The sequence below is a fragment of the Bacillus smithii genome, from assembly GCF_001050115.1.
GTDB lineage: Bacteria > Bacillota > Bacilli > Bacillales > DSM-4216 > Bacillus_O > Bacillus_O smithii.
The window spans coordinates 1,536,961-1,594,631 of the sequence record NZ_CP012024.1 but is presented as its reverse complement, the minus strand read 5'-3'; the positions used below and the strand labels follow the sequence as shown (position 1 = coordinate 1,594,631).

The window sequence follows — 57,671 nt, the reverse complement described above, 5'->3', positions numbered from 1 at the left end:
CTCTGCGAAACCCTTCATTCTGGCTAACAAACAATGTCCAAGACAAATTCAAAGCAAGAGCAAATGCACCATGTTTATAAACCTGTCCGTTATAGCCATCCGAACCAATCATTGCCGGAACAATACATTTTAAATAAGGAGGCCTCTCAGCAGCTGTTAACAATTGCACTGCACCAGCATAAGAAAAACCGTACATCCCGACTTTAGGTTCTACATCAGGCAAATGCGCCGACCATACAACCGTATCATAGCCGTCCTGTCCTTCCGTCCGATAAGGATCAAATGTCCCTTCAGACTCCCACCTCCCACGAGTATCTTGAACAATAACTACATACCCATTTTGGGCATACCATATTGGATGAGCGTAATTCATTGTCTGGGCATCGCTCTTGTTGTAAGGGGTTCTTAATAGCAAAACCGGATATTTTTCTTGGTCATCTGGCCGGTATATATCTGCATACAAAATGGTCCCATCTCTCATAGGAACAGATACATCTCTTGTAATTTGAATATTCTCCGTTACTTTCTGCCTCTTCATTGCTAAGCATGTCCCTACCTTCCTTTTATGGGTGGCATCCACACCATCGCACTTCAGACCGTCCCTCTTTCCAAACGGCTATTGTAATTTTTTCGAGATCCCGGCAAGCGGATGATCTTAACAGACTGAATTTTCAATTAATTTTTTAAAAAAAGAAACCTTTCTTCAAAATATTGTCCGTCATTCACGGCGCTAAATTGCAACGCTTTTGTCGATAACGGCAGTCCGCCCGGAGCCTTCCCAATCCCAAGATCGACTCTTCCGGAAGCTAGAGTAGACAAAACATGAAAATTTTCCGCTACTTTAAAAGGACTATAATGCTGAAGCATGACGCCTCCTGATCCGATGCGGATCGACCTCGTTCGGGCAAGCAAATACGACATTAAAACTTCCGGAGACGACCCGGCCAACTGTTCCGTATGATGATGCTTCGACACCCAGAAGCGCGAGTAGCCCCCTGCTTTTTGAGCGAGGCGTCAACAGCTGAAGAGCCTTCAAGGATCGGACTTTGATCTAATCCAAACTGATCACTAATGTGCATCTCCCTCTTTTCTATTCTTAGTTTTTTGGTATGAATAATAGGTTTTATTTTTATGATTAATCTTATCACCGGAAATGACAAAAAAGCAATACTTCCGGTGATAGAAAGATTTTTATCATTCATCCAAAAAATCTATCAATTCTTTTATGATACGGATGCTATTAACGATTTTAAATTTTTCAACCAAATGGTAGTGAACTCAGCTCCATAATAAATGCTAGGAATATACGGTTTGAGCATCATCAAATGATCGACATGGACTTCCTTCCGGTTCATCTTTAATGCATTCATTAGGCAAAAATCCGATTTTCCATCCATATTGAATGGACATTTTGCCACTTCCAGATGATTTCCCTGAATTCAAATCGAGTCCCCCTTTCGCCCCATTAAAAGAAATTCCTAAAAGCCAGTATCGTAATCTGGTTTAAAAAATCATTTTAACAGCTTCATTCATTCCAACGATGGTGCTACTCTACTGTCTTCTCTTTGGTATCGTTAACGTTTTCCAATCTGTAGATTTTATTTGTTTTGCAATATAGACGATCTGTCCGATGTGATAAGAATAGTGGTACATTTGTCTTTCGATAGCTTGGATGACAGTATGAGGCTCATTCCGGATCGTGATGGTTTTTAAAAGATCTTTTTCGTCGATTTCGTATAAAGTTTTTAAAAAAATTTGCCATCCTTTTTCCCAGCGATCAAGTAGTTCTTCCCTGCTTTTTAGATCGTTGGTAAATTCATCATCGCGATTTCGATTTGGTTTTTCTCCGTCTGAAGCAAAAAAGTCGGTCCAGCGCGAAATCATGTTGCCGTTCATATGTTTAACAATCATGCCAATACTATTGGATTCTTCGTTAAAACAGTAAAAAAGTTCATCTTCGGACAATTGTTCCATCGCTCTCTCTGCTGTTTTCTTCATATCCAAAAAACGTTCACGCACAACCTTTAAATACTCTTGACCAATTGTCACTTCAGCACCTCCAAAAAAGATCGTTATATTTGTTTTATTTCGCAAAAAGGATCCTAATTCCTGTTCATAAAAATAAGGAGAAATCTCTTTATAGATTCTATTGAAAATAACGATCTCTTTTTATAGAAAACCGAAAATAAAAATCTAAATATTCTAAAAATAAATTGACGGCCACACAGCGATTGGATATAATCACAGTAAACAGATATGATTTATGTAATTTTGAAAGGAAGGGTGTTGGAAAATAAGTGACATTTTAAATGAAGTATTGGCCGCCAACGAAGAATACTCTGCTCATTTCGGCGATAAAGCCCATTTGCAGCTGCCGCCAAAGCGTCGTTTTGCCATTCTGACTTGCATGGACGCCCGTCTTGATCCGGCTAAGTTTGCAGGACTAGCAGAGGGTGATGCTCATGTGATCAGAAATGCCGGAGGTCGTGCAAGTGACGATGCCATTCGTTCCCTCATTATCTCATATAAACTGTTAGGAACAAGAGAATGGTTCGTGATTCATCATACCGATTGTGGGATGGAGACATTTACCAATGACGTGATCCGCCAATTGCTCTCCAACAGCCTGGAAACAGCTGAATTTGACGGACAAAATTGGAAAGATGTAGGAAGAGACTCCGGTTCGAAAGAAGGCGAGTACATAGAATTTTTGCCAATCCGCAATCTAAAACAAAGTGTCATCGACGATGTTGAACGCATTCGTTCTCACCCTCTCGTGCCAAATTACATTCCGATCTACGGATTTATTTATGACGTGAAAAGCGGTCGTCTCGTGGAAGTACATGAAGCGACTCGTATTGGACAAGCAGTCACCGTTTGATCATCATTGCTTTTTTCATATCACGAACCTACCGTTCTTTTATTTCAAAAAAATGAACATGTTTAAAGCATAAAAATAGCTGCTAAAAGTGCAGCTATTTTTATGGAATAACCGTTTCCTCTCGTTAACGGCCATTTTGTGCTGCTACTGTCATATTGGGTCACTCGCATTAAAATAATATAGTGTCCTTTGCGACATTTTCTTTATTTAAAAAACGTAATGAAGTATACTCCTTCTACATTTAGAAACCCAACTGTATCAATCATGAATTTGTTCCTCCCCGTACAGGTAATGATTCATGTGGAACTTTTGTTTTTGATGTTCCTTTCTTTTTAAACGGTATCCACCAATTTAATTCTCCAAATAATTTCATCAATATCGGAATTAGAATCGTTCTTACCAATAAAGCATCCACAAGTATTGCAAATGCTAATCCAAGTCCCATCTCTGCAACAACTCTTACATTTACTAATGAAAATGCGCCAAAAACAGCTATCATTATAATTGCTGCTCCATTCACTAATCCTGCTGTATCTGATAATCCTTTCACGATACTATTGTCATGGGATAGACCTTCTTCAAAAAATTCTTTCATTCGACTAATGATAATTACTTCATAATCCATACTTAGTCCAAAGAGAACCGTGAAAAGTACAACTGGCGTGATTGAATTTATGGTTTGATTCGGGTCAAAGTTTAATGAGAACTTGTTTTGAAAACCAAAAACCAATACTCCTATACTTGCTAAAGTGACAAGTGTATTTAGGACAATTGCTTTAATTGGAATAATAATGGATTTAAAGGTTATGACTAAAACAAAGAAACTGACTATAAACACGGTTAAAATCATGATCGGAATACTTTCGAAAACCTTATGGTCAAAATCCAATCCTGTTGCAGTTTCTCCCCCTACATAAGTAGTTAGATGATTCGTATTGTTTTTCTTAACGGTTTCCCTGATATCCTTTACAAGATTATGAGAGATTTTTGAATCTGCTGCTATATCAGATGCTACAAGGATAACTGTAGTATCTTTGCCATTGTCTGCATTTAACAAGTTCTCTAATTGTTCTTTTAGTGTGCCTGAAAACAAATTGAAATTTTTATAAGCTCCTTCATAATCTTCTAATTTCCATTCATTGTTCCAATTAGTGATACTCGTTACTTTATCAACGTAATCCAATTTGCTTACTTCATTTGTAATTCGATTAACTGTTTCTAAGTTTGATTTATCAATTATTTTTCCATGTTGCGATTTCAAAACAATCTCAATTGGAAATACATCACCTTGATCAAACTTATTGATCAACATCTCAAATCCTTCACGTTCCGGAGAATCGTTTGGAATAGAAGATGCACTAGCAACTGGTACTTGCATGTTTGTTTTTATGGCAGGAACAGCAATGATCAATAGAATGAAAAGCGATGGGATTAAAAAGACAACTGGATGTTTAATTAACTTATTCGCCAACCGTTCCCATATATTTGTTTTATTACGCCTATTAAATAAAGGTATTCTCCATTTGTTTACCCGGGTTCCCATCATTGTTAAAAGAGCGGGCAACAATGTTATGGAAACCAAGATAGAGAAGAAAACGACGATGACTCCTCCCAATGCGATGGAATTAAAAATCATTATATTGGGAATAAACAAAGCGGATAAACTAATTGCTACAGTTAAGCCCGAATAAAGAACAGATCTACCTGCCGTTTCCATCGTTTTTTTTACTGCCTCGATAACACTTGAATGCTCCAGCTCTTTTCTGTACCTACTTACGATAAACAGTGAATAGTCAACCGCAACTCCTAGCCCAACCATACTGATAATATTGGTAACTAAAATATTTAGAGAATAGTTCTGAGCTATAAAATATACTGTAGCCATCGTACCAGTTAGAGCAAACATTGCCATTGCTAAAGGCAATACTGCAGAAAATACAGTCCTAAATACGATGAGAAGAACTATAACCATTACCGGAAATGCAATCATTTCAGCTTTTGATACCGACTCTTTTGTAGCTTTATTTAAAGCGTAATTAAGAGCGGGTCCACCGGTTACTTTCACGTTAAAATTTTTATGACCAATACTGCCTAATTTAGATTCAATCTTAGGTACCAAGCTCGCTGCTTGATCTTCAGTTGCAGATAGTCCAACTGCTATATAAGTTGTTGATTTATCTTTAGAGACTAATTGTTTATTCTTGTGATCATAATAAGTCGTTACTTCTTTAATTTGGCTAAAACCATTGAGTTAGTTCTTAATTTCTCCAATAATCTTTTCATAATCTTTATCAGAAACTGTCTTTGATTTGTGTTGAACCACCACAATTAAGTTTTGAGGATATTTATTGGAAAATTCTTTTTGTATTATATTCTTTTCAGTCATCGATTCGCTTTTAGGGTCATTAAAACCACCAGAAGATAATTGATTAGGAAGATTAATGGCAAAGTATCCCCCTGCTAATAATATTAAAATCCAAAATAACAGGATTTTCTTTGGGTGACCAGTCACCCATTTTGCGAGTTTGGTAAACATTCATTCATCATCCTATTCTCTAGTTTGAATTTCAGATCTATTCACATAAAAGCTTCAAATTTTTTACGGGAATCGGCATTTGACTTAGTGTTAGAACATCTTCCACCAAAATTTATGGATTAAAGTGTAATGAATTCAGAATTTCCACTAGTTCTCCTTCGTTTTTCTCTACATTCGTCATCGGGAAACAGGGATCAATCCACCTTTTGATAACACTTCTGGTGCCGTCTTAACAGAATCAAATTTATTCAACATTCTTTCTTCCTTTCGGGTGAGTGACCAGTCACCCATTTATGTTGTTTAAAAAAAGGAAAACTTATTTCCCTAATTTTTATTACACCCTAATCCATTTAGTACGAAGTTGATTAAAAATTCAATTTTTTCATCTACAGGTAAATCTAATGGCAAATTCTTTGGCTGCAAATTAGGAATCAATGTATAAACCATTGAAAGTATTAAATAACCCGCTGCTTCAGGATAGGGAGTTTTAAAGATTCCCTGTTTCGTACCTTCCTTTAATATTTCACAGAACGGATGTCTGAGGTCTTTAAATATCTCAAACACTTCATCTTGAAAATCAGGGTGGTTTTGCAATTGGTACCTGGACCACAAAATTACAAATGGAATGTAGTTCTCACCAAATTTTAATAACTCAACTTTCGCACACAGTAATATTTAAGCATTGCTTGATATAATTAGGTATAGTGGCCAACCATTTATTCATTTGATTTTTAAAGATGTCCATGTTCAAAGAAACCTCGGCTTCCGCCAAAGTTTGGAAAAGGTCAATAAGTGATTGAAGGGCAGTAATAAAATCTATGTCTTTTACATCTTCGCAAAGGATGTAAAAAAGGTTGCCAATCGTCTTAGGATCCTCCTCTTTTCGCATTTGCCAAGCAATGAGAATATATCGTGTAAAAACAATGGTTGTATGGCTAATTAACATGTCGTAGGAACGTCCCTGGAATTCTTTCTCTAAATTTAAAAGGGATTTATTGCATTTGAAGAAGACTTCAATGTCCCAACGCATGCCGTAAATACGAATGATCTCTTCATTTTCTAATGTTGTATCTGTGCTGAGAATGGCAAGCCATTCGCTCCGTTTATTACGGTTTCGTACAAATAGAATTTTTACTGGAATTCCATTGTCTAAAGTAGCATAAACGGATCCGCGAATGTCTTTTTTACCCATGTGAGGTTTTGCCAATTTGTAAAGTTGATTCAGTGTGAAACGTTCACCATTGTAAACGTATCGCTGCTTTAATTGCTTCACCAAGCCAATGACAAATAACCCTTTGTTCGTAATCTTCTCAATTAAAGGCGCTTGTGTAAACCAGGAATCCATGAGAACATAGTCAGCTATAATCCCTTTTTCAAGCGCATGATCAAGTAAAGCTGAAGCCACGTCCGGTTTTGATTTCAGAGCTTCCTGGCGACGCTTATAGCCAGATGTTCGTTTATCAATATTGGTATTGATTTCTTGCAGGCGATTTTCCTTTTTCGGTGAACTTAGAAGAGCAAAATCAATGGGAATAAAAGTAAAACTATCGGTCCAGCCAAGGGTAAGCATTTGAAACCCTTTCAAGTACTGATGGGTAGAGTGATCAAAAACCTTAGCCAACAGTTCAACCGACTTACTACGGTTTCTTGAAAAGACAGAATCATCAATCACAAAAGCTGTGACACGATCTTTTGAAGTTAATGGTTGAAGCAGACGGATCATTTCACTGCTTAATGAAAGCAGAAACTTTCTCCAATGATAGGTTGGTGTATTTAAAAAGCGATAGACTGTATCCTTTCCGGGCAGATCCTGAGATCGTTTACTCATAAAAGCACGAAACCAGTTCTTATATTGGAAGACTAAAAGAAAAATCAGTTTGAAAACAGTAAGACAAGAATACCCGGAAAGTTTCGTAATATTCGCTTTTCTTAAATGATATCCAATATTTAATTCGGAAAATCCTTGTTTAATTTCTTTTGGTAATTGCGCAAAGTAGTCTTTATTCGTTATCATAGTGGTGACACCTTTCTTTTGGATTTGGTTTCGTCACCAATATTTTACCAAAAGAATAGGTGTCTTTCTTTATGTTTTAAAAAATGTCAAATGATAATTTTGTACTTCCCAAAACCATTTACATCAAGCATTTAAACAAGATTTTGGACTGCGAAAGTTGAGATAATTAGAAAATAATCCACAAAATAGTAATAATTGCAAAACGATTGTTCCCCAAGTAGGTATAATAATTAACCAACTTTCCGCAATTGGTTCAATAAGGGTCATAAGTTTTGGATTTACTCCAAACATTGGGTCATTGATATAGTAGTAAACAGCTGTTCCATTAACCCATTCTGCATTAAACAGTTTTGCAATACTAGAATGTAAATATAAAATAGCAATTTGAAGTTGGATAACGAAGATAGCTGCCCAAGCAATCGCATTAGCAACTTTTGATTCTTCTACTGAAGTTTTTCTTTCCCAATGCCATTTTCTTTTATCTCCTAAAGTAATAGGAAGTAATAAAAAGGTTAATACACTAATAACTTGATCTCCACCATCTAGTGTTGTCATTGAGTTTTGGATACTAAATGCAATCCACCAATGTATTATCCCTGTGATTCTTGGTCTCCACCCTGACGCTACCAGTAGTAATAAGAAAATCACAATAATTTTAACGGTTGGTAAGAACTCTACAGGTAAAATACAAAATGCACTTATACGACTAATGCCAGTGGAGCAAAATGGATATTCTTCAATCCCTGCCACGGGTTTGAATAGTGTACTCACTTCATTAAACATAAGAGTCATAATAGAGGAAAGTGCTAAAATGGTTCTTGCTAAACCATAAACATTGGTAAATGGAGATCCAAGGTTATTTAGTTGGTTTACAGTTGATTCCTTTATGTTTTGGAACATTTTAATTCTACCTTCACCATTTTCATAGTTTTATAATTTCTTTCTATACTAGAACTCCAAGACCATGGCATTGGTTCCTTGATTGTAATAATATGTACTCCGCAAAGGGTTGGTTCAGGTGTTTTGTTTATAATTTCAATTGGCTTAACATCCTCTATCTCTTTAATACAATATTTTATATCATATTTTGAACATTCTTTAAATTCAGACCCTTGTATTTCTTGTAGAAACATCCCAATTTCTGTTCCTTGTGCTCTACCTTCTCTACTAATCCCAAATAGGTTTGAAACTCTCATATTTGGCCATTTTACTGACTTTTCTCCATCTAAAGAATAGACATCCAAGTATTCATCTCTAGGACTTTTGCTGAAGAACCCCCATCCTTGTGGCATTATTTGCGAAATCACAAGTTTATAATCACTTTTTATATTAATAGGATTTGGTGGTAAGGCAGCAATAATAGAAAGTACAAAAATCGATAACAAGATAAACAGAGTAATATAGAAAGACATTACAGTATTATTCTTAATTTCCTGATTCATGACCTTATTAAAATTCCCCCTATCTTTCTTTATATTTGTTACTTAAATGTTTTTAATATCACAAGTTTCTTCTGAGCAATTGCCTATTGGTACAATTTTTCTTGTGCTTGCTATATAATTATAAACATAATGACCGAATCCGAAATAACTTGATAATTTAATTGGAATGTAAAAGATGGTCAGCAAGGGAATTCTAGCGATGATTGAAGCAATTGCATCAATTCCAGTTGCAATCTTTCCATTATTAATATTTATACAATGCATTTCTTTTTCTAATTTCTGTATGGGAATGTTTATTATTCTTGAATCATCACGTATGGTTTGGAATTCAATAAGACGTAACCAATTAAGACGTTGTATATTTTCTTTCATACTCACACAGAGAGGACACCAACTATCATAAAGGACAATAATTTTAGACATAATTAATTCACCTTATTTCATATTTTGTATTCATTTAAAAATAGACTCTAATTAAAGTGAAAAACGTTAAAAGCACAATGATTCCAATTAATATCCATGAAGACCAGTCACCCAGATATTCCATTAGAAAAGGGAAAATTATTATAATAATCCCAAGAGTAATCGAATATATTCCCATCACTCTTGCTAATTTATTCTTATCTCCTTTATATTGTTTTTCATCATACCCGGCAATTAATTTCAATTTCTTTTTTCTCCAAATAAGCCAACCAACAAGAATGAATAATAAACCAGTAATAATACAAATAACAATAGCAGTAGAGAAATCTGTATTTAAGGACATATTTCACCTCCGTAATAAATGGACATTTTTGGAATGATTTTTCCGAATGTTTAATTATAAACTCAACTTTCGCACACAGAAATATGGAGACAGTCCTTGATATAACGAGGTAAAGAAGTAATCCAATTGGACAGTTGACACTGAAAAATGTCCATACTCAAATAAACCTTAGCTTCAGCCAAAGTTTGGAAAAGAGAAATCAATTGTAGTAAAGCCGTTTTAAAGTCCATCTCCTTTACTTCGTCACATAGAAACAAGAATAAGTTGCCCATGGTCTTCGGATCCTCTTCTTTCCGAAGTTGCCAAGCAATCAAGATATACCGAGTGAAGACAATGGTAGTATGGCTAATCATCATGTCATAGGAACGACCTTGAAACTCTTTGGCTAAATGTAAAAACGATTTACTGAATTTAAAAAAGGTTTCAATGTCCCAACGCATCCCATAGATTCGAACGATTTCTTCATTAGACAGCGTGGTATCTGTACTCAAAATGGCTAGCCATTCACTTTGGTTGTTTCGATTCCGCACAAACACGATTTTCACTGGTAAACCCGTATGAAGGGTTGCGTGAATCGAGCCGAGTGTTTCTTTTTTGCCAATGTCTCGTTTCGCTTTTCGATACAGTTGTTCCAAGGTTAAACGTTCTCCGTTGAAAAGATACCGTTGTTTCAGCTGTTTGACCATACCAATGACAAAAAGGCCTTTGGAGTGAATCTTCTCCACCAACGGGGCATGAGTAAACCATGTATCCATGAGCACATAATCAGCGAAAATTCCTTTATCCAATGCATGTTCTACTAATTTCAACACCATGTTTGGTTTTGCTTCCAATGCCTCGAGCCGTCGTTTGTAGCCTGTGGTTCGTTTATCAATGGACGAATGGATTTCGTTCAAGCGATTCTTTTGGTTCGCTGAACTCAAAAGAGCGAAATCGATAGGTACAAATGTAAAGCCATCGGACCATCCGAGCGTTAATAGTTGAAAACCATTGACAAACTGACGAGTGGAATGATCGAATACTTTAGCTAGAAGCTCAACCGATTTACTACGGTTACGAGAATAAATCGAATCGTCTACAATAAACACGGTAACACGGCGCTTCGAAATCGTTTGTTTCACACGACGAATCACTTCGGAGCTCAGAGATAGTAAAAAGGTTCTCCAGTTATACGTAGACGAGTTCAAAAAACGATAAATGGTATCTTTTCCTGGTAAATCGGCAGCCTTTTTGCTTTGTAAGGCGTGGTACCAGTTTCTGTATTGAAAAACAAGAAGAAATAATAGTTGAAAAATCGATAAACAAGAATAACCACAAGCCTTGATAATTCCTGCTTTTCTTAAATGATTACCAATTTGTAATTCAGAAAATCCGTCTTTTATTTCTTTTGGTAATTGCGCAAAATACTCTTTTTTCGTTATCATAATGGTGACACCTTTCTTTCTTTGGTTTTTGGTTTGGTCACCAATAGTTTACCAAAAGAAAGAGGTGTCTTTTTGTTTTTTAGACGAATTTTTTCAGTGTCAAGTGAATATGAGATACCCAAAGAAACCTATCAAATCAAGGATTATTCATAAATTTTTCACTGCGAAAGTTGAGTTAATAAATATTCTAAACATAGTTTTAATTTGTCCATTAAGGAACAATCAAGATCCATTACAGCATCTGATATTTCATTGAATTTTTCCACGACGGTTTCCATTGTGGCTAAAAATAACTCTTTTTTTGTTTTAAAGTAAAGGTAAATAGATCCCTTGCCAATTCCAGAAAGTGCTGCTATTTCATTTATATTTGCAGCATCATAGCCCTTTTCAGCAAATTCTTTGGCTGCAATCTCAATAATCTTCTGTCGCTTTAGTTTCTTTGGATCATCCAATTTAATTTCCCTTTCTTAGAGGTGACCGGTCACCCATATTTAATATAAACAAAAAAAATACAAAAGTCAAAGAATTATCAAAATATTTTATCATTGTATTCTTCTTCCCGCTGTTATTTCAGCACCTGTAAATTATTTTGATTTACATCATCTTGGAGATGAACGTATTTATTTCCAAAAAACAAACATGTTGAAAATAGCTGCTAGAGTGCAGCTATTTTTATGGAATAACCGTTTCCTTTAATTAATACGGTCATTTTGTGTTGCTATGATTTTCATTAAAGGCTATGCTGACCTTTATTCTCTTCCTAGCAGCTCACATAGACATCACAGATCTTTTGATAAACGTATCATATCTTTGCATTGTATACCGTTTTCAAATATTTCCTCAGAATAATGTCGAATGAAGAAATCCCTATCTATTCCCGTTATTCTAAAGCCACATTTTTGATAAAGGATAAGTGGTGCTATACTTGAATTTCCGGTACCTATTTCCATAGTTTTGTACCCTTGATTTTTCGCATTTTGTTCAGCGTGCTGGACTAACTGTTTTCCAGTCCCATTCCCTTGGTTCTCTTTTTTAACGGCAATATTGACTAACTCAACTGTTCCTGGTCTTGTAGGCAATAATATATAGACTCCGATGATTTGTCCATTATCTTCTGCTACAAAGCATTGACCTCTTGTTGCATATTCTTTAACCAAATCTTTAGCGGGATCTGCTAACAATAGTAAATCCATTGGAGGGGATTCGTTTGAATTCAATTTTCTAATCTTCACGACAATCTACCTTTCTTAAGAAGCGAAACCAAATTTTTAAGCAAGGTTACTGTGGATTCACAGTAAGAAAATTCTCATCCTTTAGATTATCAATATCGATCCCATCACAATTGATAGTTTCGGGAAAGTTTAGACTTTTCAAGAGTTAGATAATCGACTGTTTAAACGGATCTTTCTCTTGCGTTTTCCATTCTCTAGCTAATAGGCTATAAACGATGTGGTCTACAAAATGGTCATAAAGCCATTCAGCCTCCCTGAACGTCCCTTCCTTAGAAAAACCTAATCTTTCTGGGATGGCTCGACTTTTGGAATTCAAAACTGCACATCTTATTTCTACTCTGTTTAATTGTAAGTCGTTGAAAATATGATGGATCATGGCTATACATGCTTTGGTCATCAAACCACGTCCTTGAAATGGTTCTCCTAACCAATATCCTATGCTTGTTTTCTTGTTGGTCCAATCAATAAAATGTAATCCGATTATCCCCGCCAACTGACCGTTGTACCAAATACCTGCATCCATTCCATTTTTTGAAGCAAATTTTTTCTTTGACGACTCAATGAAAGAAATCGTATCTTCTACCGCTTTGGTCGAGTCAACCCAAGGAAGCCATTCTCTAAGGTATGTTCTGCAAGAATCCGTGAGGTTAAATAATGGTTCGGCATCCTGTTCTTCGAGTAATTTGAGATAAGTTTGATCGTCAATTGGAAGTCTAAGCATGATCGTCCCCCGCTATTTATCTGCTAATCATCTATTAAAATGAAATTTTCTAACATTTTAACATAAAAATAGAAATGATAATGTGAAAATTCGTATTTTTTGTTGCAAGTATAATTCATGATCACGTCATGAATTCTCTGCCTGTCCCCCCATTTCAGCATCTCTCTTCACGATTCTTCTCGGCTCTCAAAAATGCACCGCAGTAAAAAGGGAGGCCTATTCGCAGTTTAAAAACTCTTAAATATCCGCCCTTTAGTATGTTTAATACGGAGAAAATACAACTTCTCCTTTTACCACTTCCTGCCCGTTTTGATTTATAGCTTGAACATGAAAACGCAGTTGATTCTCATTTTTTTCTTTTAGAGTAGCTTTTAAAGTAATAATATCGTTAAGAAAGACCATTCTTTTAAACCGGACCGAATAATCTTGTATAAACCCTTCTTCATAATAAGGAGTAAAAAGCTTTGCAAGATTTCCCATTGTCCACATACCGTGTGCGATAATTCCTGGCAAACCGGCTTTTTTCGCTTCTTCATCAATGGTATGAATAGGATTGTAATCTCCGGAAGCCCCGGCATATTTAATTAAATCAAGCCGCGTAACGGGAGGAAGCTGTACCTCTTCCAGTGAATCTCCCACCTGCAATTTTATGAGCTCCTTCATTCGATCATCGCCTTTCTAACTGTTTCGGTTATGATGATAGTTTGTGTGGTAGTAAAAATGATTTCACTGGACGGTTCTTCTCCGTAGCCTTTTATAACCAAAAATCCTAACTGATCGTTGCTTCCTTTTTTCTCATAGTACTTTTCCACTTTCGAGTAGCAATAAATTTCTTCTTCAACAAAAAGAGGCCGCTCATAATGAAAAGTCTGCTCTCCGTGAATAAGCCCTTTGCTTGGAAGTTTCAATCCGTCCACCACACCGTAATCCAAGACCTTTGGAAACGTTGGCGGAGCGATATTGTTTTTATATCTAGATTTTTTTCCAGTTTCCTCATCCCAATAGATTGGATTTGGATCGCCTATGGCTTCTGCAAATTTTTTAACAACGCTTCTTTCAATTCTATTCCTCACTTTTTCAGAATATTTTCCAATATGTTCCGCAAACATTTAAGTCACTCCTTCCTTTTAATTTTTTGGACCTCCCGCTACATATAAAACTTGGCCGTTGATAAAGGAAGAATTCTCGTCTGCAAAGAAAGCGACAGCATGCGCAATGTCGAAAGGCTTTCCGCTTCTTCCAACCGGTATTTGTGAAACGCTGTGATGAACAAATTCCTCAAATGATAAACCAAGTCGTCTTGCTGTCTCTTTTGTCATATCTGTTTCGATAAATCCAGGAGCTACCGCATTAGTCGTAATCCCAAATTTTCCAAGTTCAATAGCCAATGTTTTTGTAAACCCTTGCAATCCCGCTTTTGCTGCTGCATAGTTGGCCTGACCTCGATTTCCGAGAGCCGAAGTGGACGAAATGTTGATGATACGACCATATCGTTTCTCTACCATATATTTTTGAACAGCACGAGCGCAATGAAAGGATCCCTTTAAATGAACATCCATCACGGTATTCCAATCAGAGTCTGTCATTTTGAAAAGCAGGTTATCACGAATGACTCCAGCATTATTGACAAGAATATCAATCGAGCCAAACGTGTCGACCGTTTTTTTCGTAAAGTCTTCCACCTGCGATGCATCAGTGACATTTGCCACTCTCGTATAAATGTCAAACCCTTTTGCTTTTAATTCAGCAGCCGTTTGACTTAATGCTTCTTCATTCAAATCTATAATCGCTACTTTTGCTCCTTCTTCAGCAAAGAGCTCAGCGATCGCTCTTCCAATTCCGCGGCTTCCTCCTGTCACAATGGCTACTCTTCCTTTAAATCTTTCACCCATTTTTCATTCCAAGCTGCTAAAATCGTAAAAATTCGAATATGGCGATAGAACCAGCAAACATCGCCTGCCGCCGCTTTAGGATCAGGTCGGATTTTCCTTGTACTAACGAGGCTCGTCGTTTGTTGATGACATCTGTCATTTTCTATTCCTTCCATCGAAAAGTGCACGACGACAATTTTAGCAGCCGGGAATACACCCCCTTTGTATCATTTGATGCTGGTTCATCCAACGACATTTGTGCAAAATGTTCCATTATAACCATTCAAATTCCTGCTTGACATATTCGATATTCCTCAACAAAATTCCTTTTTAATTCAACTGGAAATCAGATCAGCAATAAAAGTCATAGTAAAAAGATCAGATACGGATTCAATTTAATATAGTCTGTCGCTTTATAGCTCAATAGAACACTGGCAAAAGATCATCGCGATCTAAATACCCTTCCGGAACGCTATCCGGAAGGGTTTTTTCATCAACGAAAGCTAGTGATGACGTTAAATCCTTTTGTTTTATATTGTGTCATATTGTCAAATACCGTGTTTACCTCTTTCAAGTGGACTTCCCGTTCGATCAATCGTTTCGGATTCAGTCGTCCGGAAGAAATCAAGCTCAGTAATCCTCGGTAGTCTGGATGAGGATTTCCGAGGCTTCCGACAAATTCAATTTCAGCTGCAGTAATGAGGTCAACAGGAAGCGAAACAAAACCTCCTTCTTCTGAGGTAGTTAACCCTACTTGAACATGTCTTCCTCCTTTTCTAAGAGATAAAACCGAATTTAACACGGTATCTTTAATCCCTAAAGCATCTAATCCGACATGGGCACCGCCTTTTGTTATTTCTTTTATCGCTTCGGAAACGTTTTCTTTTCTGGCATTGACTGTGGCGACAGCGCCTTCCTGCTTAGCGATTTCAAGTTTTTGATCATCAATATCGACTGCAATGACTTGTGCTCCTAAAGCATTAGCCACCTGAATGGCAGAAAGTCCTACCCCTCCTGCTCCATGTACAGCGACCCAATCACCAGGCTTGACATTGCCTCTTACGATACCGTGATAGCCTGTCATGTAACGGCAGCCCACTGCAGCCGCTGTCAAACTGTCTACATTGTCAGGGAGCCTGATCAGGTTAAAATCCGCGTTGCGAATTAAAATATATTCCGCATATCCGCCTTCAAGTCCAGACACCAATCCATAAATTTGAAGATCTTCGCATAAATTCGGCACCCCTTTTTTGCAGTATTCACATCGCCCACAGGCAGAATGGAACGGAACGGTGACACGATCTCCCGGGCGAAATGACTTCACATCTTTCCCGACTTCTTCCACTATCCCTCCAAATTCATGCCCAGGAGTAATAGGTAATTCCGGAGACAAACCAATCCACGACCAATCGCCTTGCCAAGCATGCCAGTCACTGCGGCATACTCCACACGCTTCGATTTTAATCACCGCGTCTTCTGGCCCTGGTTTAGGATCCGACACAGTTTGAATTTCCAACGGTTTTTTATGATGAATAATTTTCGCTGCTTTCATCATCATTTCCCCCTTATAATGAAAGACTTGTGTATTTCTGATTTTCTCTACATTTTTGGCAATAAAGTAAATACTTCTGAATCGCTATGGATTTGGATGAGCCCATTTAATAACGGCAGAAGATAGGTCACAGGATGAGAGGCTATAACAGTGTGACATCGAGCAATAAACATTCATTCCTGTACACGCAGGCATTTGTCTTTTCAGTCATTGTTGTACAGTGCTTTCTTTCAAGAAAGACATAAGGAAACGCTTTCAAAATAGACCGTCAAATGATGAAATCTCCGAAAATGTTAAAGCCTTCATTTCCAAAAAGTGTTTTTATTCTCCTAAGCATTCTACTCGTTTTTTATTAGGAGAGCATCCATACTTTTGTAATTATTTATATTTTATAGTGAAACAAAATATGAATTTTTTCTGTCTTCCGTCTTGTCCTTCATATTTATCCCTTACTTCTCGTATAATGTGCTGCCTAATTCAAAAAAATATAGAAGGAATTCTCGGATTGACCCAAAATTTTAGAAAACAGAGAATGATAACTAATGTTTAGAGGATTGAAACGCGTCCTATATCTATTTATAAAAAAAGAAGGTTTCAGGATGAGGGAAGAAATCCTAGATATTACTTAAGTTTAAGCACTTTTGTAGGCAATTTGTAAACAACCCCTATCAAAGAATCTTGGAAGTTCAATATGATCGTATGAGGATTATGTATGGATGGCCATACTTTATTCACTTAACATTGTCTAAGAAAATAGGCAGTATTGCTAAAAAGCGAACTGCCTATTTTAAAATAATAAAAATAATAAAAATTAGTTTTGATTAGAGAAAATATTATTATAAGGCGATTGAATCGTTATCAACTCTCCTGTTTCAAACGACTCTTTACAAGCATAACCAAGAGCTGTGGATAACACACCGTCATCCACTGTGACAACTGGCTGTCTACTTTCTCTAATACAATTAATAAACTCTTCGGCTTCACTTAAATATGCTTGTTCAAATCTTTCTAAAAATCCGTCTATACATTCCTTTATAGCTCCAGCTTCATCAAATATCGTGACCATATTTTTTTCTGGAACGGTCCCAATTCGCAATGTGCCCTTTGTACCAATTATTTCAGTCTCAATATGATATCCATGTACGCAGTTTCGTCCAGCAACAAAAAGCCCAATTTTATTATTCTCGAATTTTACTAATGCCGCTCCTGTCTCGGCATCCTTTAATTCCATAATTTCTGGGTGCGCATAAGCTCCGCCAATTGCCCAAACCTGTTTCGCTTCTGCATTCAAAAACCATCTGGCAAGGTCTAAATCGTGAATAGCCATATCTAAGAACAAACCACCGCTGTAATTACTTTTTGCAAATTCCATAAAGCCATTAATAGCTTTTGCAGGATCAAAACCATAGCAGCGAATTAGATACGGGTCGCCAATTTTCCCTTCTTCAATTTTCTTTTTTGCATACGCATAAGATCGGTCATATCTTCTCATAAAGCCGATCATAAATACTTGGTCTTTGTGTTGATTCACAACCTGCCTAACACGCAGCGCTTCTTCAATATATAATCCAAGTGGTTTTTCACTGAACACATGAAAACCAGCACTCAACGCTTTCTCGATTTGTTCACAATGAAACCCTGACGGGGAAGCAATAAATATTGCATCCAACTCTTTATTTTCAAGCATTTCATCAAAATTTGTGTATGCATACTTTATCCCTAAATTTTTTTGGGCGTTCTCAATTTCAGATGGAATTACACTACAAACTGCCAATAATTCGCAATTGGGAATACGAAAAGCTAAATTTTCTGCATGTTGTCTCCCTAATCTCCCTAATCCTACGATTCCGACCTTAACCTTTTTCAAACAGACCCCCACCTTTTCTAAATTTTGCTGTCACTTTTCTTTTTTTGTTAAGCGCTTTCCTTTTTTGATAATGTTATAACCTCTTGCACAAATATGTTCATCATTAATATTTCTGGAGTTTCATTATGATTCCCCTGAATACCTAGTACAATCATGTATATTAAAAAATCATTTATAAGAAGTGCATTTTTCAACCTAGAAACGATTTAGGCATTGTTTTGTTCGATATTGTTTTCCATCAAAGACACCAGTCCACCAAATAAAAGGATCATCGCAGACATTATAAATATATACTTCATATCCATTTGCCTAGCCATATAGCCGGCGGCAATGGGTCCTGAAACAATTCCAATCGAATAGACGGATTGATAGAAACCCATAACGATTTTGGGAACCGTTAGATTTTCTATTTTATAAACTTGATCTAGTAAAATAGGAAATATAAAACCAAGGAATAATCCAAAAACAGCGTGCAGTAAACAATATATGATCCAGTTATCCGTATAGCTCAGTAGAAAAAGCGAACCTGCGGCAATGCAAAAACAACAGAACATGACGAAAAAAGGCTTAGGAAGCGAACCTTTTTTCTTTGCCATAAACATTGGAGCAAGTGTATGGGGCAGCATAAACGAAATGATGAGCAGCACAATAACCGAAGAGTGACAATTTAGATTGTCAAAGTAAACCGGTGAAAAGCCGAAAATGGTTGTAAATAATACAGCATGCGATAGCATCGATAAAACGCTTAATGACCAGAGCTTTCGATCTTTGAATAGCTGAACGACTGCTTGTTCATCAGGTTTAGCTGCCTGTTTTTTCTCTATTCGTTCAATCGAAGCCGCTCCCGGCAGAAGTATTACAAGGAACAGTCCAATAATGGCAAAAAATTCGCTAATCCAAAACAAGCTGGTGTAGCCCATTAATTTCACAATCCATCCGCTCAATGCCATACTAATAAATTGAGAGGCTACAGTTGTAGCCTGTAAATGTCCCATGGCCTTTAGTGATTGTTTTTTCTCAAACGATGAGCTGTACCAAATCGTTATAATTACCCACATAGCAGCTGTAACACCAGCCAAGAGCCTTCCTAAGAAAATGCGTAAAAAATGATGTGATAAAGCTAGCAAAAAGGCACTTATAATAGCAGTAAGAAACCCGAAAGCCACTAATAATTTCCCGTCTATTTTATATTTTTCTGCTATGATTCCCAGTGGTAACCTTAGAGCAATCTGCATGATTCCATAGCTGCCCATAACCAGGCCTATTTCATAATATCCAAAATTTAAAAAATCCAAATACACACCAAATACCGGGACATAAATATACGTCGAAAACCAAAAACAGAATACAATACACAGAAAGTAAACTTGAAAATACTCTGGTTTCTGAAACAAATTTTCGTATGCCTTTTCCTTTGGAAACAATTTCATCCCCCTTCCATCTTTATTCACCTGACCTTACAGCTTGTGTTTTATGCACGGTCTTGTGAATTTACGCCTACAGTTTCAACAAAAAAACTGCGTGCCCTCAGTTTGCACACAGACATATGTTTTTATTTTTTCGTCCAGATTTTTGCATTCGAATCTAAAAGCCACTCGTGCTCTTTTTCCATGATTCGGTCTGTCCAAGGATCATTTTCAAGATGACGAATCATCCAACAAAAATACATGGCGTATCCAGGTGCCGTTGCCTGAGGATGATCAAGACCGCCGGGAATGGTAATGTAACTATTATGCTCAACACGGTAAGCTTCCGGACCAACCATAGCACACCCAAAGCCTTGCGGTTTATCAAAACGGTAGTAATAAACTTCCGGCTGGTTATGATGGTGCGGAGGATAACTTGACCATCTGCCAGGATAGGAAATAACTTCTCCAATGACGAGATTTGAATATGGAGCGTTATGGTAATCAAAAATGGTCCGGATAACACGTTCAGCCGTACCGTTCCAAACTCCCTCACCAGCTACAGTACTGGAACACTCTTCCGGAGTATATAATTTGGCTGCAAAATCTTTTTCATTATCTGTTTTTTGAACAAGAACTTCACTTTTGGAAAGAGCTGTTACAGTTACTTTTACGTCTTTTGGAACATGCAAACACCATGGGTCTTCATCAAAGACATTATGACGCTTCATTTCAACGGAATTTTCATTCCATTCAAGACGAATTTCGCCTTCAAGAAGTAGCACAACCGTTTCTTTTGTACGATCTAACAGTATTTCTGATTGATCAGGATAGAGAGTATAAATACCTATATCTTGCAGCATATCTTTATGTTTACTTTCCATATTTGTTATTTCAGTATACCCTTCTTGCAATTCTAATTTCTGATACATTTTTATTTCCTCCTTAAACACGCTCAACACTTTGGAATAATTCCATATAGCGTTCCACGTTTTCTGAAATCGCTTTAAAGCCCAATAGTTTCACGTAAATAACTGCGAGCTTTTACTGCATATTCAAACGGATTGGCAATTGCCGGATCCTGCTCGGCCTCTACAACAAACCATCCTTTGTATCCTGCTTCGCTAAGCACCTCAAATACAGACTTAAAATCAATTACCCCTTCTCCCGGTACAGTAAAAACTCCTGTTTTAACGGCCTGTAAAAAACTTAATTTCTCTGCATGTACTCTTTCGACAATATGCATTCGTACATCTTTTAAGTGAACATGATGTATCCGGTTAATATACTTCTTTAACACCGCCAGATGATCTTCTCCAGAGAATACAAGATGCCCTGTATCATAAAGAAGTGATACTTTTTCAGGGTCTGTTCCTTCCATTAAGCGATCGATTTCTTCTGCTGTTTGTACGCCTGTACCCATATGATGGTGGTAGACAATTTTCATGCCTTTTTCAGCAGCAAATTCACCAAGACGAGGCAGTCCCTCTAATAAAAGCTGCCATTCTTCCTCTGTAAAAACAGGTTTGTTTTCAAATAACGGTGTCTCCATTTGTGACTGAATACTATTGCCTTGTTCGGATACAACAATCACTTCAGCTCCCATTTCATGAAGAAAATCTCGATGCTCGATGAATGCTTTGGCTGTTTCCTCAAACGGTTTCGTTGTTAAAAAAGAACTAAACCATGCACTGGCAATTTCAAGCCCTCTTAAAGAAAGAGCCTTTTTTAAAACCTTTGTATCGCGTGGATATTTGTTTCCTACTTCACTTCCAGAAAAACCAGAAAGCGCAATTTCGCTTATGCACTGCTCGAACGTCACTTCACTGCCGAGCTCAGGCATATCGTCATTCGTCCAACCAATTGGGGAAATGGCTAATTTCACTTGATTGTCGTTAAACATGGTTTTATCCTCCATCAATATGCGCGCGCTTTTTTAAGATTCGTTTCTTTTTCCTTGAATGCTTTTTTAATACTGTCTTTATCAGATACTTCCGCAACCCCTACATGCCACCATGAGTCATAACCGTGGGTCATTGTTTTCGGAAGTACTTTTATATCAAAAAGAGTACTGACATTTTGTGTTTTCGCATCTTCAATAGCGGCTATAAGTTCCTCTGTTGTGTGAATCGAATATGTTTTTACACCGTATCCTGACGCTACCTTGGCATAATCAATCACCATAATCGGCCCATCTAATTGACCGGTTTCGGGATTTCTTTTTCTAAATTCCGTACCAAAGCTACCCATCCCATTTTCCATTTGCAGATTATTGATACAGCCAAATCCAGCATTATCAAAAAGAACAACATTGATTTTTTTCCCTTCCTGGAGGGATGTAACGAGTTCCGTATGAAGCATCAAATAGCTGCCATCACCGGTCATGGCATATACTTCCCTATCCGGCTCAGCAATTTTCACGCCTAATGCTCCAGCTATTTCATATCCCATGCAGGAATATCCATATTCCATATGATAGGTATTACGCTCTTTTGAAACCCACATGCGCTGCAAGTCGCCCGGAAGGCTTCCAGATGAACCAACAACAATGGCGTTTTCATCAATGGTTTTATTAAGGATCCCAATGACTTCTGTTTGGGTAAGCCCCGTTCTTAATGCCTGATGATATTCCGGCAGTTTTTCATTCAATTGACTAGAAACTTCAGGAATAAAGTTTTCTCCATATTTAACGTTGTGGAGACGCGTTAATTCATTTTTCCAGCCTCGCTTCACTTCCTCAATTTCAGTTCCGTAATCTGTACGATAATCTCCCAGTTCGTTTGTAATCGCTTCAAGACCCGCTTTGACGTCAGCCACTACTTTTACTGCATCCAGTTTGGATGCATGAAATTCAGAAATATTTATTGTTAGAATGGTTGCATTTTTAAACAATTGCTTCGAGGATGTGGTAAAATCCGTTAAACGTGTACCTATAGCAATAATCAAATCAGCTGCTTTTGCCATTGTATTAGCGGCTGAATTACCTGTAACGCCAATTCCTCCTAAATTAAGCGGGTGAGTGCTTTCAATGGTACCCTTCCCAGCTTGCGTTTCCCCAAAAGGAATATGGTGGGTTTCTGCAAATTTTATAACTGCATCAACTGCTTCAGAGTAACGGACACCCCCGCCGATGACGATCACCGGCTTTCTTTTTGATTGGATTAGCTGCACAGCGTCTTTTACACTTTCAACCGATGGGACCCGGCGTTCAATATGATGAATGCGTTTTCGAAAAAAGATTACCGGGAAATCCCATGCTTCGCATTGGACATCCTGCGGCAGAGCAATCGTAACTGCTCCAGTATCCCCAGGATTTGTCAACACCCTCATCGCGTTTAGCATCGCAGACATGAGCTGTTCAGGACGGCTGATGCGATCCCAATATTTACTTACTGCTCGGAAAGCGTCATTTGTAGAAATAGATAGATTATGAGTTTGTTCAATTTGCTGCAATACAGGGTCCGGCTGACGTGTAGCAAAAACATCTCCTGGCAGCAACAATACAGGAATATTGTTTGCAGTAGCTACCCCGGCTGCTGTGACCATATTTGCAGCTCCTGGACCAACAGATGACGTACAAGCCATAATTTGCTTGCGATGTTTTTGTTTCGCAAAAGCAATCGCCGCAAGTGCCATTCCCTGTTCATTTCGTCCTTGGTAAACCATTAATTCTCCGGCATCCTGTTCTAATGCCTGGCCAAGCCCGAGCACATTTCCATGGCCAAAAATGGTAAATATTCCTTTTACAAACCTGTTTATTTTTCCGTCAAACTCTACATACTGCGCATTTAAAAATTTCACTAGCGCCTGTGCGGTAGTTAAACGAATCGTCTCCACTCATGAATCCCCCTCTCATATAAAATACTCATAAGAGTTTGGTAGATCTTTTTAAAATGAAAAAGGTGTCACTGCTCGATTCCTAATCCGTTACCCATTCCTTTTTATTTTTCCAATTACTTCACGTATCGAGCTGTAACCATTTTCTTTCTTGTATAGAATTCAACGCCATCCGTGCCATTTGCATGGAGATCTCCATAGAATGAATCCTTCCATCCTGAAAATGGAAAAAACGCCATGGGTGCCGGGACACCAATGTTAATCCCCAACATACCAGCATCAATCGTTTCACGAAATTGACGAACGGCTGCTGCACTATCCGTAAAGAGACAAGCACCATTAGCAAATGGGGAGGCATTAGCAAACTCAATAGCTTCTGTTAAGTCTTTTACCCGAACAATGGAAAGAACTGGTGCAAATATTTCGTCCTGCCAGATTTTCATTTCCTGTGTTACATGATCAAAGATAGTTGGACCAACGAAATATCCTTTACTGTTTACTGCTTCATCTTTTCGGCCATCACGGACTAATGTCGCCCCTTGTTCAATACCTGATTCAATATAACGAAGGGTACGTTCTTTATGCGCTTCACGTATGACAGGTCCCAAAAAGACTCCTTTGTCGAGACCGTTACCAATAATGATTTCATCCGCTTCCTTCTTCAGTCTCACAACCAGTTCATCCGCGATGGATTCCTCAACTGCTACGACAGCAGTCGCCATACAGCGCTCACCCGCAGAACCAAATGCCGCGCTTGTTATTTGCTTTACTGCCACATCCAGATTTGCATCTTTTAAAACAATAGAGTGGTTTTTGGCTCCAGAAAGGGCTTGAACACGTTTTAGATTGGCCGTCCCTTTTTTGTATACATATTCTGCTACAGGCTGTGAACCAACAAAAGAAATGGCTTTAACAAGTTTATGCTCCAATAGGCCGTTCACAACATCGTGTGCACCGTTAACAATATTGAATACACCTTTTGGAAGTCCAGCTTCTTCAAATAATTCAGCAAGGCGAGCTGCCAGCAATGGTGTCCGCTCAGATGGTTTTAATACAAAGGTATTTCCGCAAGCAATTGCCATTGGGAACATCCAGCAAGGAACCATCATTGGAAAATTAAATGGTGTAATGCCTCCAACAACCCCTATTGGATAGCGATACATTCCGGATTCAAGTCCAGATGCGATGTCTGAAAGCTGTTTTCCCATCATTAAATTTGAAATTCCAGCAGCAAATTCAACATTTTCAATACCACGCTGAACTTCGCCGCGTGCTTCTTCAAAGCTTTTTCCATTTTCGATTGTGACTAATTTGGCTAGCTCATCCCAATGATCGACAAGAAGCTGTTGGTATTTAAATAAGATTCGGGCACGTTTTGGCGTCGCCACCTGGGACCACGTTTTAAATGCTTCATTAGCAGCTTGAACAGCTTGATCGACTTCTTCTTTTGTTGAAAGCGGTACAATTGCAATTTCTTCACCTGTTGCTGGATTATAGACGAATTCTGTTTTGTCTGAAGTTGATTCCACCCATTCTCCGTTAATATAATTTTTCACCGTTTTTAGAGTTGTCGTTTTCATTTAAAAATCTCCCTTTCCATTCGTTATTGAGGATAAATAAAAAACTTTTTTGCATTTTGAATTCTAAGTATTATGAAATCGGTTCATAAACAGCGGTCTCGATATAATTTTCCAACTCTTCTATTGTCGGCATGGCATCAGAACAGCTATGCCGAGAAATGACAATGGATGCTGAAGCGCTTCCCATTTTCATCGCTTCTGACACATCTTTTCCATTCATCAATCCGAAGATAAATGCGGATGCATACGAGTCTCCGGCCCCAAATGTTTTTAATACTTTTGTCGGAAAAATGCCGCTTCTGTAAGATTCTCCATTTTTTGAATAAGTAATTGAACCAGCCACTCCATGTTTAATTACTACCAATTCAGCACGATGTGAGAACAAGCGAGACGCTGTAAATTGGTCATCTGATTTATCCATATTTAACAATATTTCCATCAAGTCAAACTCTTCACGAGTTCCGATAATCACATGACACTTTTCGGCTGCCAGATTGTAATACACTGCTGTTTCTGCTTTATCCGTCCAAGTATACGGGCGATAATCTAGGTCGAAAAAAACTTTGACATCATGTTTAATCGCATATTCAAGCGCTAAAAATACAGCCTCTCTCGATGGGCTTTTGGAAAGAGCCGTTCCAGAAATCAACAGAGCTTTTGATTGTTTAATATAATTTTCGTCTATCTCAGAAGGATGTAATTTTAAGTCAGCCACATTGTCGCGGTACATTAGAATACTGCAATCTTGAGGGCTTTTGATCTCCGTAAAAGCAAGACCAGTTACTGAACCTGTCCGGTCAACGGTTACTCCTTTAATATCAATATTGTTTTTCTTTAAGTAATTTGTAATAAATCGACCCATTTGGTCATCAGACACTTTACCGATAAAACCAGTTTTTTGTCCAAGTCTAGCTGAGCCAATTGCAATATTGGCAGGGGATCCGCCCACATATTTTGTAAACGTACTTGATTCCTCCATTGGCCGATTCGTTTCATTAGCGTTTAAATCAATACATAACCGCCCGACAACGATCAGATCGAACGGACGATTTTTAACAAATTTTAGTGAACTCATAGAATCATTCCTTCGTTTCTAATTTATTGGGGATTCTTGCATTAGCTTTACTGGAGCACCCGTTTCAAGAGATTCTTTGGCTGCTTGCGCAATTTTTTGGGCTTGTAAACCATCAAAACCTGTGCAGCTGATTTCTGTATTATCAAGACAAGCAGTAACAAATTCTGAAACTTCGGCAATATATGCTTGCGTATAACGTTCGAGGAAAAAGTATAAGGGCTTATCTTTCGTAACAGATTCCGCCGTATATACTTCGACATTTGTGGGTCGATTGTTATCTGCCAGTGCGGCTCCCTTATCCCCAAAGATTTCAAGGCGCTGGTCATAGCCATATACTGCCCGGCGACTATTATCAATAACTCCTAGAGCTCCATTAGCAAATTTCAACGTAACGATAGCAGTATCAATATCTCCTGCATCCCCGATTTCAGGATCAACAAGCACGGCTCCTGCAGCTGAAACCTCTACCACTTCACTTCCCATTACATATCGAGCCATGTCAAAATCATGTATCGTCATGTCCATAAATAATCCGCCCGATGATTGAACATACTCAATGCTGGGGGGTTGCGGATCTCGTGAGGTGATTCTTAAAATATGCGGCTGACCAATTTTGCCATCCTGAACAATATTTCGAATTTTCCGGAAATTAAGATCAAACCGACGGTTAAATCCAATTTGCAGCTTTACTCCGGCTTTTTCAACTGCCTCTAAGGCCTCTTCTGTTTCTCCGACTGAAAAGCTGATTGGCTTTTCACAAAAGATATGTTTTCCAGCCGCTGCTGCTTCCTTTATAATGGCAGCATGAGTATCTGTTGGCGAGCAAATGAAAACGGCTTCAATTTCAGGGTCATCAAGCAATTCACGGTAATCCTTTGTTAATACCTCAATTTGTTTTTCTTTTGCCCAAGATTTAAGATGATCGATAACAAGATCGGAAACACTTTTAATTCGAATTTGCGAAATCTTTTTTAAATTATCTACATGTAATCTTCCAATTCGGCCAGCGCCTATTATTCCGATCGTCAACGTTTCCATCGCCGATTCCTCCTATTTTCAAGATGACCAATTTGGTTAAGCGCTTTCTCTAGTTCGATTATACACCTTATATCGTAATAATCAATATACAGTTAGAATATTTAAAAAATTTTATTCAAAAAGATTAAGCGCTTACTCTTAGAATTAAAACCACCGGTTAACACCGGTTGGTTCTCCGCAACGACTTTATTAAATTAAACTTTTGACGGAGCTACGTTCTATCAGCGTTGGCGAAAGCATGATTCTCTGCTGTGGGATGGTGGGGTCCTTAATTAATTTTAATAGCTGGTCAATCGCAAAATGTGCCAATTCCTCGGTTGGCTGTGCGATTGTTGTTAAGCCAGGATCAGCTATTTCAGCGTAAATAGTATTGTCAAAGCCAATAATCGATAGATCATCAGGTATGCGTACCTTTGCTTTTCGTGCTTCATTCGTAAATATGGCGGCAATTAAATCCGTTGCAGCAAATACAGCGGTAGGTCTGTTTTTCAAACTCAAGATTTTCCGTGCTGCTGCTTGAGCTTCATCAATTTTTGACATCGCACTAATAATTCTTTCTTCCTTTAAACTGATTCCTTCATCAGCCAATGCCTGCTTAAATCCTTCTAAGCGTAGACGACCGCTGGCACGCTTTAATTCCACAATGACTGCCATATCTGTATGACCTTTTTCTAACAAATACCTTCCTGCCATATATCCGCCTCGAATGTCGTCAGTCGTAACAACGTGAGATGAGAAACCTAAATTATCAATTGAAAACATTAGATGCGGAATTAGTTTTCTCTGAAGAATATTATAAGTCTTCCAATCTTCCGGTTCTGTCGCAATAATAATCCCGTCTACTTGTTTTTTTAATAATAATTCTAAGTAATCATGCTCCCTCTCAATTTGATAATCCGTACTGCACAAAATAATGGCATAGCCCATTTCTCGAGCGCTGTTTTCCAACGCGCGGGCAACCTCTGCAAAAAAGCCATTTGAAATATCAGGAACAAGAACCCCAATCGTGTATGTTTGCTTTCCAGTTAGAGCCGCAGCAACACTGCTAGGCTGATATTCAAGTTCTTCCATAATTTTAACTACTTTTTTTCTCGTTTTTTCACTAATCCGGCCGGTATTATTAACTACCTTAGAAACGGTCGCAATAGAAACTCCCGCTTTTTCAGCTACATCATATATTGTAGGCTTCATGGATCTTCAAACTCCCTCTAATCATCCCATCTAGTAGTATTCTATCATGAAGGAATTTTGCGGGTAATACCATTTTCGCTTATTATTTTGAAATGCTCTTTAAGAAGTCCAGCTGTTTTTGGGCATTATTCTTCGTAATAACATCAATTCCGCTGTCAATTCGGCTAGAGATCTTATTTCCATCAATTACTTTTAATGCATTTTCAACACTTTGGTATCCCATATTATATGGGCTTTGTGCAATTGTACCGGCAAGATCGCCGTTAAGAATAGATTGAACTGCTTCTTCCGTGCCATCCGTACCAATTACTTTAATACCTAAGTGTTTTGCCTGAACAGCACGTAATGCCCCAAGTGCCATATCATCATTGGCCGCAAATACTCCTTTTACATCTTTGTTTTTCTCAAGAATATTTTCCATTACAGACATTGCTTTCGATTTATCACTATCTGCAGGCTGTTCTGCAACGATTTGCATTCCTTCTTTAATTAATTCTTTTTTGGCTCCTTTAATCCTTTCATCAGTTGCAGGGTTACCAAGTGCGCCTGCAATGAGGACAACTTTATCTCCTTTATGAAGCATGGAACCTAACAACTTGCCTGCTGCCTTCCCAGCTGTTGCATTATCAGTTCCGATAAAGGTAGTTTTCCCATCAAATTTAGCATCCGTATCAATTAAAAGTACCGGAACTTTCTGTTTTACCGCTGTATTTAATACTGGGACAACTGTATCAGGCTGAGAAGGCGATACTACAAGTGCACTCGGCGATTGACTTAGTTGGTCTTGAATCATATTTACCTGCTCCATTACCTGTGATTCAGATGATGGACCTACGACCTTCACATTGACACCAAGTTTTTTGCCCGCAGCCTCAGCACCAGCCTGAACATATTGCCAATATGGACTTGATAATGTTTTTAATACAACAGATATATTTTTATTTCCATTATTACTTGGGTTTGAACTTGTACTCTTATTTGCAGCAGTCCCACATCCAGCAATTAGAGTCATAACTGACAGCACTACAGCAGCTCCAACTAATTTAACCTTTTTATTCATTGCAATTCCCCCACTTTTCTTACTTTTTTATGTTGTTTTCAATGGCCCCTATTTTTAAATGACTTTATAAAGCGTTTACATTTTAACTTCAACGCTCCAACTATTTTTAAAAGTGCGCCTAAACAGTTCAATCAATATGAAGCCTTAAATTATTTTTTATTCTTGCTTCTGCGTTGGCGGAGAACGTCTACATAAACGGCGGCAATAATAACGATGCCGATCACAGCCATTTGGGAGTCTGCAGAAACGTTAAGAAGATTCAGGCCGTTGCGAAGAACAGCTATTGTTAACGCGCCAATTAAAGTACCGTATACTGTACCAACACCGCCAAAAAAGCTGGCACCGCCGATGATAACAGCAGCAATGGCATCCGATTCATAATTTAGTCCTGCAAGCGGAAATGCCGAATTAACACGGCCAACCATTACTAAACCTGCAAGTCCTGCCATCAAACCGCTTAGTGAGTAAACGATGAGCAGTACTCGATCAACATTTATACCAGACAAACGGGCGGCTTCGGGGTTGCCTCCTATAGCGTAAATATATCTCCCTGTCTTTGTTCTTGTTAGAAAAATATGAAAAATCACATAAACTACAATAACAAGAAGAAAGCTTACCGGAATCGGACCAACAAATTGATTTCCAACAAATTGAATCATCAGTGGGAAACCGGCGATCGGTGCTGCTGCAGTTACAATTAACGCAATTCCTCGACCGATAAATTGGGTGCCGAGAGTAGAAATAAACGGATGAGGTAAATGCAGTTTTGTTAATAACACACCATTCAAAAAGCCAAATCCAGTGCCAACTGCAAGACAGACAATGAGCCCAATAATGGGATTTAACCCCATTTTCACTGTCACTATCCCCATAAACATGATCGATACGGCAAGAATAGCACCAACTGACAAGTCAATACCGGCAGTTAAGATAGCCAAAAGCATGCCAATTCCCAACAATGCATTAATTGAAGATTGGCTGGCAATATTCATGAGGTTATTTATAGTCAAAAACTTATCTGATAATAAAGTAAGCACTGCGACTAAAATGATAAGCGCTAATAATGGACCCAACTTACTAAGCACTTTCTTAAAAGTTTGCTTGTTTTTCGGATGTTCATTTTCTGTTTTAACCGAAAGATCATTTTTATTTTCCACCGCTACTTCATTCATTTTCTCATCCCCCTGTAGCCGCTTTCATTATTTTGTCTTGTGAAGCTTCATGAATCGGCAAATTTGCAGTTAATTTCCCTTCATTCATCACTAATACCCGGTCACACATACCTAGAATTTCAGGAAGGTCTGAAGATATCATCAGTACGATAGAACCATTTGCTATCAATTGGTTCATTAATCGGTATACTTCAACCTTAGCCCCAACATCAATTCCTCTTGTCGGTTCATCGAAAATAAAGACCTTTGCACGTGTACACAGCCATTTAGCTATTACGACCTTTTGTTGGTTTCCCCCACTTAAGTTCCGTGAATGCAGTTCGATATTATCCGGACGAATTTTTAATTCTTTTACGTAATTTAATGCTTCTTTACGCAATGCTTTTAAATCCAGCAACCCGATGCCCCTTTTGAATTTATCCATATTAGCTATACCTATATTAAAATCGAGTGGTTGATCTAACAGAAGACCTTCACTTTTGCGATCCTCTGTAATAAAAGCAATTCCTGCTTTAATAGCATCCCTTGGAGATTTTATTCGCACTTCTTTGCCATCAATATAGACTTTCCCTCCTTTATGGGAATCAACTCCGAAAATGGCTCTAGCTAATTCTGTGCGTCCTGCCCCTACAAGACCGGAAATGCCTACAATTTCTCCATATCGAACAGAAAAATTAACCGGTTCTTTCGCACCTTTTACTACAAAATTTTCAACTCGAAATCCTTCTTTACCAAGAGCAAAGGAATGCTTTGGAAATTTTTCATCCAATGTACGTCCAACCATCAATTCAATCCAGTAGTCGGGTTCAGTCGTTTTTACCGGTAATGTTTTAATTTTGAATCCATCTCGAAGAATGGTAATCCGATCTCCAAGGTATTTTATTTCTTCTAAACGATGGGAAATAAAAATAATAGCAATTCCTTTTTTCTTAAGCTCTTCAACAACTTTATATAATTGTTCCACTTCTTGGGCGCTCAAGCTGGATGTGGGTTCATCCATAATAATTAATTTCGCTTCTAATGCAATGGCTTTGGCAATTTCAACTAACTGCTGCTGCCCAATGCCCAGTTTCCCTAATTGCTCATTAGCAAGCTTTGGATTCTGACCCAGTATCTCCAAACAACGCTCAGCTTCTTTTCGCATCGCTCGATGATGAAGCAAGGATATTTTTCCTCCGCGCTTTAATTCTCTTCCAAGAAAAATATTTTCATATACTTTTAATTCAGGAATTACATTTAGTTCTTGATAAATAGTAGCAATCCCTAACTTCATCGCATCTACAGGTTGATCTAGATGAACAATGCTTCCTTCCCAATAAATCTCGCCCGCGTCCTTTTGATAAGCCCCTGTTAAAATTTTGATGAGAGTTGATTTTCCTGCACCGTTTTCACCAAGCAAAACATGGACTTCTCCGGCTTTTACATCTAAGTCGATTCCTTTTAGCACTTGGTTTTGATGAAAGCTTTTCTTAATCCCTTTCATTTCAAGCAAGCACCCTGTATGTGCAGCCATATATGTCCCCCTTTCTATTTTTACTCCTTAAAACCAAAAGGAAAGCGCTTTCTCTAAAATGATTATACCAACTTTCGATAAACTTGCAATAAATTTATCAAAAAATTTTGAATTTTTAGTCCGGTAATTCATTTAGTATGAAAAGACTCCTTAAGTTAAACGTCAGAATGATTTCATAATGTTTTTTATAACTTTTTCTAATTAGCTAACCATTTGAAAAAATAATTAGAATTAAAATAGGCTTTTTCCCACTAAAAATGCTGTCACGGCCGCCTAATTAAATCCTAATCGTCTTTAACCCATTTTTCATCATAAGTGTCAGAGCAAAAAGCGAAATCAGCAGCTAATGATCATTGATTCTGCTTGGTTGAGCTTTCAAAATAAAATAGTCGTTTTGTCAATACGTATTCAAAGTGAAATTTCTCATAAAACCAACTATGGAACAAGATCGTCATCCTTTTGTGGATGTTTTCAATCTTTTTTAATCCCTTCATCAGCTCAGGGTAAACGCTTTCTCTTTTCGTTATGTGACCTTAACATTTTTCATAGAACCATTTTATTGTTTTACATGTGTCGACTTTCATTTTAACTCACTAGCATTGCAGTAATTAAATCTGATGATTCAAAATACTAAGAATGTTCAATTTTTTATTGATTTCGAAACAAAAAAATCCTTTACAATGGAAGTACAGGTGGTTCCTGCCCAAATCCAATCGTAAAGGATAACCATTATGGACAAGAATACACTAATTTTATCATTTGGTAAATGGGTTTCACCCATAAATATTCAAAAACTTAGCGAACAAGTCAAAGAATTGAAACAGGACTATTACACAAAAAAGCTGACAACAGAAGCTTATATTAAACTTTTATTGGTAGCCCAGCTGCTCGAATTTAAGAGCTTAGAGGAAATGAGTGATGCACTTGTAGACGAAGATCTTCAAAAAGCACTCGGATTTGAATCGATAAGTGCCTCTCAGCTATCCCGAAAAAACAATCAGATCCACCCACTAATTCTTGCAAATTTGTTCTTGGATCTTGTTTGGAAAATTCAACGGTACCATTATAAAAACGGAAAGAATATGCCACTGAAAATCATTGATTCAAGTACACTCCCGTTGAACTTGACCCATTATAAATGGGCAAAATTCCGGAAAACAAAAGCTGGTGTAAAGCTACACTTACGGCTCGTTTTCATGGATAAAGACACCGTCTATCCTGAAAAAGCAGTGATTACGACAGCAAAAGAACATGACCGAAATCAACTCGAAGTCCTAGTGGATGATCAAGAAGCCATGTATGTGTTTGACCGCGGTTATGTGGACTATGAACGTTTTGATCGGATGACAGATGATGGCTATTTCTTCGTTTCAAGACTGAAGAAAAACGCAGTCATTCGTGAAGTCTATACATTTTCACTTCCTGATGATTGTCACGTTCTATCCGATAAAATGGTCTACATTGGTACCACACAAAATCGTACTGAAAATGTCTTTCGTCTACTAGAAGTTATGGACACAAAAGGGAACTTACTTCGTTTCATCACCAACCGATTTGATTTAAAACCAGAAGAGATAAGTGATATTTACCGATCTCGCTGGGCTATTGAACTCTTTTTCAAATGGCTCAAGCAACACGTAGAAATTAAGCACTTTTATGGAATGAGTGAAACAGCTATTCAAAATCAAATTTTCTTAGCCCTGATCACGTATTGCTTACATGTTCTCATTCAATTGGAGATGAAAAGTAAGAAATCCCTACTTCGAATTACTCGTTGGTTAAAGAGAGCTCTGTGGAAACCAGCTTATGTTTGGTTGCGAAAATTTGATGGGCGAGCCAGTCCATAATCTCCCTTTTGTCGTTGTCGCTCTGGTTTAACTGTATATATTTACCAAATGGGCAGTGCCACCTTTCTTTAGGTTTTGTCTTTTTGGCACAAATTCACAAAAAATAATTAACAGAAAATTCTAACTATATTTATGCAATGCTAATGATTTTAACTGAATTCGAAATTTCCCATTTGGAAAAAACACTAAAAAATCGTTTGAAAGAAAATATCCCTTGCCAATAAGCAAGGGATATTTTAACCTCTATTTTTAACGGAACTCATAGACCTTTATCGTAATGCGGATTCTAGATCTTCAAGTAAATCCTCAATATCTTCAATTCCGACAGAAATGCGGATCAATCCATCTTCAATGCCTAGTTCAAGACGACGTTCGCGTGGAATCGAGGCATGCGTCATTAGTGAAGGAATCGAAATTAAACTTTCCACTGCCCCAAGACTTTCAGCCAACGTAAAGTAGCGTGTCTTTTTCAATACATCCAGCGCTTTTTCTTGAGATTCTACAGTAAAGGAAATCATTCCGCCAAATCCGGCTGATTGTGAACGGTGAATTTCGTGTCCTGGATGGGTTTCAAGACCCGGATAGTACACTTTTTCAACTTGTGGATGGTTTTGTAAAAATTCCACGATTCTTTTGGTGTTCTGTTCGATTTCCTCCATGCGGACACCTAATGTTTTGATGCCGCGCATAAGAAGCCAGCTGTCTTGTGGTCCAAGAATTCCACCTGTTGAATTCTGAATAAAATGAATATCTTCTGCCAGTTTTTCATCTTTTACAACAATAAGACCGGCTACGACATCACTATGTCCTCCAAGATATTTGGTTGCGCTGTGAACGACGATATCAGCCCCAAGTGTCAATGGATTTTGCCAATAAGGAGTGCTGAATGTATTGTCTACGATAAACGTTAATTGATGTTCTTTCGCAATTTTACTAATAGCTTTCAAATCGGTGATTTTCAAAAGCGGATTGGTTGGCGTTTCTACATAAATCGCTTTCGTATTCGGTTGAATCGCTTCTTTCACTGCATCCAGATTACTTGTATCCACAAAAGTAACATCGATGTTGAAACGATTTAACACTTTCGTCATGACGCGGAACGTTCCACCGTACACATCATCTGTAGCAATGACATGGTCGCCGGCGGAAAATAATTGAATGGCTGCGGTAATGGCCGCCATTCCAGAACTGAACGCAAATCCATGCGTTCCTTCTTCAATATCGGCAATTAATTTTTCCAACGCTTCACGAGTCGGGTTTCCCGTTCTGGAGTATTCATATTTAAAATTACCTACTCCATCTTGTTTGTATGTGCTCACTTGATAAATAGGCGTCGAAACCGCACCAGTATACGGATCACGACTAATACCACCGTGAATAAATTTTGTTTTCTTACGCATGTTAAAACTCCTTTAAAAGAAAATAAATGAAAATCTTTTATTCATTGTTTGAAAATGAATAAATTCCACTACTTAAATAACGCTCACTGCTGTCTGGAAAAATGGTGACAATATTGGTCCCTGGTTTCGCTATTTCCGCTTCTTTCAGACTGGCTTCAAGCGCTGCACCTGAAGAGCTTCCTACAAGTAATCCTTCTTTCCGAGCTACTTCGGCCAAACGGAAAAAGGCGTCCTCATCAGGAATTGTATGAATGGCATCGAAGTACTTTTTATCGATAAACGGCGGGAGAAATTCCATGCCGATTCCTTCTGTACGATGGCTTCCGGGTTCTCCCCCATTTAGTATCGAGCCCTCCGGCTCTACAATCACCGTTTTTATTTGAGGATTTTTTTCTTTTAAGTAACGAGCCGTTCCCATAAAAGTGCCGCCTGAACCGGCGCCCGCAACAAACACATCAACATGGCCATCTAAAGCATCGTATATTTCTGGACCGAGGCTTTCATAATACGTATCAGGGTTGGAAAAATTTTGAAACTGTCCCGGATAAAAAGAATTAGGCGTTGTTTCCAACAATTCTTTTGCTTTCTCAATTGCCCCTTCCATTCCAAGAGACGTAGGCGTATTGATAACTTTTGCTCCGAGAGCTTTCATCAATGTTTGCTTTTCTATACTGAATTTCTCAGGTACGACAAATATTGCTTGTACACCAAATTGAATAGCTGCAAGAGCGAGACCAATTCCAGTGTTTCCAGCAGTCGGTTCAATAATGGTCCAACCTTTTTTTAGTTTACCTTCATGGAACGCACGCTTCAACAAATATTGCCCGAGACGATCTTTTACACTTCCGCCTGGATTGAGATATTCAAGTTTGGCAAACAGGCGTACACCTTCAGACAAGGGATAAGAAGTGATTTCAACTAACGGTGTATTCCCAATAAGTTCAAACACATTTTTTGCGAATTTCATTTTTCATTCCCCATTTTAGGCAAAAACTTGTTTCCATTCATCACGTTTCGCTAACATTTTTCTTGCAATTTCTTTTGCCCCTTCTAATGAATGGCTTGCTGCCCAGCCGCATTGAACTTCATTGCAAGCCGGAACTTCTGTTGCTTTTAAAACATCTTTAAGTGTTTTTTCAATGATATCAAGAACTTCATCATAGTCATCATGATTGATAACAGTAAAATAAAAACCCGTTTGGCATCCCATCGGACTTATATCGACTATTTTATCAGAATAGTTGCGGCTGAATTCTGCCATCATATGTTCCAAAGAATGAAGTCCTGGCATATCCATGTGTTCTTTGTTCGGTTGGCAAAAACGAATATCGTATTTGCGAATGACATCTCCATGAATCCCCTCTTTAATACCTGCCAAACGAACATAAGGGGCTTTCACTTTTGTATGATCTAAATTAAAACTTTCAACGTTCATTTTCTTTTGTTCCGTCATGTTTATCATCTCCTTTTAATTTTGCATCCATTAGCCACACAAAGCGATTTAATTGCGTAAATGAAACGTTAAAACCATTTTCCTCAAATAAATTCGTAAGTACAGGAATGGTCGTATAATATTCACGCTGCAAATCTTCAGCAAGACGATTGAAACCTTTTTTATAAGATTCCTGTATCATTTCTTGCTTATCCTCATCTGTGGCAAAAACGGTATCAGCAAATACAACACGGCCAAGCGGATTTAATCTTTGTCTGAATTTGGCAATCGCTTTTCTTTTTTCAACATCCGTTAAGTGGTGGAAAGCATACGTGCTCACAAAAGTATCGATTTTCTCTGTAACATCAAAATCAAGGAAATCACCATCTATAATTTTTACATTTGGAAGCTTATTTCGAGCGATTTTCCTCATATTGGAAGATGGTTCGATTCCAATTACATGCAAACCTTTTTGAACCAATTTAGTCGTTAAATTTCCTGTCCCAACTCCAAATTCTACAACAATACCTTTCGCTTTGTCAGCAACTGTTGAAAGAATCTCATCATATTTAGAAAATACTTCTACATATTCAGCATCTTGACCAGACACTGTTTGATCATAAGAATGGGACCATTCGTCAAATAGCTCATTAAATTCTCTGCCCAATCCCAATTCCTCCATATCCTATAAAATAAATCCGAATAACATGTTAACACTTCCCACTTCAAATCGCAATGAATACATATTGGTTTATTTTCTTCCAATATTAGACTCATACAGGATTTCGTATTGTTTTATAAATATGCTGAAAGAAAGGATTTGCGATTACCGATTTAAACTCCTTTTTTAATCAATAATGGGATGGTTAAAATTTGTTTACATAATATTATTATAGAAATCCAATAAAGTTTTCCCCACCGAAATTTCTAGACAAAAAAGAAAGCGCAACACCTCAAATGAAGTATTGCGTTCGAATAAAAAAACTGATTTAAAAAAGTGAATACTCAAATAAATCTATTTGCTTATCCCCCTGTAACCTTTCTTCTATTTTATAAGTAATTCATGTTCATCGGCACATTCACGTTCTATGTAGGCATATTTCCCATAAGCAGGTTTATCCGTCAATTTTTTAAGGGGAATGATCTCTGTTGGTTGAATATCCACTTCAAATCCCAATTTTTCACATAATTCATGTTGAATAGCCGATAAGATAGCTTCTCCAATTGGTTCAATGAACTGACATAAAAATTGTACTCGATTCCTTGAAGTTTTCATTTTCCACATAAATGGGACCCTACTAAGTGTATAAACAGCCTCTTGCAGTTCATAAAAGTTGACAGACTTGTTTTGATATTCGATAACATCTTCTTTTCGACCATAGTGGATCATGATCGGTTCCGTTTTTTTACAATCGCAATGTGCTCCATCCATTAATTGGATGATATCTTGATTAAAATATCTAAGCAGCGGCATCCCTTCTCTTGATGAAGAAATCACACAATTACCTGTCTTCCCAATTTCAACAGGGATTCCTGAATCATCTACTACTTCAATTAATACATTCGTATTGTCAAGATGATAATGTCCATTTTCACATGTCATAAACAGTCCGCCTGTCTCCGTACTACCAAACAACATGTGAACCGGAACACCCCACATGTTTTCAATGTATTTTTTTCTTGCCGGAGAAACAAGTTCACCTGCTAAAAGTAATGCCCTTAAACCTTGAGTCGGAAAATGAACCCCCATTTGCATACCGACATGGTACAATTTTTCAGCTTCGGATGGAAGCATGGTTAAAACAGTAGGATGAGTTCGTTGTATAATTTCGATCACACGCCGATCAGGAGTAACCATGCTTGCTTTATCGACGCCAATATGAACGGCCCCGGCATTTTGACACGCATCATATACAATAAATGAAGGGATGGCCAACGCAAAAGGAAACCGATTTAAAACGATATCCTGATCATTTATTTTTAGAGCAGATCGAAGAACGACTTGGGCTCCATGTTCGTGATCTTTATGGCTGTACCAACTTGGAGTAGGAGTACCCGTTGTTCCGCTCGTCTCATGATAAGTAGCCACTTGATGTAGTGGAACACCTAGTACATCATATGTATCCGCCTTTCTAAGATCCTCTTTCGTTGTAAAAGGAATGCTATTCCAATCTTCAAGATTGATATTTTTTAACTTGTTTTGATAAAGCTTGGATCGCATGGCCGCCTCAATGAATAGTTGATGTTTCATCGTCTATATCCCCCTTTTCATTTGAATGATTTATTTTTTGATACAAGCGTTGAGCGGTTGAAAGGCTCATTTTGGCTGATGTTATAAACTCTTCCAAAAGTTCTTTCATATTATTGATTTTTTTGACACCACCATTTTGAACTTTTCTGGTGAAATCAGTAATTTTTCTTATTTCTTCAGAGCCAGCTGAAAGTTCTTGAACAGCGGCCGATACTTCTGTAATTTGTTGTGAAACATCGTTTATATCTGATTGAATCACTTCAAAAGCGTGTTTGGCGTCATTAACGATACGCATCCCATTTGTCACTTCTTCTTTTCCTTCGTTCATATATTCCACAGATTTTGAAATATTTTCTTGGATTGTTGAAACAATTTCACTAATTTGACTCGTTGAAGAAGCCGCCTGTTCAGATAATTTTCTTACTTCATCTGCCACTACAGCAAATCCTTTTCCATGCTCTCCAGCACGTGCTGCTTCAATTGCCGCGTTTAACGCTAATAAGTTCGTTTGACTTGAAATATCCGTAATCGTTTTGACGATATTTCCGATCTCCCTAGAAAACTTAGACAAATCGGTAATAACATTTGAAAGATTTTCTACTTTTTGATGAATCGATCTCATTTGACCAATGACCGTATCAATAGCCCTAGATCCCTCTGCAACAGTTTGCAAGGTTGCCGTTGATGTATTGGATACGTTCTCCGCATTGGAAGCAATTTGTTGAATTCCGGATGAAATATCCATCATAGCTTCGGTACTTTTTTCTACATTTTTAGACTGAATCATAGCGCCTTCCAAAATATCCGAAGACATTTTGGAAAAATGATCAAATTCACTACTGATTGTCTGCAAAGAATCCATTAATTCTTTCACATCTTGCTCAATGCTTTTGATGAAAACGATCTGTTCATTATTTTCGGCGGGTGTATCTCGATTTTCATCATGAATTGAATGAGATTCAATCGGAATATTTCGATTCACGAAAACAATTGAAATCAGAATAAAAATAAAAGAAATTAAAATTGCGAATCCGATTAGCCAATCGAAAGAATGATCGGCGAAATAAAGCAATAAAAAAATTGTAGGCAAGAAAAAGGATGCACATAATAGCCCAATCACCTTAACCTTTATATTCATTTAATAGCTACTTCCTTTCTGTTTTGATGTGACGCATTATTTTACGTCTGATCACTTTAGCATTCATCTACCCAATTTTTGATTCATACTAGTTGTAAAAAACAGGGATGAAAGTACCCCAAAACTATTAAGTCCTTTATCCCATCCTCTATGATTATCAATCTATTCTCATTATTAATTTACAATTATATTATCGTACAAAAGTATGTTATTTTTATAGGTAAAATATCTTTTTTACAAAATTTCTGCTTTTATGGAAATTCAATGATATATTCTATGAGGCTCACCAAAATAAAAGTGAAAGGAGTCCTCTAAGCAACAAAAAATGATTGAATAAGGAATTTCGCGCTATCAAATGAAATTAAAAAACCTCATAAATGTACAGTCCCATCCACTAAATGCAAAGAAGGCTGACTCAACATCGCTAAAGCAATGTTTAAGTCAGCCTTCCATTTTTTGATCAAACGTTCATTTCATGATTTCTATTTTTTCTACTCTTTAAATTCTTCTCCATCATGTTTGGATTCAACAAGTTTCAAATCACTTGCCTCGCCGTTTTCAACGTAATGTTGAAGCATTGCCATTTTATTTTCCCAAAATCGTTCATAAAAGGTCAGCCACTGTTTCAATTCAAGCAGTGGTGCAGGTTCCAGTCGATAGCGCGTCTCTCGCCCAACTTTTCTCTCTTTGACAAGACCTGCATCTGCCAAAATGCGCAAATGTTTAGAAACAGCTGTCCGACTTATTGGAAAATGTCCACTTATTACGGTAACAGGCATCTCCTTTTCAGCCAGCAATTTTAACAACTTGCGACGAGTAGGATCAGCGATGGCTTGAAAGACGTCATGTTTCGATGATAAAGCGGCCATTTTAAGCTTCGACGTACGCTCCAAGAGATTTTTTAAGTCGAGACCATCCCTGATCCATCCGATCGCGTACGACCGTATGAGATTCTCCGAATTCCGTCACTTTGTTTGCGTCCCAACCAGAATGGATGAGCGTAAACTCCGTCTTGCCGTCAAGCTCTTTTAATTCGAATGTAAGGGTCCAGTCTTTCCCCCAACGGAAGGACAGACGATGAGGCGGATCTATTTCTACCACTTTACAAGGAGACATGCCATAAGGGCCTGCATGTAAGTGAAATTCATGGCCTACTATAGGCTGAAAATCATTTGGCATAAACCATGCAGCAAGACCTTCCGAAGTCGAGACAGCCTCCCAAACTTTTTGAATCGGTGCGTTAAATACATAAGTATGACGAATGTCAGAAATATTTTTTTCCGTTGTCAATGCTATACCCTCCCAAAAAATTTTCTGTATGTAGTAGCATTATCTTTGCAGACTACATCTCTTTATTGACTACTTTGCGGCCAACCATCTCAGCACAATACTCAGTTACTATTCTTTTTCAATAAAAGAATCCTTATCCTTATTTCAGTTGCCCTCGTTTCAATATTCTTTCATCCTTTTTTTGAGCTGAACTTATCAATAGAGAAACGAAGACTTGTCCTTCTTATAAACGTTGCTTTCTAAATGACTATTCTTTTATTCAATCACTCCTTTTTATTATGAAACCAAATGGTTTCGTTTTATATTATATGAAACCATTTGGTTTCATGTCAATATTCAAAATAAACTGTTTGCCAGCCTTTCCATGATAATTTCATTCACTTTGGATGTCTGTTTCTTTGTCAAAAATTGCATACAAAATCGTTTCATCCGTAAAAACCCCTGTTCATCAGGGGGTGAAAAATCCATTTCTTATATTTGTATTTTTGTTTATTATTGTAAAGGTTTTCATCTTATCCTGTTCCTTCACTGATAATAGGCTCATTGATTCTCCTATGGCAAATCAAATTGAAATCCGCTTATTTTTTTAAAAATTCTATCACCTGACCTATAAAAGGTTCGGTTTTCTCGATTTGCACCCAATGTCCGCAATTGGGAAAAACATGGAGTTCCGCATTCGGAATAATTTGGGATAATTTCCAGTTTGTCTTTTCTAATGGGATGACCCGATCTTCTCTTCCGTGAATCAGTAAAATCGGAATTTCTATTTTACTTAATTGGTTTTCCGTAAGGGCTAAAGCATTCACATGTCTTTGCCGAGGTGCCGGAAACATAGCAGAGAACGCTTCTTGGAACCCAGGTTCTATACTGGATTCATAGCGCATTTTTACTAAATTATCATTTTCTGCCATGCTTTGATCATTGGAAAAGATCGAAATGAGCTTTTTCATGTTTTCTATGCTTGGCGTATAACCCCACACGGCATCCAATTCTGCCGTGATCGGAAATTCAATGCCGGTGCTCCCCATCAAAATGATTTTTTTGACAAGATCGGGACGTCGATTGGCAACATGCAGCGCTAAAGCACCGCCCATGGAATTACCGATAATCGACACGTTGCGAAGATTCATCGTTTCGATAAAAGCAATCATGTGTTCGACCCACAAATCCACAGAATATTGAATATTTTCTGGCCTTTCTGTGTATCCGAATCCCACGACATCAGGAGCGTATAAATGATAATGCCGGGACAGAATAGGAAATACTAACCGCCAATTCGCCCAAGCAGAGACCCCGGGGCCAGAGCCATGTATAAGAAGAAGCGGTTCTCCCTTTCCTTCTTCGTGATAATGAGTTTGAATTCCTTGAACGTCCACATATTTTCCCTTATCCATCATAATAGAATTTCCTCCATTTCGTTAGTCGATGAAATCTTCAAATAGATAAAAATTCAACGATCATTTGAGGCAATGCTGCTGGATTTGTGATTTCGACGGGCATTGAAACAATCGTAACGCAGCCATGCCACTGCATCTCGCTGGATGTCTTGTGTAATTTCGTGTCCAGACGGATAAATTGTATATTTTACAGATCCTGCATGTTTACGCAAATAATCATAGTTTTCTTGCCCCACTTGTAATGGAAAGATAGAATCCGATTCTCATTGGGTTAGAAACACGGATAAATGAGAGATAGATTTTATTGGATATTCTTCCTTTACAAAGGATGGTATATATCCGTTCATGGCGACCATTCCTTTCACAGTATCCCCCAGTGCCAACGCAAGAGTCATGCTTAGAATAGCTCCTTGACTGAAACCGATAAAATAGACTCTGTCAGAATCTATTGGATACTGTTGGAACGTATATTCAATAAACTCTTTAAGTTTGTCTATACTATCATCGAATAACTTACGTTCTGGATTTCCGTATTCTTTTAAATAATAGTAAGCATATCCTTCTTCATAAGGGAGATCGCCCCGAATGCCTATCAAAATAAATTCTTCTTTTAGTTCTTCCACTACCGCGAGCATGTGCTGTTCGTTATATCCTATACCGTGCAGTGCAAAAACAACTGGATATTTCTTTCCATCCTCTATGACAGAAGGGAGAAGCGTTTTATAGACATAGGTGCTGCTCATTCAAATTTACCTCCTACAATGGAATAGATTAAAAGAATAATCGCATATGGATGTCAGTCGTGGAAACAGAAACAAAAGTGTTGTCGACGGAATTCTTTGCGTTTTTTCAAGGGAATCGCAATCATCAGGAAACAAGAATGATATTCTTGAAGATATTGAGAGTCACGGAAATCATCTAGTGGACAGCTCTTTTAACGGTATTAATGTTTACTGTTCCTTCAGAGTTCTCATTCAATGATTGTCGCATCTTTTTATCATCCGTTTCAATCGCCGATCGTTTTCTCTTCCTCCGATTGAGCATTTAAATCGATGTCAAGTTCTCCCCAATAAATTAAAAACTGAAGAGATACATACAATTGATAACCGACGCTTGGGACGTTGATATCGGTTTGTAAAATATCGGTGATTTTTTGCAGTCGATAACGTAAACCACTAATGGAAAAATTCATCGCCCGGGCGGTTTTGTGCACACTACAGCCGTTGCTTAAGTAATAGTAAAGCGTTTTCGTTAATTCCATATTCCTGCTTTTATCTTGTTCCAATAACTTTCCCAGCATTTTATGAATGAATTTTTGAATAGGGTTCATATTTTTCATTTGAAACATGACTCCTTCAATTCCCAAGGAGTCAAAGAAAATGATTTTTTGATGAAGGTTCGCAGCCCTCAGCGCCGAGAGACATTCTTCATATAATTGTGGGGCCTCTTCAATTGACAGGGAAGTCGAACTGATGCCTAATTTAAATAAACGGGAAGGAAATTTTTTCAGGCAATGGTCCATTAATGTTTGACAAAATATTTCCTTTTTCATTTTGTTTTTTAATAATAGACATTCCGATAATAGAATAATGACTTTACCCGATTTTTGGCCAAACAAGGCATTGATTCTTTGATCTTTCATAAATGCCGAAAGCTCATTAATCAATTCATCGTTAAATTCCAGTTCTTCTTTAACGGATGGCTTTTGAAGCAAACTGTGAACTGCAATCATAAAGTATGGATCTTTTAATTGAAATCCTAAATAATAAGCCCGTTCGGTCAATTCTTCCAATGTCATCCGATTGGATAAAATATCTTCTAAAAAATGACCTTTAATTCGTTGTTCGGTATTAAAACGAGTGCGTTCATTCAATAAATAAAGCGAACAAGCCAGTGCTCCATGTTCTAAAATTAACTTATCGACCTCCTGCGGCACCGTTTCGCGGTAAAGAAAAGAACAATAGCCGACAATTTTTCGATGCAGGTAAATCGGTGTAATCATCCTTTTATGCTCCGGAGAACAATTTAAAAACAAAGTTTGTTTTGAGTATTTTAAATTATCTGAATATTTTTGTCTATTCTTATGAAAGCACTTCTTTAGTTTTTCAGAAAAGAGAGAAGCTTCTTGCTCCGGAATACCTGATGCAGCAATCAGTTGTACATTCACGTCTTCAATGAAAACCGGCAATTTGGAAATTTGATGAAGAACTTTGGCTATTGAAGACAAATCATGTTCCTTCAATACTTCTTCCATCAGTTTTTGATGGACCACATAAGCTCTGCTGAAATTATCTCTTTCTATTTTTAGTTTTTCAAATGTTTGATCCAGCTCACCAATAATATTATCAGCCTCATAAAATTTCAATTCGTTATCTATTTCGCCATTCCATTCTTCCACAGTCCGGCATACTGCATGACAATGTTTGTGTCCCATCGCTTTACACTCAATCTCTTTGGCGATGACTTTTTTCCCGAGAATGGTGGACAGATACCCGCTTGCATAGCCGACTAACGTGTGACAAACAGGATCGTTGCTTGGACCAAACTTTTTCAAATGTTCTTCAGCCTCATAAGAATTTTTCCAGATCGCTTCATGGTGCATCCATCCATTCGAAAAATCTGCTTCGGCAACGAGCAGCTCTGCTTCTTCCAAATAACCGTGCAGCGTATGCATTTTTGGACCGACATATAAAAGTTCCTTTTTATTATCCCAATCCATTTCCAATGCTTTCTGTGCATCCTTCACCCCGCAATGCCAGCCATGACGCAGCAAGAATCCCTTCGTCCGTTCGAGCCCTAATGTCTTTATAAGCTCATGGCGCAGCATCCCTATGGCGGCTGTTGGTCACCATTCGTTCTTGTGGATCGTCTTGATTGTGAAGCGTAGAAATTTTATAAATTTGTGTTAAGTCCAATTCGTCCGCTTTCATGTTTTCACCACCTAAGAAGAATGAGTGAGTTTTGATAAATCGATGAGGATCTTCATATCAGAAATCGGATAAGTCTTGCACGCCAACGTATAATTTTCTTTTCCCGCTTATTGACAGCATCCAAAAGACTTTCATTCTCTTGGCATGGCAAACCAATGTGTTCTTCAATGCCATCCAAGACTTTTATAGTAAACATGGTTCATCCCCCTGTTTCAAAATCTCACGTGCTACCAACTCGCTTCATTCTACTAATTATTCCACATATGATGAATGATCTTTTAAATATGCCGTAGAATTTGCGATGAAAAGGAAAACGTTTTTTCTTTATTTGCAAATACACTTAGAACGGATGCTTCCAAAAGGAATAACAACTTCTCCCGCTTCCGCCCCTCTCTTACCATACAGGATCGCCTGGAAGACCAAATAATGTCCTTCCATACGCAGCCATAGCATCTTCCCACAAAGAATTTGGATGCGCCGCCACCGCCATTAAATCCCTTGTGAACAACTCTACCGGATCTCCTTTAAAGATGGCATTTCCTCCAAGAGTCAACAGCGTTCTAACGGCGATATCCACCGACGTTCTCGAGACATAACCACGCCATGCGTATAACTGTTCGCGCTCCTCATCGCATATCACAGCCTTTCCTTCTTTAATACAAGCATCTAGCTTGCGAATATAATGTTCCACAGTGCCTTCGATCGTATTTAACTCTGTTTTCAACTCTGCCAATAACCGTTGGCTTCCGGCGGATTCCTTTTCCTTCGCACCCGCTTTATAAACCCGAATACGTTTTTCGGTACGCTCTTGGAAGAGAGAAATCATTCGTTCAGCACCACCCCAGGAAACTAAAGGAAAGCCTAGTAAAAAAAGAGGCATAAACGGCATGCGATACACCGGATCATCCGCGTCATAATCCCCTCCCGCCAGTTTCCCCGTCGCCATCACTCGACCGGCTGGCATGATGTGATGCAATGGCACATAAGCTCCTTCAACCAATACACCATTGCTTCCTGAGCCGCGCAGACCAATAGTATCCCAATTTTCCACTATTTTTACATCAGACTTAGGAACAACCAACAAATAGTACTCAGGGCTTTCACTGTCAGGAAGCTCCATCATGGCTCCAAGCCCAATCCAATCGCTATGCAAAACACCACTGCAAAAGTTCCACTGACCGTAAAGCCTATAACCGTCACCATCCTTCTTTACACGTCCCACAGGTGCAACGACGTCCGCTAACAACCCGCCTTGTTCAAATATTTCATTCCTGCCTTCAGGAGGAAGATAAGCAACCCATACCTCATGCATGGAGTAAAAATATGTCAACCAACCGGCAGCAACACTGTACCGAGATACCGTTCGGACAATCTCTGCGTAAGTCCGCAAGTCTACTTGTAGCCCTCCATACCGCTTTGGACGCAAAAGTTTGTGGAAATCAGCATCTTTAATCGCTTTTGGCACCCGATCTGAAAACCGGGCATTTTGCTCCGCTTCTTTTGCTTCTTGCTCTGCAAGACGCCCAATCTCCTCCGCTCTTGCAAGCAATTCGGCAGTATTCGGCTTCTCTTTTATGAATATTTTCTTTTCAACCATTTCTTTTCCTCCTCTCATTTTGGCAAAGGTCCGTTTTCTTTCCCCGGAATCGTCATGGAAGGAAGGGACCCCTTCGGAGCCTGCCTTCCCTCTATTAGAAAAATAGAAAAAAGAGTATCGTATTCTACCTAAAAAGATAGCGCTTTCAAAATAATTCATTATGATGCTTTTAAACATTTTGGCACCGGATTTAGAATTTTCACGTCTCAGCGACTACATTAGACCCACCGATCCATCCACCAATTTCCCGCTTCATCAGGTAAGTGCTTTGGCAAACGACTCCGTCAGTTCTCTCCTATGATAAAAAATGCCTTGACCAATTTTATCTTCCGTCCATGTAATCGTAGGAAAATCAGGATACGTAATGTAACCGCTCGCAAATGCTTCATTGCGATTTCCTGAAGGATCAAAGAAATAAGTAGTCTGTCCGCGAGTAATACCGTGACGAGTCGGCGTAACATCAAATGAGACATTATTTTTCGACAAAATGTCTGCCGCTTTTAACACATCATACCAATTGTCAACATAGAACGCGGCATGATGCAGTTTCTTATCAGGCCCCTTAATAAAAGCAACGTCATGAGGCTTTCCATTGCTGGCGAATATAAAGCTTCCTACCATCTCTTCTCCATCAACTGTTGTGATTTGTTCACTGACAAACATACCTAAGACTTCTGTGAAAAATCTTGTTACCGTGTTAATGTCCTCACCGGTCAGGGCCAGGTGATCCAGCCGATGCGGCGCTATTCCTCTTAGTCCATCCGGCCAAGGAGGAGGATTCAAAGACCCGGTTTTCGATCCAACACGCAATATGTCATAGTACAATTCCACATGATGTCCTGTTGGAAGTTCAAAACGTATCGCTTCCCCTTCTGCAAGTCTTGTTCTTTTGGAAATCCTTTTCAACGTACATTCGAATTGCTCGATCTTTTTTTCAAACTTGGATAAATCCTCTTCATTTTCCACTTTAAAAGCCAAGTGATCAAGTCTCGGGGAATCGGCCTCTTGAAGAATGAGACTGTGGTGATCGAATTCATCCCACGCTTTAAAGTACACTTTTCCGTCACTTCTTCCCACTTCATCCAGTCCAATCACTTCCGTATAATACTTGACGGATTCTTCAAGATCCAAGACCCTTAATTCAGCACGACCTATCCGCATAACAGCCATTTTAAGCACCCCTTTTCTAAAATAAGTGTAGGTTCATGTATTTATTTTAAAATTTTTTATTTTCTGAACATACAGTTAATTATGCGGTTTTGATGGCTATTTTTGGATTCATTTCGTAGGATTCGTACGAAACGCATTATTGCGCACCGGAACTATCACGAAGATTAAATCAATTCTTACACTATCTATCCTTTTGTTTGCCATTTGGACAACAAAGCAAGGGTTTTTGACCTTCAATCGGAAGAATGGAAGCGGAATTCAAATGGGTGGTATGAGTATAAGATGAAGGATTAGATGGAAGATGTCAACTATTCTGAATGTAAATTGGGGATTGAATATGGATGATCATTCATTGAATTGCAAACGTATCAGATCATGTCAAGGAGTTCGTAGTATTATGCAACAACAGCATGCTACGAAAGCTCCTTGACACTTCCGATCTTTTACAATAGAGCAATCATTCACGGATTTATCCCGTTGAGTCAGCCTTTAAAGAACCGCGCTTAAATATCTTTACAACTGTTCAATCATGTTCCGTGTTTTCCAAATCCCTTATAACGTACGGAGTGCATCCTCTATGGATTGATCACCTGCTAGAAGCTCGAACGTTTTATTTTTGGCATTTTCCAAATCAAGACAAGAGACAATCACTTTAGCTACGTCACCTCGTGGAATATTCCGTCCTTCCACACTTTCAAAATGATCAGCTATTTCGACTTTTCCCGTAGGTGGATCAAAACTTAGCCAACCTGGTCGGACAATCGTATATGTTAATCCACTCTCTTGTAAGTATCGATCAGCTTCCCCTTTTGCTTTCAAATAAAGTTCCAAATTCGGCAAAGCATCCGGAACACCGGCTCCATAAGAACTGAGCATGATAAAATGGGAAATACCTTCTTTTTTCGCAGCGTCAACCAGGCGTTTTGCTCCTTCTTGGTCGACTGAAATGGTTTTATCCGGACCTGTTTTGGAGCCGGAACCAGCTGCGAATATTACAGCATCCATCCCTTTTACAGCATGAGTCAAATCTTTTTCCAAATCAGCTACGATTGCTTCCTTTGCACCAAGTTGTTTCAAATTTTCTGCTTGAGATTCATCTCGAATCATCGCATACGCTTCATGTTTGCTTTTTCCAAGCAGCTCCACGATCAATCGACCTGTATGACCATTTGCACCTGCAATAAGGACTTTCATTTTATTCCACTCCTTTTTTGTGTTTCTCCATACTGTTTCTCTGTTTTCTTGTAGTTTAACGCCCTATCAAAATGGAAAAGGTTGTATTCATCATTTCTAATGCCAAATTTGTCCGTAAAAATGTTCATAGTTAGGCTTGTCAGACTCTTGTCGTCCAAACCGTTGATCATGTCAAAAATGATAAGAGATCATGGATTTTTGCTCCATGATCTCTTGTGAATGTTATTTCACATCGTAACCTTGATCCTCGATCGCTTCTTTCATTTTTTCTACACTGACTTTTGTCTCATCAAAAACTACTTCCACAGTGCCTTCTTTTAGATGCACATCTACATTTTTCACACCTTCCAGCTCTTTAAGAGCATTTGTTACGGCCATTTTGCAGTGTCCGCAAGTCATTCCTTCTACGTTTAATGTAATGTCCATTAAGAATTCCTCCTTTATATGGTTCCATTTTCTATTTTCACGCGTTTCAAACGAAGCGCGTTTGTCACAACCGATACAGAGCTGAATGCCATAGCCGCTCCCGCAACCCAAGGCTCCAATAATCCAGCTGCTGCCACAGGAATGCCAACAGAATTATAAAACAAAGCCCAAAATAGATTTTGTCGAATGTTTCTCATCGTTTTACGACTTAACTCAATCGCATTTGGAATATGTGCCAGATCTCCGCCAACCAACGTTACATCAGCCGTTTCAATCGCGACATCCGTTCCTGTGCCGATGGCCATTCCGATATCCGCTTTTGCAAGAGCGGGAGCATCATTGATCCCATCGCCAACCATCGCCACTCGTTTTCCTTGTTTTTGGAGTTCTTCAACGATTTTCGCTTTGTCTTCAGGGAGCACTTCGGCATACACATGATCCACATTCACTTGCTTCGCTATCGCTTCAGCCGTGCGTTGATTGTCTCCCGTTACCATGTACACTTCTATACCCATTTGTTTTAAAGTTTGAATGGCTTCTTTGGAGCTTTCTTTTACGGTATCCGCGACAGCAATGATGCCGGCAATCTGATGGTCAATGGCAACCAGCATGGCGGTTTTCCCTTGTTTTTCAAAATCCGCCATTTGATTTTCATGCTCGGATATGTCAATCGAGTGTTCCTTCATCAATTTTCGCGTTCCAACAAGAACATGTTTGCCTTCAATAACAGCTTCAATTCCGTGGCCGGGAATGGCGGAGAAATGCTCCGATGGTTTTATGGAAATCGCTTGTTTTTTTCCGTATTCCACTATCGCCTGGGCCAGCGGATGTTCAGAAGCGCTCTCGGCTGAAACGGCATAATCAAGCATGCCATTTTGAAACTCTACTACATCTGTTACTTCTGGTTTTCCCTTTGTAACAGTACCTGTTTTATCCAGCAGCACAGCATTGATTGTATGCGTTCCTTCTAAATACTCACCCCCTTTAAAGAGGATCCCTTTTTCCGCCCCTTTACCGGTTCCGACCATAATGGATGTCGGAGTGGCCAATCCAAGCGCACAAGGACAGGCGATGACAAGAACCGCAATGGCCACTTCAAGCGCCTTTGGCAAGTCACCCGGCGCCACAATGAAGTACCATATCATAAACGATGCAACAGAAATCCCTACCACAATAGGCACGAAAATTCCTGAGATGACATCTGCCATCCGCTGAATCGGCGCTTTAGAACCTTGAGCCTCTTCAACGATTTTAATGATATTGGCAAGGGCCGTCTCTTTTCCTACCTTTTCGGCTCGAATGGTCAGTACGCCATTTGTATTCAAAGTAGCTCCTATGACAGCGTCTCCTTCTTTCTTATCAACCGGAATCGATTCGCCAGTAATCATGGATTCGTCCACGGAGGATATCCCGGAAATAACAGTGCCGTCTACCGGGATTTTTTCTCCGGGTTTGACAAGAATGGTATCTCCGATCACCACTTCTTCAAGCGGAACTTTTACTTCTTGACCATTACGGATCACAAGAGCTTCTTTTGCTTGCAAGCTCAACAGCTTAGAGATGGCTTCTGTCGTTCTTCCTTTTGCCAGTGACTCGAAGTATTTTCCAACCAGTACAAGCGTAATCAGCAAGGCACTTGTTTCAAAATACAATTTCGGCATATATTCGGGATTGGCTAAAGTTTTAAACGCTTCGTACAAGCTGTAAAAGTAAGCGGCCGATGTTCCAAGAGCTACTAATACATCCATGTTGGCGCTTTTGTTCCGCAATGCCCGATATGCCCCAACATAAAAAGGACCGCCTATGTAAAACTGAACGGGTGTCGCTAATAGAAGCTGGAACCATGGATTCATTAATAAATGCGGCAGCGGCAAGCCTAAATCAAAAGGCATATGAGCAATCATCGTATAAAGCAAGGGCAATGATAAGATGATCGAAATAGCCAGCTGTCGTTGCTTTTGTTTCAGCTGCACATTTCTTCGATCAGCTTGATCTTGTTCTTCATCGTGGATCTGTCCCTTGTAGCCTAGCTTTTTGATTTTTTCTAAAATATCTTCTACAGAAGAAACGCCTTCATTGTATTCTACAACCGCACTGTTTGTCGCCAGGTTAACAACCGCACTTGTAACGCCCTCCATGCGTTTTAGCCCTTTTTCGATACGAGTCGCACAGGCCGCGCATGTCATCCCTTCAATATCCAGCGTTACTTTTTCAGTCGCAACGCCATATCCTAATTTGTTAATTCTTGTTTGAATATCGGCTACACTTTGTTTAGCCGGATCATATTTAACCGTTGCTTTTTCCATCGCTAAATTGACATTGGCTTCTACTCCATCCATCTTGTTCAGCACTTTCTCAATACGATTGGAACAAGCGGCACATGTCATACCAGTCACTTTTAATGTGACGATCTTTTGTTCACTCATAAAGCATTCCCCCCTTTACTTAGAGAATTGCTTAACAACTTCCATTAACTCTTGAATGGATTCTTCTCCGTTGCCTTCACGAATCGCTTTAGAAACACAATGATTGGCATGACGTTCCAACAAATTAAAACCTACTTTCTTTAATGCGGCTTGAATAGCCGAAATTTGAACTAAAATATCAATACAATAACGGTTGTCCTCCACCATTTTTTGCACTCCACGCACCTGTCCTTCAATGCGTTTCAAGCGCTTTATTAAACTTTCGATTTCTTCCTCTGTTCGGGGAACCATTTTAGGATTGATGGAATTATCTTCACAGTGGTCCACTGATATCACCTCATTCTGATCGCATCTTCATTATACATTATACCGGTAAGGGGTATAAAACACAATCATACAGCCCCATTTTATTCTTATTTTTTGACACCATCCCGCAAAAACATCATCGAATACCAATCACTAAAAGGCGTTCTCCTTTTAGACTTTTTCCTGTTATGCATTAGACTTGCTGCCCAATCGTAATGTATACAGTGAAACTCCCCCTACAGCCGGGGGTTCTTCCACTTGCGATCATTCATTTTTCTATTTCATTAAAATCTTCCTGACTTAAAAATCGAATACAAAAGCCAAAAAAACATGAGTGTCGCCACCACGAATCCCATCTCAATGGCGGGAAACTTCCACAACAACGTGGATTGTCTATTCATGGAAGAACCGATAATGATCCCAACCATAATGATGCTGAAAGACAATAAAACAATGCTAAATGATAATCGATTACTGATCTGATCCAATTTCTTTAAAAAAAGATCCAGTTCCGGGATGCCGACCTCCATACGAAGTCTTCCCCGCTTGGCCAAAGAAGCAAATTCTTTCATGTGTTTTGGAAAGTCCAAAATCAATTCTCCATAATCAGAAACTTGCTTCCATACCGTTTCTGCTACATTTTTGGGATGGTATCGTTCTTTTAACAGTCGACGGCCAAATGGTTCGGCAATATCGAGTATGCTGAATTCAGGATCAAGATTTTCAACTACGCCTTCAACCGTCAGCAAAGTTTTTCCTAATAATGATAAGTCGGCCGGAATTCGGATTGAATGCTGAAAAGCTAAACGAAATAAATCGTTCACGGCCTCCCCTAAACGAATTTGGCTTAAAGGAACATCATAATACTTTTCCCTCATACGTTCTACATCAGCTCGCAACTGTTTCATGTTTACATCATCCGGAATCAATCCCATTGCACTGATCGAATGAATCACCCCATCGGTACTTTGACGCATCAACGAAATGATTAAAGATGAAAAATGATATCTCATATAGGGAGTAAGCCGCCCTACCATTCCAAAATCGAGAAAAGCAATGATCTCTCCAGGTAATACTAGTACATTTCCTGGATGCGGGTCCCCGTGAAAAAAGCCACCGATGAAAACTTGTTGAAAAATTCCTTTTGCAAGACGTTCAGCTAAGTTTTTTAAGTTGTAGCCATTTTTCTTCAGTTGGTCTATTTCATTGAATTTTACCCCTTCGACATATTCCATCGTTAATACTTTTTTAGTGGTATACTCCCAAAAAACTTTTGGAACATAGATGGTAGAGTCATCTTTAAACTGATTGGCAATTTTCTCCGCATTCCGTGCTTCATTCGTATAATCGAGTTCTTCGCGAAGGGACTTAGAAAATTCATCCATCATATCACGGATTTGATGCTTTGCTGCCAATTCCGATCGTTGTTCAGCTAATGTCGCCAAATCTTGAAGAATTTCCAAATCTGTTTCAATCACAGTTGTAATATTTGGACGTTGTATTTTGACTGCTACCTGTTCCCCGGTGCGCAAAGTGGCCCGATGGACTTGTCCGATCGAAGCAGCCGCAAGCGGCACGTCCTCAAAATGGAGAAATATGTTTTCAATTTCTTCTCCTAATTCATTTTGAACAATTTCACGCACTTCTTGAAAAGAGAAAGGTGGAACATGGTCTTGCAGTTTTTCTAATTCTCTGATGATCTCTTCAGGAATCAAATCAGGGCGAGTACTGGCGATTTGCCCCAATTTCACGAAAGTAGGACCCAATTCTTCCAGAACGATTCTAATTCGTTCACCGACAGACTTAGAAGCTTTTTCCTTCTTCTCGAAAAACAGACGCTGAGGGAGGGAGAGAAATTGAGCAATGCCGGTTTCCTCGACCACCATTCCAAAACCATTTCGAATCAACGTAATAGCAATATCGCGATAACGACTGATATGACGAATTCTTTTCCCAATCATACTATATCCCCTTCAAAAGACTAGGAACCCGAGACAGGGTTCCTTTACTTATCATCATTTTCCAATTTCTGAATTCGTTGTTCCAGTTTTTGAATATCCTCTTTTGTCGCTAAATCCAATTCGTTTAATATTTGTTTGATTTGCTCCCGTACAATGCGTTGTAATCCTTTTTTTTCTTCTTCTCCCCGCTGAATCAGCTGATTGACCATGTCTTTTGATTCTTCCAGAGACAACTCCCCTTTTTTCACCAAATCATTCACAAATTTTTCTGCTTGTTCCTTGCTTGTAACAGCTAAACCAAGTCCAAATGACAATCCTTTTTTGATTAAATCCATTTCCAATTCAACCCCCTATACTATTTTATTCTAACAAAGATAACACTTCAGGAATCTTCCGTTGAGCTTCTCGCTCACCAGCTTCAATGCATTCTCGGATTCTGCTTGTGTCGAACGCTAAAATATGACCTACTTCCGGACGAAAAACGACATCTGCATACTTCAAGTTGACACGGCGCTGCACGGTCATCATAATTGTAAACGAACGATAAACCGTTTCGAATATATTACGAGGTTCCTGTTCATCATGTTCCCTTTCGACATCTACTGCAAGGATCTTATCCATTCCGGCTTCATGAAGCAAGTCGGCAGGGAGATTATTTAAAATTCCACCATCCACCAATACTTTGCCTTGATAATGAACAGGAGAAAAAATACCAGGAACCGATGTGGTTGCTCGAATAGCCAAGACAAGGCTGCCTTCTTTCATCACGAAAACACTTCCTTTGATCAAATCGACCGATACTGCCCGAAACGGTATCTTCAAATCCTCGATTTTAATATCACCAAGCCCTTTTTGCTCCAAAAATTGAATCAAAATAGCGTATATTTTATTTCCGGCTAAAATTCCACGTTTTCGAATTCCAATATCCATCAATCGATAAGATGGCGTGCTTAGAACAAACTCTTCAATTTCTTCTACATCAATACCCGCGGCAACTAAGCCTCCAATCGCACCGCCCATACTCGTTCCCGATATAAAATCAATGGGGATTTGATGCTTCTTTAATACTTTTAACACTCCAATATGGGCTATCCCGCGTACGGCACCGCCTCCTAAAGCAATTCCTACTTTCACAACTATTCTGTCCCTTCACCAGAAGATTTATGGGTATGGTACCATTTTTCGCTTTTTTGCCGCAAAAGGAAACTGTTGAAGAAAAATGATCTGGATGAATTCAAAACAGTTTCTTATCCTATAGTTTATTCAATCGAGTAACAAGTCCATGCCTCATTTTAATCGTTCAACAGGATAACTTCTTTGATAAGCCCAATGAAGACAAATCAGCGATTCAATCTTTGTGAAGGCTGGTGAAAGTGGATAAATCTTTATTTTAATCTTAACATTTTTCAAACAAAAATTCGCATTTGGCATGCTCTTTTTTATATATTGTCAAATCAACTCCATTGGCGCCTGTTTCATGTCCCTTTTTCTTAATGACCATCTCATTCATTTCCCCCGTTCGTTTGTATAAGAGCGGTTGTCAACTCGCCAATCGCCTGCCGAATTTCATCCTGCGTATTGTAAAAATGGGGAGCGATTCGGATGACGTCGTTTCTTGCAGAAACAATGATATTTCTCTCTTTCAAAATAGATACAATCTGCTCAGCATTTTTCACATAAAAAGCTGTCATGGCGCCTCGCTGATCAGCAGATAGAGGCCCAGCAACGTGTAATCCTTTTTCTTGTCCATAATCTAATGCGAATTGAGCTAATGGATTTAAATAAGAAGATATATTCTCCACTCCTATATCAAGAAGCAAACGAAGAGCGGCGGCAGCGGCATAAGCGCTGATAAAAGAAGGTGTACCAGTTTCAAAACGACGTGCTCCAGCTGCTAATGTGAATTGATGAACGTTGAATTTCGAATGATTTTCTTGACCAAACCATCCTGTTATACGAGGCTTCCATTTTTCTGCTAATTCTTTTTTTATATATAAGAAGGATATGCCCGGAATACCTAATATGTATTTCCTCGTTCCTGCCGCCAATATGTCAATATCCATTTTCTTTACATCAATAGGAACTTGTCCTGCTGATTGATAAGCATCCACCAATAAAAGAGAACCTTTACGATGGACAATTTCCGCGATTGCTTGAATATCTTGTTTGAATCCATTGTGATAACCAATATGGGAAATGGATGTGATGAGCGTATCAGAAGTTACATAACGTTCGTAATATTCTAAAGGGATCACTCCTTGTTGTGAAGGAATAAATCTCACATTTGCTCCAAATTTCTCCTGAGCAAGCCATACATGACCGACGGTTGGAAAGTCCATATCTGTAGTCACAACGATATTTTTACCTTTTTCAAAAAAAAGAGAAGAAGCAATAGCAGAAAAAATGTCAGATACCGAACTGAATACAGCAATCTCATCAGGTGCAGCACCAATTAATTTTGCAAAACTGGATTTTGCCTTTTCCACTTCCTTTATGGCTTGATTCCAATTAACGCCCATCGATAATAAACTATTCATATACTCTTCAATCGATTCGGATACAGTTTTTGAAATGGCGCCTTGCGAACAACTCGCCAGATGGATTTTCGACTCTAAAACAGGAAATAAAGAACGATAATGTGCAAACGGGTGTTTCAATCCTAACTCCTCCTTTCGATTCCGCTTAAAAAGTTTCCACTGCTTCTTGATCTCCCTATTATGATCGTCAT

At 38.5% G+C, this 57,671-nt stretch carries 55 protein-coding genes and 1 pseudogene (1 of these 56 running past the window's edge); 2 read left to right on the top strand and 54 right to left on the bottom strand.

The window, feature by feature from the left end; translation table 11 throughout:
* The 4 genes and pseudogenes from BSM4216_RS07540 to BSM4216_RS07530 form a co-directional block, all read right to left on the bottom strand.
* Positions 1-538, bottom strand: partial view of a CocE/NonD family hydrolase gene (locus tag BSM4216_RS07540; protein WP_048623310.1) — the 5' end (the start) only. The gene continues 1,190 nt to the left of window position 1, outside the view; the window shows 538 of its 1,728 coding nt (coding positions 1-538); it begins with the start codon at positions 536-538; its stop codon lies beyond the left edge, outside the window.
* Positions 539-658: 120 nt separating this feature from the next.
* Positions 659-1,073, bottom strand: a pseudogene (locus BSM4216_RS07535) (LLM class flavin-dependent oxidoreductase); the annotation flags it as partial.
* A gap of 223 nt (positions 1,074-1,296) precedes the next feature.
* Positions 1,297-1,443, bottom strand: coding sequence for a hypothetical protein (locus BSM4216_RS16700; protein ID WP_156179231.1), 147 nt, complete (start codon positions 1,441-1,443; stop codon positions 1,297-1,299).
* 108 nt (positions 1,444-1,551) lie between these two features.
* Positions 1,552-2,049 carry a DinB family protein gene (locus BSM4216_RS07530; RefSeq protein ID WP_048623309.1) on the bottom strand — a complete coding sequence of 166 codons (498 nt, stop codon included), beginning with the start codon at positions 2,047-2,049 and terminating at the stop codon, positions 1,552-1,554.
* Positions 2,050-2,293: 244 nt separating this feature from the next.
* Here BSM4216_RS07530 and BSM4216_RS07525 point away from each other — a divergent pair, with 244 nt between their 5' ends.
* On the top strand, positions 2,294-2,881 hold the full coding sequence (locus BSM4216_RS07525; protein WP_048623308.1) for a beta-class carbonic anhydrase: 588 nt from the start codon (positions 2,294-2,296) through the stop codon (positions 2,879-2,881).
* Positions 2,882-3,143: 262 nt separating this feature from the next.
* Here the strand turns inward: BSM4216_RS07525 and BSM4216_RS07520 are convergent, their stop codons facing one another.
* From BSM4216_RS07520 to BSM4216_RS07380, 28 genes are all read right to left on the bottom strand, one after another.
* Positions 3,144-5,114, bottom strand: coding sequence for an MMPL family transporter (locus tag BSM4216_RS07520; RefSeq protein ID WP_255287952.1), 1,971 nt, complete (start codon positions 5,112-5,114; stop codon positions 3,144-3,146).
* An 18-nt stretch (positions 5,115-5,132) separates the two neighbouring features.
* Positions 5,133-5,417, bottom strand: a complete 285-nt coding sequence (locus BSM4216_RS07515; RefSeq protein ID WP_048623306.1) for a hypothetical protein — start codon at positions 5,415-5,417, stop codon at positions 5,133-5,135.
* A 652-nt stretch (positions 5,418-6,069) separates the two neighbouring features.
* Complete coding sequence (locus BSM4216_RS07505) at positions 6,070-7,431, bottom strand: IS4 family transposase (RefSeq protein ID WP_048623304.1); 1,362 nt, start codon at positions 7,429-7,431, stop codon at positions 6,070-6,072.
* Between the two features lie 123 nt (positions 7,432-7,554).
* Positions 7,555-8,331 carry a sporulation-delaying protein SdpB family protein gene (locus tag BSM4216_RS07500; RefSeq protein ID WP_053083235.1) on the bottom strand — a complete coding sequence of 259 codons (777 nt, stop codon included), beginning with the start codon at positions 8,329-8,331 and terminating at the stop codon, positions 7,555-7,557.
* Positions 8,316-8,873 carry an SdpA family antimicrobial peptide system protein gene (locus BSM4216_RS07495; protein ID WP_048623303.1) on the bottom strand — a complete coding sequence of 186 codons (558 nt, stop codon included), beginning with the start codon at positions 8,871-8,873 and terminating at the stop codon, positions 8,316-8,318. Before BSM4216_RS07495 ends, BSM4216_RS07500 begins: the two co-directional genes overlap by 16 nt.
* Positions 8,874-8,915: 42 nt before the next feature.
* Positions 8,916-9,296, bottom strand: a complete 381-nt coding sequence (locus BSM4216_RS07490; RefSeq protein ID WP_048623302.1) for a thiol-disulfide oxidoreductase DCC family protein — start codon at positions 9,294-9,296, stop codon at positions 8,916-8,918.
* A 34-nt stretch (positions 9,297-9,330) separates the two neighbouring features.
* Positions 9,331-9,639 carry a DUF3784 domain-containing protein gene (locus BSM4216_RS07485; protein WP_244878053.1) on the bottom strand — a complete coding sequence of 103 codons (309 nt, stop codon included), beginning with the start codon at positions 9,637-9,639 and terminating at the stop codon, positions 9,331-9,333.
* 62 nt (positions 9,640-9,701) lie between these two features.
* Positions 9,702-11,063 (bottom strand): IS4 family transposase, encoded by a 1,362-nt coding sequence (locus BSM4216_RS07480; RefSeq protein WP_003353499.1) that lies wholly within the window; start codon positions 11,061-11,063, stop codon positions 9,702-9,704.
* Between the two features lie 158 nt (positions 11,064-11,221).
* Positions 11,222-11,515 carry a TetR/AcrR family transcriptional regulator gene (locus BSM4216_RS07475; RefSeq protein ID WP_048623301.1) on the bottom strand — a complete coding sequence of 98 codons (294 nt, stop codon included), beginning with the start codon at positions 11,513-11,515 and terminating at the stop codon, positions 11,222-11,224.
* A gap of 327 nt (positions 11,516-11,842) precedes the next feature.
* Complete coding sequence (locus BSM4216_RS07470; RefSeq protein WP_048623300.1) at positions 11,843-12,295, bottom strand: GNAT family N-acetyltransferase; 453 nt, start codon at positions 12,293-12,295, stop codon at positions 11,843-11,845.
* Between the two features lie 145 nt (positions 12,296-12,440).
* A complete protein-coding gene (locus BSM4216_RS07465) occupies positions 12,441-13,016 on the bottom strand; it encodes a GNAT family N-acetyltransferase (protein WP_048623299.1) in 576 nt (191 codons plus the stop codon).
* 261 nt (positions 13,017-13,277) lie between these two features.
* Positions 13,278-13,679 (bottom strand): MaoC family dehydratase, encoded by a 402-nt coding sequence (locus BSM4216_RS07460; RefSeq protein ID WP_048623298.1) that lies wholly within the window; start codon positions 13,677-13,679, stop codon positions 13,278-13,280.
* The gene (locus BSM4216_RS07455; protein WP_048623297.1) at positions 13,676-14,125 is read right to left on the bottom strand and encodes a MaoC family dehydratase N-terminal domain-containing protein; all 450 of its coding nucleotides are present in this window, start codon (positions 14,123-14,125) and stop codon (positions 13,676-13,678) included. Before BSM4216_RS07455 ends, BSM4216_RS07460 begins: the two co-directional genes overlap by 4 nt.
* Positions 14,126-14,143: 18 nt before the next feature.
* Positions 14,144-14,908 (bottom strand): beta-ketoacyl-ACP reductase, encoded by a 765-nt coding sequence (locus BSM4216_RS07450; RefSeq protein ID WP_048623296.1) that lies wholly within the window; start codon positions 14,906-14,908, stop codon positions 14,144-14,146.
* Positions 14,881-15,063, bottom strand: coding sequence for a hypothetical protein (locus BSM4216_RS07445; RefSeq protein ID WP_156179230.1), 183 nt, complete (start codon positions 15,061-15,063; stop codon positions 14,881-14,883). Before BSM4216_RS07445 ends, BSM4216_RS07450 begins: the two co-directional genes overlap by 28 nt.
* Before the next feature lie 317 nt (positions 15,064-15,380).
* A complete protein-coding gene (locus tag BSM4216_RS07440) occupies positions 15,381-16,439 on the bottom strand; it encodes a zinc-dependent alcohol dehydrogenase family protein (protein WP_048623294.1) in 1,059 nt (352 codons plus the stop codon).
* Positions 16,440-17,250: 811 nt separating this feature from the next.
* Positions 17,251-18,306, bottom strand: coding sequence for a Gfo/Idh/MocA family oxidoreductase (locus tag BSM4216_RS07435; protein WP_048623293.1), 1,056 nt, complete (start codon positions 18,304-18,306; stop codon positions 17,251-17,253).
* Positions 18,307-18,512: 206 nt separating this feature from the next.
* On the bottom strand, positions 18,513-19,736 hold the full coding sequence (locus tag BSM4216_RS07430; RefSeq protein ID WP_082142279.1) for an MFS transporter: 1,224 nt from the start codon (positions 19,734-19,736) through the stop codon (positions 18,513-18,515).
* A 122-nt stretch (positions 19,737-19,858) separates the two neighbouring features.
* Entirely contained in the window at positions 19,859-20,644 is a 786-nt protein-coding gene (locus BSM4216_RS07425; RefSeq protein ID WP_048623291.1) for a 5-deoxy-glucuronate isomerase, read from the bottom strand.
* Positions 20,645-20,718: 74 nt separating this feature from the next.
* Entirely contained in the window at positions 20,719-21,615 is an 897-nt protein-coding gene (gene iolE, locus BSM4216_RS07420; RefSeq protein ID WP_048623290.1) for a myo-inosose-2 dehydratase, read from the bottom strand.
* A 14-nt stretch (positions 21,616-21,629) separates the two neighbouring features.
* Positions 21,630-23,549, bottom strand: coding sequence for a 3D-(3,5/4)-trihydroxycyclohexane-1,2-dione acylhydrolase (decyclizing) (gene iolD, locus BSM4216_RS07415; RefSeq protein ID WP_048623289.1), 1,920 nt, complete (start codon positions 23,547-23,549; stop codon positions 21,630-21,632).
* A 116-nt stretch (positions 23,550-23,665) separates the two neighbouring features.
* On the bottom strand, positions 23,666-25,129 hold the full coding sequence (locus tag BSM4216_RS07410) for a CoA-acylating methylmalonate-semialdehyde dehydrogenase (RefSeq protein ID WP_048623288.1): 1,464 nt from the start codon (positions 25,127-25,129) through the stop codon (positions 23,666-23,668).
* Positions 25,130-25,199: 70 nt separating this feature from the next.
* Positions 25,200-26,204 carry a 5-dehydro-2-deoxygluconokinase gene (gene iolC / locus BSM4216_RS07405; RefSeq protein WP_048623287.1) on the bottom strand — a complete coding sequence of 335 codons (1,005 nt, stop codon included), beginning with the start codon at positions 26,202-26,204 and terminating at the stop codon, positions 25,200-25,202.
* A gap of 18 nt (positions 26,205-26,222) precedes the next feature.
* Positions 26,223-27,242: an inositol 2-dehydrogenase gene (gene iolG / locus BSM4216_RS07400; protein ID WP_048623286.1), complete on the bottom strand. Its 1,020-nt coding sequence runs from the start codon at positions 27,240-27,242 to the stop codon at positions 26,223-26,225.
* 189 nt (positions 27,243-27,431) lie between these two features.
* Entirely contained in the window at positions 27,432-28,433 is a 1,002-nt protein-coding gene (locus tag BSM4216_RS07395; protein WP_048623285.1) for a LacI family DNA-binding transcriptional regulator, read from the bottom strand.
* An 82-nt stretch (positions 28,434-28,515) separates the two neighbouring features.
* Positions 28,516-29,493 carry a sugar ABC transporter substrate-binding protein gene (locus BSM4216_RS07390; protein ID WP_053083233.1) on the bottom strand — a complete coding sequence of 326 codons (978 nt, stop codon included), beginning with the start codon at positions 29,491-29,493 and terminating at the stop codon, positions 28,516-28,518.
* A gap of 149 nt (positions 29,494-29,642) precedes the next feature.
* The gene (locus BSM4216_RS07385) at positions 29,643-30,665 is read right to left on the bottom strand and encodes an ABC transporter permease (protein ID WP_048623284.1); all 1,023 of its coding nucleotides are present in this window, start codon (positions 30,663-30,665) and stop codon (positions 29,643-29,645) included.
* A 4-nt stretch (positions 30,666-30,669) separates the two neighbouring features.
* A complete protein-coding gene (locus BSM4216_RS07380) occupies positions 30,670-32,178 on the bottom strand; it encodes a sugar ABC transporter ATP-binding protein (protein WP_048623283.1) in 1,509 nt (502 codons plus the stop codon).
* Between the two features lie 731 nt (positions 32,179-32,909).
* Between BSM4216_RS07380 and BSM4216_RS07375 the strand changes: the two genes are divergently transcribed.
* The gene (locus BSM4216_RS07375; RefSeq protein ID WP_048622499.1) at positions 32,910-34,025 is read left to right on the top strand and encodes an IS4 family transposase; all 1,116 of its coding nucleotides are present in this window, start codon (positions 32,910-32,912) and stop codon (positions 34,023-34,025) included.
* Between the two features lie 269 nt (positions 34,026-34,294).
* Here the strand turns inward: BSM4216_RS07375 and BSM4216_RS07370 are convergent, their stop codons facing one another.
* The 22 genes from BSM4216_RS07370 to BSM4216_RS07270 all read right to left on the bottom strand — a co-directional run bounded on the left by BSM4216_RS07370 (position 34,295) and on the right by BSM4216_RS07270 (position 57,600).
* Positions 34,295-35,425 (bottom strand): bifunctional cystathionine gamma-lyase/homocysteine desulfhydrase, encoded by a 1,131-nt coding sequence (locus tag BSM4216_RS07370; RefSeq protein WP_048623282.1) that lies wholly within the window; start codon positions 35,423-35,425, stop codon positions 34,295-34,297.
* 37 nt (positions 35,426-35,462) lie between these two features.
* A complete protein-coding gene (locus tag BSM4216_RS07365) occupies positions 35,463-36,392 on the bottom strand; it encodes a PLP-dependent cysteine synthase family protein (protein WP_048623281.1) in 930 nt (309 codons plus the stop codon).
* A gap of 15 nt (positions 36,393-36,407) precedes the next feature.
* Positions 36,408-36,878 (bottom strand): S-ribosylhomocysteine lyase, encoded by a 471-nt coding sequence (locus BSM4216_RS07360; protein WP_048623280.1) that lies wholly within the window; start codon positions 36,876-36,878, stop codon positions 36,408-36,410.
* Entirely contained in the window at positions 36,850-37,524 is a 675-nt protein-coding gene (locus BSM4216_RS07355; RefSeq protein WP_048623279.1) for a class I SAM-dependent DNA methyltransferase, read from the bottom strand. Before BSM4216_RS07355 ends, BSM4216_RS07360 begins: the two co-directional genes overlap by 29 nt.
* A gap of 378 nt (positions 37,525-37,902) precedes the next feature.
* Positions 37,903-39,108, bottom strand: a complete 1,206-nt coding sequence (locus tag BSM4216_RS07350; protein ID WP_048623278.1) for a phenylacetate--CoA ligase family protein — start codon at positions 39,106-39,108, stop codon at positions 37,903-37,905.
* On the bottom strand, positions 39,086-39,730 hold the full coding sequence (locus BSM4216_RS07345) for a methyl-accepting chemotaxis protein (RefSeq protein ID WP_371836629.1): 645 nt from the start codon (positions 39,728-39,730) through the stop codon (positions 39,086-39,088). The genes BSM4216_RS07350 and BSM4216_RS07345 overlap by 23 nt, the downstream gene beginning before the upstream one ends.
* A 1,007-nt stretch (positions 39,731-40,737) precedes the next feature.
* On the bottom strand, positions 40,738-41,115 hold the full coding sequence (locus BSM4216_RS07340; protein ID WP_048623276.1) for an ArsR/SmtB family transcription factor: 378 nt from the start codon (positions 41,113-41,115) through the stop codon (positions 40,738-40,740).
* Position 41,116: 1 nt separating this feature from the next.
* The gene (locus BSM4216_RS07335) at positions 41,117-41,536 is read right to left on the bottom strand and encodes an SRPBCC family protein (protein WP_048623275.1); all 420 of its coding nucleotides are present in this window, start codon (positions 41,534-41,536) and stop codon (positions 41,117-41,119) included.
* 578 nt (positions 41,537-42,114) lie between these two features.
* The gene (locus BSM4216_RS07330; protein WP_048623274.1) at positions 42,115-42,933 is read right to left on the bottom strand and encodes an alpha/beta fold hydrolase; all 819 of its coding nucleotides are present in this window, start codon (positions 42,931-42,933) and stop codon (positions 42,115-42,117) included.
* Positions 42,934-43,196: 263 nt separating this feature from the next.
* On the bottom strand, positions 43,197-43,676 hold the full coding sequence (locus BSM4216_RS07325) for an alpha/beta hydrolase (protein ID WP_244878052.1): 480 nt from the start codon (positions 43,674-43,676) through the stop codon (positions 43,197-43,199).
* Between the two features lie 263 nt (positions 43,677-43,939).
* The gene (locus tag BSM4216_RS07320; protein ID WP_048623273.1) at positions 43,940-45,760 is read right to left on the bottom strand and encodes a XylR N-terminal domain-containing protein; all 1,821 of its coding nucleotides are present in this window, start codon (positions 45,758-45,760) and stop codon (positions 43,940-43,942) included.
* Positions 45,761-45,915: 155 nt separating this feature from the next.
* Complete coding sequence (locus BSM4216_RS16695; RefSeq protein WP_156179229.1) at positions 45,916-46,059, bottom strand: hypothetical protein; 144 nt, start codon at positions 46,057-46,059, stop codon at positions 45,916-45,918.
* Between the two features lie 198 nt (positions 46,060-46,257).
* Complete coding sequence (locus BSM4216_RS07315) at positions 46,258-47,460, bottom strand: flavin-dependent monooxygenase (RefSeq protein ID WP_156179228.1); 1,203 nt, start codon at positions 47,458-47,460, stop codon at positions 46,258-46,260.
* Between the two features lie 255 nt (positions 47,461-47,715).
* On the bottom strand, positions 47,716-48,630 hold the full coding sequence (locus BSM4216_RS07310; protein WP_048623272.1) for a catechol 2,3-dioxygenase: 915 nt from the start codon (positions 48,628-48,630) through the stop codon (positions 47,716-47,718).
* 552 nt (positions 48,631-49,182) lie between these two features.
* Positions 49,183-49,824, bottom strand: a complete 642-nt coding sequence (locus BSM4216_RS07305) for an SDR family oxidoreductase (protein ID WP_048623271.1) — start codon at positions 49,822-49,824, stop codon at positions 49,183-49,185.
* Between the two features lie 222 nt (positions 49,825-50,046).
* Complete coding sequence (gene copZ / locus BSM4216_RS07300; protein WP_048623270.1) at positions 50,047-50,250, bottom strand: copper chaperone CopZ; 204 nt, start codon at positions 50,248-50,250, stop codon at positions 50,047-50,049.
* 14 nt (positions 50,251-50,264) lie between these two features.
* Positions 50,265-52,676: a heavy metal translocating P-type ATPase gene (locus BSM4216_RS07295; RefSeq protein WP_048623269.1), complete on the bottom strand. Its 2,412-nt coding sequence runs from the start codon at positions 52,674-52,676 to the stop codon at positions 50,265-50,267.
* 15 nt (positions 52,677-52,691) lie between these two features.
* Positions 52,692-53,003, bottom strand: coding sequence for a metal-sensing transcriptional repressor (locus BSM4216_RS07290; RefSeq protein WP_003352825.1), 312 nt, complete (start codon positions 53,001-53,003; stop codon positions 52,692-52,694).
* 263 nt (positions 53,004-53,266) lie between these two features.
* Complete coding sequence (gene ubiB, locus BSM4216_RS07285) at positions 53,267-54,943, bottom strand: 2-polyprenylphenol 6-hydroxylase (RefSeq protein ID WP_048623268.1); 1,677 nt, start codon at positions 54,941-54,943, stop codon at positions 53,267-53,269.
* A gap of 44 nt (positions 54,944-54,987) precedes the next feature.
* On the bottom strand, positions 54,988-55,278 hold the full coding sequence (locus BSM4216_RS07280; RefSeq protein ID WP_048624435.1) for a phasin family protein: 291 nt from the start codon (positions 55,276-55,278) through the stop codon (positions 54,988-54,990).
* 25 nt (positions 55,279-55,303) lie between these two features.
* On the bottom strand, positions 55,304-56,077 hold the full coding sequence (locus tag BSM4216_RS07275; RefSeq protein ID WP_048623267.1) for a patatin-like phospholipase family protein: 774 nt from the start codon (positions 56,075-56,077) through the stop codon (positions 55,304-55,306).
* A gap of 368 nt (positions 56,078-56,445) precedes the next feature.
* Positions 56,446-57,600: an aminotransferase class V-fold PLP-dependent enzyme gene (locus BSM4216_RS07270; RefSeq protein ID WP_048623266.1), complete on the bottom strand. Its 1,155-nt coding sequence runs from the start codon at positions 57,598-57,600 to the stop codon at positions 56,446-56,448.
* Between the last annotated feature and the right edge of the window lie 71 nt (positions 57,601-57,671).

What these genes read in the sequence shown, in the direction of transcription:
- BSM4216_RS07370 (WP_048623282.1), bottom strand. Translation starts at nt 35,425, where the DNA reads ATGCGTAAGAAAACAAAATTTATTCACGGTGGTATTAGTCGTGATCCG.
- BSM4216_RS07310 (WP_048623272.1), bottom strand. Translation starts at nt 48,630, where the DNA reads ATGGCTGTTATGCGGATAGGTCGTGCTGAATTAAGGGTCTTGGATCTT.
- copZ (WP_048623270.1), bottom strand. Translation starts at nt 50,250, where the DNA reads ATGGACATTACATTAAACGTAGAAGGAATGACTTGCGGACACTGCAAA.
- BSM4216_RS07395 (WP_048623285.1), bottom strand. Translation starts at nt 28,433, where the DNA reads ATGAAGCCTACAATATATGATGTAGCTGAAAAAGCGGGAGTTTCTATT.
- BSM4216_RS07515 (WP_048623306.1), bottom strand. Translation starts at nt 5,417, where the DNA reads ATGTTTACCAAACTCGCAAAATGGGTGACTGGTCACCCAAAGAAAATC.
- BSM4216_RS07360 (WP_048623280.1), bottom strand. Translation starts at nt 36,878, where the DNA reads ATGACGGAACAAAAGAAAATGAACGTTGAAAGTTTTAATTTAGATCAT.
- BSM4216_RS07455 (WP_048623297.1), bottom strand. Translation starts at nt 14,125, where the DNA reads ATGTTTGCGGAACATATTGGAAAATATTCTGAAAAAGTGAGGAATAGA.
- BSM4216_RS07490 (WP_048623302.1), bottom strand. Translation starts at nt 9,296, where the DNA reads ATGTCTAAAATTATTGTCCTTTATGATAGTTGGTGTCCTCTCTGTGTG.
- BSM4216_RS07410 (WP_048623288.1), bottom strand. Translation starts at nt 25,129, where the DNA reads ATGAAAACGACAACTCTAAAAACGGTGAAAAATTATATTAACGGAGAA.
- BSM4216_RS07345 (WP_371836629.1), bottom strand. Translation starts at nt 39,730, where the DNA reads ATGAGATCGATTCATCAAAAAGTAGAAAATCTTTCAAATGTTATTACC.
- iolC (WP_048623287.1), bottom strand. Translation starts at nt 26,204, where the DNA reads ATGAGTTCACTAAAATTTGTTAAAAATCGTCCGTTCGATCTGATCGTT.
- BSM4216_RS07320 (WP_048623273.1), bottom strand. Translation starts at nt 45,760, where the DNA reads ATGCTGCGCCATGAGCTTATAAAGACATTAGGGCTCGAACGGACGAAG.
- BSM4216_RS07505 (WP_048623304.1), bottom strand. Translation starts at nt 7,431, where the DNA reads ATGATAACGAATAAAGACTACTTTGCGCAATTACCAAAAGAAATTAAA.
- BSM4216_RS07350 (WP_048623278.1), bottom strand. Translation starts at nt 39,108, where the DNA reads ATGAAACATCAACTATTCATTGAGGCGGCCATGCGATCCAAGCTTTAT.
- BSM4216_RS16695 (WP_156179229.1), bottom strand. Translation starts at nt 46,059, where the DNA reads ATGTTTACTATAAAAGTCTTGGATGGCATTGAAGAACACATTGGTTTG.
- BSM4216_RS07330 (WP_048623274.1), bottom strand. Translation starts at nt 42,933, where the DNA reads ATGATGGATAAGGGAAAATATGTGGACGTTCAAGGAATTCAAACTCAT.
- BSM4216_RS07495 (WP_048623303.1), bottom strand. Translation starts at nt 8,873, where the DNA reads ATGAATCAGGAAATTAAGAATAATACTGTAATGTCTTTCTATATTACT.
- BSM4216_RS07340 (WP_048623276.1), bottom strand. Translation starts at nt 41,115, where the DNA reads ATGGCCGCTTTATCATCGAAACATGACGTCTTTCAAGCCATCGCTGAT.
- BSM4216_RS07460 (WP_048623298.1), bottom strand. Translation starts at nt 13,679, where the DNA reads ATGAAGGAGCTCATAAAATTGCAGGTGGGAGATTCACTGGAAGAGGTA.
- BSM4216_RS07375 (WP_048622499.1), top strand. Translation starts at nt 32,910, where the DNA reads ATGGACAAGAATACACTAATTTTATCATTTGGTAAATGGGTTTCACCC.
- BSM4216_RS07295 (WP_048623269.1), bottom strand. Translation starts at nt 52,676, where the DNA reads ATGAGTGAACAAAAGATCGTCACATTAAAAGTGACTGGTATGACATGT.
- BSM4216_RS07450 (WP_048623296.1), bottom strand. Translation starts at nt 14,908, where the DNA reads ATGGGTGAAAGATTTAAAGGAAGAGTAGCCATTGTGACAGGAGGAAGC.
- BSM4216_RS07380 (WP_048623283.1), bottom strand. Translation starts at nt 32,178, where the DNA reads ATGGCTGCACATACAGGGTGCTTGCTTGAAATGAAAGGGATTAAGAAA.
- BSM4216_RS07485 (WP_244878053.1), bottom strand. Translation starts at nt 9,639, where the DNA reads ATGTCCTTAAATACAGATTTCTCTACTGCTATTGTTATTTGTATTATT.
- ubiB (WP_048623268.1), bottom strand. Translation starts at nt 54,943, where the DNA reads ATGATTGGGAAAAGAATTCGTCATATCAGTCGTTATCGCGATATTGCT.
- iolG (WP_048623286.1), bottom strand. Translation starts at nt 27,242, where the DNA reads ATGGAAACGTTGACGATCGGAATAATAGGCGCTGGCCGAATTGGAAGA.
- BSM4216_RS07305 (WP_048623271.1), bottom strand. Translation starts at nt 49,824, where the DNA reads ATGAAAGTCCTTATTGCAGGTGCAAATGGTCATACAGGTCGATTGATC.
- BSM4216_RS07280 (WP_048624435.1), bottom strand. Translation starts at nt 55,278, where the DNA reads ATGGATTTAATCAAAAAAGGATTGTCATTTGGACTTGGTTTAGCTGTT.
- BSM4216_RS07465 (WP_048623299.1), bottom strand. Translation starts at nt 13,016, where the DNA reads ATGCTTAGACTTCCAATTGACGATCAAACTTATCTCAAATTACTCGAA.
- BSM4216_RS07445 (WP_156179230.1), bottom strand. Translation starts at nt 15,063, where the DNA reads ATGGAAGGAATAGAAAATGACAGATGTCATCAACAAACGACGAGCCTC.
- BSM4216_RS07430 (WP_082142279.1), bottom strand. Translation starts at nt 19,736, where the DNA reads ATGAAATTGTTTCCAAAGGAAAAGGCATACGAAAATTTGTTTCAGAAA.
- BSM4216_RS07390 (WP_053083233.1), bottom strand. Translation starts at nt 29,493, where the DNA reads ATGAATAAAAAGGTTAAATTAGTTGGAGCTGCTGTAGTGCTGTCAGTT.
- BSM4216_RS07385 (WP_048623284.1), bottom strand. Translation starts at nt 30,665, where the DNA reads ATGAATGAAGTAGCGGTGGAAAATAAAAATGATCTTTCGGTTAAAACA.
- iolE (WP_048623290.1), bottom strand. Translation starts at nt 21,615, where the DNA reads ATGTTTAACGACAATCAAGTGAAATTAGCCATTTCCCCAATTGGTTGG.
- BSM4216_RS07325 (WP_244878052.1), bottom strand. Translation starts at nt 43,676, where the DNA reads ATGAGCAGCACCTATGTCTATAAAACGCTTCTCCCTTCTGTCATAGAG.
- BSM4216_RS07425 (WP_048623291.1), bottom strand. Translation starts at nt 20,644, where the DNA reads ATGTATCAGAAATTAGAATTGCAAGAAGGGTATACTGAAATAACAAAT.
- BSM4216_RS07365 (WP_048623281.1), bottom strand. Translation starts at nt 36,392, where the DNA reads ATGAAATTCGCAAAAAATGTGTTTGAACTTATTGGGAATACACCGTTA.
- BSM4216_RS07440 (WP_048623294.1), bottom strand. Translation starts at nt 16,439, where the DNA reads ATGAAAGCAGCGAAAATTATTCATCATAAAAAACCGTTGGAAATTCAA.
- BSM4216_RS07480 (WP_003353499.1), bottom strand. Translation starts at nt 11,063, where the DNA reads ATGATAACGAAAAAAGAGTATTTTGCGCAATTACCAAAAGAAATAAAA.
- BSM4216_RS07315 (WP_156179228.1), bottom strand. Translation starts at nt 47,460, where the DNA reads ATGGTTGAAAAGAAAATATTCATAAAAGAGAAGCCGAATACTGCCGAA.
- BSM4216_RS07500 (WP_053083235.1), bottom strand. Translation starts at nt 8,331, where the DNA reads ATGTTCCAAAACATAAAGGAATCAACTGTAAACCAACTAAATAACCTT.